At 67.5% G+C, this 56,507-nt stretch carries 53 protein-coding genes and 1 pseudogene (1 of these 54 cut by a window edge); 33 read left to right on the plus strand and 21 right to left on the minus strand.

The window, feature by feature from the left end:
• A protein-coding gene (locus tag ACFOLC_RS03875; RefSeq protein ID WP_386757675.1) for an OPT family oligopeptide transporter crosses the window boundary here: on the minus strand, positions 1-419 show its start. The gene continues 1,531 nt to the left of window position 1, outside the view; only the first 419 of its 1,950 coding nucleotides appear in the window; its start codon is at positions 417-419; the stop codon falls past the left edge of the window.
• A 224-nt stretch (positions 420-643) separates the two neighbouring features.
• Here ACFOLC_RS03875 and ACFOLC_RS03880 point away from each other — a divergent pair, with 224 nt between their 5' ends.
• On the plus strand, positions 644-2,419 hold the full coding sequence (locus tag ACFOLC_RS03880) for a peptide MFS transporter (protein WP_386757677.1): 1,776 nt from the start codon (positions 644-646) through the stop codon (positions 2,417-2,419).
• A gap of 88 nt (positions 2,420-2,507) precedes the next feature.
• Here ACFOLC_RS03880 and ACFOLC_RS03885 read toward each other — a convergent pair whose 3' ends face one another.
• From ACFOLC_RS03885 to ssb, 6 genes are all read right to left on the minus strand, one after another.
• Positions 2,508-4,484: an alpha/beta hydrolase family protein gene (locus ACFOLC_RS03885; RefSeq protein WP_386757679.1), complete on the minus strand. Its 1,977-nt coding sequence runs from the start codon at positions 4,482-4,484 to the stop codon at positions 2,508-2,510.
• Between the two features lie 104 nt (positions 4,485-4,588).
• Positions 4,589-5,488 (minus strand): dTDP-4-dehydrorhamnose reductase, encoded by a 900-nt coding sequence (rfbD, locus tag ACFOLC_RS03890; RefSeq protein WP_386757681.1) that lies wholly within the window; start codon positions 5,486-5,488, stop codon positions 4,589-4,591.
• Positions 5,485-6,042, minus strand: a complete 558-nt coding sequence (gene rfbC, locus ACFOLC_RS03895) for a dTDP-4-dehydrorhamnose 3,5-epimerase (RefSeq protein ID WP_386757683.1) — start codon at positions 6,040-6,042, stop codon at positions 5,485-5,487. The genes rfbD and rfbC overlap by 4 nt, the downstream gene beginning before the upstream one ends.
• Positions 6,039-6,923, minus strand: a complete 885-nt coding sequence (gene rfbA / locus ACFOLC_RS03900; RefSeq protein WP_386757685.1) for a glucose-1-phosphate thymidylyltransferase RfbA — start codon at positions 6,921-6,923, stop codon at positions 6,039-6,041. Before rfbA ends, rfbC begins: the two co-directional genes overlap by 4 nt.
• Positions 6,924-6,966: 43 nt before the next feature.
• Positions 6,967-8,022, minus strand: coding sequence for a dTDP-glucose 4,6-dehydratase (gene rfbB / locus ACFOLC_RS03905; protein WP_386757687.1), 1,056 nt, complete (start codon positions 8,020-8,022; stop codon positions 6,967-6,969).
• A 47-nt stretch (positions 8,023-8,069) separates the two neighbouring features.
• Entirely contained in the window at positions 8,070-8,600 is a 531-nt protein-coding gene (gene ssb / locus ACFOLC_RS03910) for a single-stranded DNA-binding protein (RefSeq protein WP_386757689.1), read from the minus strand.
• Between the two features lie 171 nt (positions 8,601-8,771).
• On the opposite strand from ssb, the gene ACFOLC_RS03915 reads away from it, so the two are divergent.
• Positions 8,772-9,770, plus strand: coding sequence for a polyprenyl synthetase family protein (locus ACFOLC_RS03915; protein WP_386757691.1), 999 nt, complete (start codon positions 8,772-8,774; stop codon positions 9,768-9,770).
• A 52-nt stretch (positions 9,771-9,822) separates the two neighbouring features.
• On the opposite strand, the gene ACFOLC_RS03920 is transcribed toward ACFOLC_RS03915, so the two are convergent.
• The 4 genes from ACFOLC_RS03920 to ACFOLC_RS03935 form a co-directional block, all read right to left on the minus strand.
• Positions 9,823-10,620 (minus strand): dienelactone hydrolase family protein, encoded by a 798-nt coding sequence (locus ACFOLC_RS03920; RefSeq protein ID WP_386757693.1) that lies wholly within the window; start codon positions 10,618-10,620, stop codon positions 9,823-9,825.
• An 86-nt stretch (positions 10,621-10,706) separates the two neighbouring features.
• Entirely contained in the window at positions 10,707-12,122 is a 1,416-nt protein-coding gene (gene murD, locus ACFOLC_RS03925; protein WP_386757695.1) for a UDP-N-acetylmuramoyl-L-alanine--D-glutamate ligase, read from the minus strand.
• Positions 12,103-13,464, minus strand: coding sequence for a UDP-N-acetyl-alpha-D-muramoyl-L-alanyl-L-glutamate epimerase (gene murL / locus ACFOLC_RS03930; protein WP_386757698.1), 1,362 nt, complete (start codon positions 13,462-13,464; stop codon positions 12,103-12,105). The genes murD and murL overlap by 20 nt, the downstream gene beginning before the upstream one ends.
• The gene (locus ACFOLC_RS03935; RefSeq protein ID WP_386757700.1) at positions 13,461-16,058 is read right to left on the minus strand and encodes a bifunctional aspartate kinase/diaminopimelate decarboxylase; all 2,598 of its coding nucleotides are present in this window, start codon (positions 16,056-16,058) and stop codon (positions 13,461-13,463) included. Before ACFOLC_RS03935 ends, murL begins: the two co-directional genes overlap by 4 nt.
• Before the next feature lie 165 nt (positions 16,059-16,223).
• On the opposite strand from ACFOLC_RS03935, the gene ACFOLC_RS03940 reads away from it, so the two are divergent.
• Complete coding sequence (locus tag ACFOLC_RS03940) at positions 16,224-17,132, plus strand: PhzF family phenazine biosynthesis protein (protein WP_386757702.1); 909 nt, start codon at positions 16,224-16,226, stop codon at positions 17,130-17,132.
• A 93-nt stretch (positions 17,133-17,225) separates the two neighbouring features.
• On the opposite strand, the gene ACFOLC_RS03945 is transcribed toward ACFOLC_RS03940, so the two are convergent.
• From ACFOLC_RS03945 to ACFOLC_RS03955, 3 genes are all read right to left on the minus strand, one after another.
• On the minus strand, positions 17,226-17,918 hold the full coding sequence (locus tag ACFOLC_RS03945; protein WP_386757704.1) for a glycine zipper 2TM domain-containing protein: 693 nt from the start codon (positions 17,916-17,918) through the stop codon (positions 17,226-17,228).
• A gap of 101 nt (positions 17,919-18,019) precedes the next feature.
• On the minus strand, positions 18,020-18,700 hold the full coding sequence (locus tag ACFOLC_RS03950; RefSeq protein WP_386757706.1) for an alpha/beta hydrolase: 681 nt from the start codon (positions 18,698-18,700) through the stop codon (positions 18,020-18,022).
• A 14-nt stretch (positions 18,701-18,714) separates the two neighbouring features.
• Entirely contained in the window at positions 18,715-19,149 is a 435-nt protein-coding gene (locus ACFOLC_RS03955) for an OsmC family protein (RefSeq protein WP_386757708.1), read from the minus strand.
• A gap of 211 nt (positions 19,150-19,360) precedes the next feature.
• Between ACFOLC_RS03955 and fusA the strand changes: the two genes are divergently transcribed.
• The 6 genes from fusA to ACFOLC_RS03985 all read left to right on the plus strand — a co-directional run bounded on the left by fusA (position 19,361) and on the right by ACFOLC_RS03985 (position 24,015).
• Complete coding sequence (fusA, locus tag ACFOLC_RS03960; RefSeq protein WP_386757710.1) at positions 19,361-21,439, plus strand: elongation factor G; 2,079 nt, start codon at positions 19,361-19,363, stop codon at positions 21,437-21,439.
• 120 nt (positions 21,440-21,559) lie between these two features.
• A complete protein-coding gene (locus ACFOLC_RS03965) occupies positions 21,560-21,856 on the plus strand; it encodes a hypothetical protein (RefSeq protein ID WP_386757712.1) in 297 nt (98 codons plus the stop codon).
• Between the two features lie 169 nt (positions 21,857-22,025).
• Positions 22,026-22,187 (plus strand): hypothetical protein, encoded by a 162-nt coding sequence (locus tag ACFOLC_RS03970; RefSeq protein WP_386757714.1) that lies wholly within the window; start codon positions 22,026-22,028, stop codon positions 22,185-22,187.
• 67 nt (positions 22,188-22,254) lie between these two features.
• Entirely contained in the window at positions 22,255-22,818 is a 564-nt protein-coding gene (locus ACFOLC_RS03975; RefSeq protein WP_386757716.1) for a DUF1439 domain-containing protein, read from the plus strand.
• A gap of 35 nt (positions 22,819-22,853) precedes the next feature.
• Positions 22,854-23,528: a hypothetical protein gene (locus ACFOLC_RS03980; protein ID WP_386757718.1), complete on the plus strand. Its 675-nt coding sequence runs from the start codon at positions 22,854-22,856 to the stop codon at positions 23,526-23,528.
• A 4-nt stretch (positions 23,529-23,532) separates the two neighbouring features.
• On the plus strand, positions 23,533-24,015 hold the full coding sequence (locus ACFOLC_RS03985) for a putative toxin-antitoxin system toxin component, PIN family (RefSeq protein WP_386757720.1): 483 nt from the start codon (positions 23,533-23,535) through the stop codon (positions 24,013-24,015).
• Positions 24,016-24,044: 29 nt separating this feature from the next.
• On the opposite strand, the gene ACFOLC_RS03990 is transcribed toward ACFOLC_RS03985, so the two are convergent.
• The 3 genes and pseudogenes from ACFOLC_RS03990 to ACFOLC_RS04000 all read right to left on the minus strand — a co-directional run.
• Positions 24,045-26,270, minus strand: coding sequence for a DUF5916 domain-containing protein (locus tag ACFOLC_RS03990; protein ID WP_386757722.1), 2,226 nt, complete (start codon positions 26,268-26,270; stop codon positions 24,045-24,047).
• 212 nt (positions 26,271-26,482) lie between these two features.
• Entirely contained in the window at positions 26,483-27,283 is an 801-nt protein-coding gene (locus ACFOLC_RS03995; RefSeq protein ID WP_386757724.1) for a 3-hydroxybutyrate dehydrogenase, read from the minus strand.
• 237 nt (positions 27,284-27,520) lie between these two features.
• Positions 27,521-27,985: pseudogene (locus ACFOLC_RS04000) on the minus strand (SET domain-containing protein); the annotation flags it as partial.
• Between the two features lie 128 nt (positions 27,986-28,113).
• On the opposite strand from ACFOLC_RS04000, the gene ACFOLC_RS04005 reads away from it, so the two are divergent.
• The 15 genes from ACFOLC_RS04005 (at position 28,114) to ACFOLC_RS04075 (ending at position 43,120) form a co-directional block, all read left to right on the plus strand.
• Positions 28,114-28,713, plus strand: a complete 600-nt coding sequence (locus tag ACFOLC_RS04005) for a c-type cytochrome (protein WP_386757726.1) — start codon at positions 28,114-28,116, stop codon at positions 28,711-28,713.
• A gap of 79 nt (positions 28,714-28,792) precedes the next feature.
• Positions 28,793-29,248 carry an SUF system Fe-S cluster assembly regulator gene (locus ACFOLC_RS04010; RefSeq protein ID WP_386757728.1) on the plus strand — a complete coding sequence of 152 codons (456 nt, stop codon included), beginning with the start codon at positions 28,793-28,795 and terminating at the stop codon, positions 29,246-29,248.
• A gap of 44 nt (positions 29,249-29,292) precedes the next feature.
• Entirely contained in the window at positions 29,293-30,741 is a 1,449-nt protein-coding gene (gene sufB / locus ACFOLC_RS04015; RefSeq protein WP_386757730.1) for a Fe-S cluster assembly protein SufB, read from the plus strand.
• Between the two features lie 154 nt (positions 30,742-30,895).
• Positions 30,896-31,660 carry a Fe-S cluster assembly ATPase SufC gene (gene sufC / locus ACFOLC_RS04020; protein ID WP_386757732.1) on the plus strand — a complete coding sequence of 255 codons (765 nt, stop codon included), beginning with the start codon at positions 30,896-30,898 and terminating at the stop codon, positions 31,658-31,660.
• Positions 31,661-31,841: 181 nt separating this feature from the next.
• Positions 31,842-33,137 (plus strand): Fe-S cluster assembly protein SufD, encoded by a 1,296-nt coding sequence (gene sufD, locus ACFOLC_RS04025; protein ID WP_386757734.1) that lies wholly within the window; start codon positions 31,842-31,844, stop codon positions 33,135-33,137.
• Positions 33,134-34,369: a cysteine desulfurase gene (locus ACFOLC_RS04030; protein ID WP_386757736.1), complete on the plus strand. Its 1,236-nt coding sequence runs from the start codon at positions 33,134-33,136 to the stop codon at positions 34,367-34,369. The genes sufD and ACFOLC_RS04030 overlap by 4 nt, the downstream gene beginning before the upstream one ends.
• Positions 34,366-34,932, plus strand: coding sequence for a GNAT family N-acetyltransferase (locus ACFOLC_RS04035; RefSeq protein ID WP_386757738.1), 567 nt, complete (start codon positions 34,366-34,368; stop codon positions 34,930-34,932). The genes ACFOLC_RS04030 and ACFOLC_RS04035 overlap by 4 nt, the downstream gene beginning before the upstream one ends.
• Entirely contained in the window at positions 34,929-35,255 is a 327-nt protein-coding gene (locus ACFOLC_RS04040; RefSeq protein ID WP_386757740.1) for a Rieske (2Fe-2S) protein, read from the plus strand. The genes ACFOLC_RS04035 and ACFOLC_RS04040 overlap by 4 nt, the downstream gene beginning before the upstream one ends.
• Before the next feature lie 179 nt (positions 35,256-35,434).
• Positions 35,435-37,771 (plus strand): TonB-dependent receptor, encoded by a 2,337-nt coding sequence (locus ACFOLC_RS04045; protein ID WP_386757742.1) that lies wholly within the window; start codon positions 35,435-35,437, stop codon positions 37,769-37,771.
• A gap of 59 nt (positions 37,772-37,830) precedes the next feature.
• Positions 37,831-38,421, plus strand: coding sequence for a Fe2+-dependent dioxygenase (locus ACFOLC_RS04050; protein ID WP_386757744.1), 591 nt, complete (start codon positions 37,831-37,833; stop codon positions 38,419-38,421).
• 14 nt (positions 38,422-38,435) lie between these two features.
• Positions 38,436-39,080 (plus strand): PepSY-associated TM helix domain-containing protein, encoded by a 645-nt coding sequence (locus ACFOLC_RS04055; RefSeq protein WP_386757746.1) that lies wholly within the window; start codon positions 38,436-38,438, stop codon positions 39,078-39,080.
• A 31-nt stretch (positions 39,081-39,111) separates the two neighbouring features.
• Positions 39,112-39,621, plus strand: a complete 510-nt coding sequence (locus tag ACFOLC_RS04060) for a DUF2271 domain-containing protein (protein WP_386757748.1) — start codon at positions 39,112-39,114, stop codon at positions 39,619-39,621.
• Between the two features lie 40 nt (positions 39,622-39,661).
• Complete coding sequence (locus ACFOLC_RS04065; RefSeq protein ID WP_386757750.1) at positions 39,662-40,471, plus strand: DUF4198 domain-containing protein; 810 nt, start codon at positions 39,662-39,664, stop codon at positions 40,469-40,471.
• 73 nt (positions 40,472-40,544) lie between these two features.
• Positions 40,545-41,462 carry an FAD:protein FMN transferase gene (locus ACFOLC_RS04070; protein WP_386757982.1) on the plus strand — a complete coding sequence of 306 codons (918 nt, stop codon included), beginning with the start codon at positions 40,545-40,547 and terminating at the stop codon, positions 41,460-41,462.
• Positions 41,459-43,120: a sulfite reductase subunit alpha gene (locus ACFOLC_RS04075; protein ID WP_386757752.1), complete on the plus strand. Its 1,662-nt coding sequence runs from the start codon at positions 41,459-41,461 to the stop codon at positions 43,118-43,120. The genes ACFOLC_RS04070 and ACFOLC_RS04075 overlap by 4 nt, the downstream gene beginning before the upstream one ends.
• 50 nt (positions 43,121-43,170) lie before the next feature.
• On the opposite strand, the gene ACFOLC_RS04080 is transcribed toward ACFOLC_RS04075, so the two are convergent.
• Positions 43,171-43,815, minus strand: coding sequence for a HutD/Ves family protein (locus tag ACFOLC_RS04080; RefSeq protein ID WP_386757754.1), 645 nt, complete (start codon positions 43,813-43,815; stop codon positions 43,171-43,173).
• A 237-nt stretch (positions 43,816-44,052) separates the two neighbouring features.
• The gene (locus ACFOLC_RS04085; RefSeq protein ID WP_386757756.1) at positions 44,053-44,385 is read right to left on the minus strand and encodes a ComEA family DNA-binding protein; all 333 of its coding nucleotides are present in this window, start codon (positions 44,383-44,385) and stop codon (positions 44,053-44,055) included.
• A gap of 215 nt (positions 44,386-44,600) precedes the next feature.
• Between ACFOLC_RS04085 and ACFOLC_RS04090 the strand changes: the two genes are divergently transcribed.
• Both ACFOLC_RS04090 and ACFOLC_RS04095 read left to right on the plus strand, forming a co-directional pair.
• The gene (locus ACFOLC_RS04090) at positions 44,601-46,094 is read left to right on the plus strand and encodes a M20 family metallopeptidase (protein ID WP_386757758.1); all 1,494 of its coding nucleotides are present in this window, start codon (positions 44,601-44,603) and stop codon (positions 46,092-46,094) included.
• Between the two features lie 201 nt (positions 46,095-46,295).
• Complete coding sequence (locus tag ACFOLC_RS04095) at positions 46,296-46,544, plus strand: GlsB/YeaQ/YmgE family stress response membrane protein (protein WP_386757760.1); 249 nt, start codon at positions 46,296-46,298, stop codon at positions 46,542-46,544.
• An 83-nt stretch (positions 46,545-46,627) separates the two neighbouring features.
• Here ACFOLC_RS04095 and cysN read toward each other — a convergent pair whose 3' ends face one another.
• A complete protein-coding gene (gene cysN / locus ACFOLC_RS04100) occupies positions 46,628-48,526 on the minus strand; it encodes a sulfate adenylyltransferase subunit CysN (protein ID WP_386757762.1) in 1,899 nt (632 codons plus the stop codon).
• Complete coding sequence (gene cysD / locus ACFOLC_RS04105; protein WP_386757764.1) at positions 48,526-49,437, minus strand: sulfate adenylyltransferase subunit CysD; 912 nt, start codon at positions 49,435-49,437, stop codon at positions 48,526-48,528. Before cysD ends, cysN begins: the two co-directional genes overlap by 1 nt.
• A gap of 198 nt (positions 49,438-49,635) precedes the next feature.
• On the opposite strand from cysD, the gene ACFOLC_RS04110 reads away from it, so the two are divergent.
• The 7 genes from ACFOLC_RS04110 to ACFOLC_RS04140 all read left to right on the plus strand — a co-directional run bounded on the left by ACFOLC_RS04110 (position 49,636) and on the right by ACFOLC_RS04140 (position 56,380).
• Positions 49,636-51,450 (plus strand): assimilatory sulfite reductase (NADPH) flavoprotein subunit, encoded by a 1,815-nt coding sequence (locus ACFOLC_RS04110; protein WP_386757766.1) that lies wholly within the window; start codon positions 49,636-49,638, stop codon positions 51,448-51,450.
• A 127-nt stretch (positions 51,451-51,577) separates the two neighbouring features.
• Positions 51,578-53,344, plus strand: coding sequence for an assimilatory sulfite reductase (NADPH) hemoprotein subunit (gene cysI / locus ACFOLC_RS04115; protein ID WP_386757768.1), 1,767 nt, complete (start codon positions 51,578-51,580; stop codon positions 53,342-53,344).
• On the plus strand, positions 53,341-54,081 hold the full coding sequence (locus tag ACFOLC_RS04120) for a phosphoadenylyl-sulfate reductase (RefSeq protein WP_386757770.1): 741 nt from the start codon (positions 53,341-53,343) through the stop codon (positions 54,079-54,081). The genes cysI and ACFOLC_RS04120 overlap by 4 nt, the downstream gene beginning before the upstream one ends.
• A gap of 325 nt (positions 54,082-54,406) precedes the next feature.
• A complete protein-coding gene (locus ACFOLC_RS04125; RefSeq protein WP_386757772.1) occupies positions 54,407-54,835 on the plus strand; it encodes a YciI family protein in 429 nt (142 codons plus the stop codon).
• A 143-nt stretch (positions 54,836-54,978) separates the two neighbouring features.
• Positions 54,979-55,386 (plus strand): VOC family protein, encoded by a 408-nt coding sequence (locus tag ACFOLC_RS04130; protein WP_386757774.1) that lies wholly within the window; start codon positions 54,979-54,981, stop codon positions 55,384-55,386.
• A 26-nt stretch (positions 55,387-55,412) separates the two neighbouring features.
• The gene (locus ACFOLC_RS04135; protein WP_386757776.1) at positions 55,413-55,841 is read left to right on the plus strand and encodes a YciI family protein; all 429 of its coding nucleotides are present in this window, start codon (positions 55,413-55,415) and stop codon (positions 55,839-55,841) included.
• Positions 55,842-55,852: 11 nt separating this feature from the next.
• A complete protein-coding gene (locus tag ACFOLC_RS04140) occupies positions 55,853-56,380 on the plus strand; it encodes an SRPBCC family protein (protein WP_386757778.1) in 528 nt (175 codons plus the stop codon).
• Positions 56,381-56,507: the final 127 nt, after the last annotated feature.

Raw genomic sequence — 56,507 nt, forward strand, 5'->3', positions numbered from 1 at the left:
TCAGCCGCGGCCTTGCCTTCGGGGAACGGCAGCGGCTCCTCGACGATCATCGAGCGGCGCAGCGGCACCGAGAACAGCACGCCGAGCAGGCCACCCAGACCGGCAATGCCGACCACCCACCAGTATTTGAAGTCGGGCCAGTAGCCCATGATGATCAGCGCCGGGATCGTGAAGATCACGCCGGCGGCGATCGACGAACCGGCCGAGGCGCCGGTCTGGACGATGTTGTTCTCCAGGATCGAGCCGCCGCCGAGCAGGCGCAGCACGCCCATCGACACCACCGCCGCCGGGATGGCGGTGGCGATGGTCAGACCCGCGAACAGGCCCAGGTAGGCATTGGCGGCGGACAGGATCACCGCCAGCACGACGGCCAGCAGCACGGCACGGAAGGTCAATTGCGGCGTAGCGGGCGAAGCCATCGGCATCTCCAGGCGGAATCCAGCGGTCGCCGATGATCGCACCCGCCGGCGGCGCCTGTAAAAGCCGGCGGGCGAAATGACATGAAGAGGTAACAACCCGGCCGGGAAAGGTCACGGCGAAGAGAGGACCTTGAACGAGACAGCGCCTCGCCATTGGGCCAAAGCCCCGGCCGAAGCCCCCTGGTCGCTGGCTATACTCGCCCGTTCCCGTCCGGTAGCCGCCCGTGCCCGCCAGCCCCGCCCCGCCCGCCGTCGCGCGGGATCCGCGCGATGAGCTCTTCGGCCACCCCAAAGGCGTCTACGTCTGCTTCTTCACCGAGATGTGGGAGCGCTTCTCCTTCTACGGGATGAAGGCGTTGCTGCTGCTGTACCTGCTGCAGCACCACAAGTTCGGCGACCGCTCCGGCCTGGACGTGCTCGGTGCCTACGGTGGCCTGGTCTACTGCCTGCCGGTGGTCGGCGGGCTGCTGGCCGACCGCTTCCTCGGCATGCGCAAGGCGGTGGTCTTCGGCGGGCTGCTGCTGGTCTGCGGCCACGCCGGCATGGCGGTCGAAGGCCACGCCGCCAGCATCAGCCACGGCGTGGTGGCGCGCGACGAGGGCGCGTTGCGGGTGTTCTACCTCTCGCTGGCACTGATCATCCTCGGCGTGGGCTTCCTCAAGCCCAACATCTCCACCATCGTCGGCCGGCTGTACCCCGACAACGACCCGCGTCGCGACTCGGGGTTCTCGTTGTTCTATGCCGGCATCAACCTCGGCGCGCTGTTCGCGTCGCTGGTGTGCGGTTATCTCGGCCAGACGCTGGGCTGGAAGTGGGGCTTCGGTGCCGCCGGCATCGGCATGCTGCTCGGGCTGGCGCAGTTTCTGTGGGGGCAGAAGTACCTGCACGGCCACGCCGAACCCCCGGCCCCCACCCGCCTGCGCGAGCGCGTGTTCGGCCTGCCGCGCGAATGGGCGATCTACCTGGGTTCGCTGCTGGCGCTGGCTCCGATCGCGGCGTTGATGTGGGCCGTCGCCAATGGCCGCTTCGCCCTCGCCGGCGAGGTCTCGCTGGCCTTGCTGCTGATGCTGCTGGTGATGCTCGCGGTGCTGGCCTGGTTCGCCTGGTTCATCACGGCCCGCTGCACGCCGGTGCAGCGCCAGCAGATGCTGGCAATGATGGCGATGATCTTCATGGCCCTGGTGTTTTTCACCCTCTACGAGCAGACCTACGGTTCCTGGGTGACCTTCACCGACCGCATGCTGACCAAGGACGTGCTGCCGGCGCTGGTGATCCGCGATGGCACACCGTGGCCGTGGTCGACGGTGTCGCTGCTGCTGGCGCCGCTGGCGTTCGTCGCCTCGGCCGCGTTGTCGGACCGGCGCCCGGACTCACCGCTGCCGAAGCTGCTGTTCGCCGGCGCGATCGTGACGATGCTGGTGTTCCTGCTGCGCGACTGCGTGGTGCTACCGCAGACCGCCGGCTCGCTGACCTACCTGGGCGCATTGTTCCTGGTGCTGCTGGCACCGATGTTCAGCGGGCTGTGGGGCTGGCTCGACCGCCGTAACCTCGACCCCTCCAAGCCGGTCAAGTCGGCCTGGGGCCTGCTTTTCGCCGGGCTGAGCTTCATCCCGCTGGGCTGGGCCGCGCAGCAGGCCGGGGCGACCGGCACCTTGGCGAGCGTGTGGTGGCTGGTGCTCGCCTACCTGGTGCTGGAGATTGGCGAAATGTGCCTGTCGCCGGTCGGCCTGGCCGCCGTTACCCAGCTGTCGGTGAAGAGCGTGGTCAGCCTGATGATGGGCACCTGGTTCCTGGCCACGGCGTTCTCGGAAACGCTGGCGGCACTGTTCGGAAAACTGGCCGCGGTCGATATCCCCGAAGGCGCCACGCTCGATTTCGCCGACGCCGGCGGCAAGTACGCCGACCTGTTCTGGCTGATGATGTGGATGGGCATTGGCTGGGCGGTGCTGGCCTTCATCGCGGCGCCGGCGCTGAAGCGGATGATGCATGGAGTGAAGTAACAGGAGCCCAGTACCGCACTGCGGCCCGCACCTGACAGCGACGACGCCCGGTAGCGCCGTCAGTGCCAAGGCCTCGCCACTTGCTTCGTCACTTCGCCGCCGCCACGTCACCACCGCCTGTCGTCGCCACACGCCCGCCCAGGCTGCGCGAAAGGAACGCCAGCAAGCGGCTGTAGTACTCGCGCTGGTGCTCCTCGACATAGAAGCCATGGCCTTCGGTGTCGTAGTAGAGCGTTTCCACCGGCACGCTGGCCTTGCGCAGGGCTTTTTCCATGAGCTTCGAGTGCGCTATCGGCGCACGTTGATCCTCGCCGCCGGCCGCCAGGAACACCGGCACCTTGATCCGATCGGCCATGCGCGTGGGCGACACCTCGGCCAGTTGCTCGCGTGCACCGACCCACCGCTGCAGGTAGGTGCGGTTGGAACCGGAGCGCATCGCGTCTTCCTCATACATCAGCGGCAACTCGTACACGCCCACGTAGCCAGCCGCACACTTGTACAGGTCCGGTTCCTTGGCGACCCCAAGCAGCGCCGAGTAGCCACCGTAGCTGGCGCCGTAGATACAGACCCGCCCGGCATCGGCGATGCCTTGCTGGATCGCCCAACGCGTCGCATCGGTGACATCGTCCTGCATCTTGCCGCCCCACTCCCGGGCGCCGGCCTGCGTGAACGCACGTCCATACCCGGATGAGCCACGGAAGTTGATCTGCAGCACTGCATAACCCGCCGATGCGAGCAATTGCGGTTCATCGGAGAAACCCCAGTCGTCCCGAACGCCATACGGCCCGCCGTGGGGCATTACCACCATGGGCAGGTTCTTGCCATCCGAGCCAGGCGGCAGGGTGAGATACCCTTTCAGCGGCAAGCCATCGCGCGCCGTGAGCGCAATGGGGCGCATCCCGGCCATGGTCGCCGGATTGAACCAGTTGCGGCGACTGATCAGGTAATCGGCCTTCTTGGCAACCCCATCGAATACGAAGAAGTCGCCGGGATTGCGGTCGCCATAAGTTTCCACCAGGGACAGGTTGCCATCGGCGGTACTCGACGTGATGAAGGGAACATCCCCGCCGAACGCCGTTGCCAGGCTGCGGTAAAGCCGGGCCTCCGGCGAGGCATCATCGAAGAACGCCATGCGCGGCTTGCCGTCCATGAAGACCGCGCCGATCGGGACGGAACTGCCCGGCCTGTAGATGACGCGCGCCGGGTCCGAATCATCGTCGCGCAGAAGCTCCTTTCGCAGACCGGTGGCCACGTCCATCGCCACGATCGCATCGGGGCCGCTGGCCTGCTCCACCTGCAGGTACGCCACCTTGTCGTCGGCCGAGAACCCAAGCGCCAGCTCGATCCGGTCGCTGCGCGCTTCGTCGTTGATCAACTGCCACGAAGCTTCGTCGCTCTTGCGGTAGTACAGCTTGTTTATGCCATCGGCACCGAAACCACGGGCAAAACGCACGATCCCCTGGCTGTCAGTCGTGAACCGCGCATTGCGCACCGGCGCAAGTGTGATGGCGCTGCGATGGCCGGTGTACACATTGAGCCTCTCCACGCGCGCCAATGGGTCGGCGTTGAATGCCTCGACCGAAATGATCACGTTCTTGTCGTCGTCGGGCAGATCATCGATCAGGAACGCGGCGACCGCTTCCACCTTCTTCGGCTGGATCCGGGTATCGCCGCTGCGCCCCACCACGCGCTGGCCGATCAGGTTCTCGACCCGGCCACCGTCTGCGTCGATCGCATACAGCTCACCTGTCGGCATCGGCTCCTCGAGGTCGCCGATCTTGTAGGCCATGCTGATCAGCACGCGCTCCGGGTTCACCCACCAGAAGTCGACGATGTGCTGGTGCTTGCCGAACTCGACCGAGGCGGTGGCCGCCATGTCCGTACGGCGGCGGATGACCAGTGCGGTCCGGTCTTCCAGCGGAAGCGTTGCGGCGTGGTAGTCGCCAGCGGGTGAAATCTTGATCGTGCGGAACTGATCCTTCTTGACGAAGGCCTGTACGTCGAGTGCTGCGGCAGGTTGATCGGCAGCGACTGCCGTACCGACGGACAGCATGATGCCCAGCATCGCCAAGTGCCGAATGACCATCGAGATATCCCCTGGTTGGTTACGCCCCGGCCCAAGCCTAGCGCACCCAATCGCGGCAGGCACGGCGTACCCCCCCGTGGTTCTCAGCCGCTGCGGTCGCCCCGCAGGGTGGTCGCCAGGGCCTGCCGCCAGGTCGGCAGCGATATGGCGTACTCGTGCACGAGACGCGTCGTGTCCAGGACCGAGTAGGCCGGACGACGAGCGCGGGTCGGGTAGTCCGCGGTGGTGATCGGCACCACCCGCGGGGAATTCGCGATCAGGCCCTGCTCGGCGGCCTGTTCGAAGATGGCCTCGGCAAACCCATGCCAGTTCGTCTCGCCCTCGGCCACCAGATGACGCACTCCCGGCTCGACAATGCCCTGCTTGAGTATTGCGGCCGTCACGTCCGCAATCAGCCAGGCCGGGGTCGGCGAACCGCGCTGGTCGGCAACCACGCGCAACTCATCGCGCTGCGCGCCCAATCGCAGCATGGTGCGCAGGAAGTTGTGCCCGTGCAGGCCATAGACCCAGGCGGTGCGCAGGATCAGGTGCCGTGCGCCGCTGCAGGCGATGGCCTCCTCGCCGGCGCGCTTGCTTTGGCCGTAGACGCCCAGCGGATCGGTCGGATCGTTCTCGCGGTACGGGCGAGTGCCGCAACCGTCGAACACGTAGTCCGTCGAGTAATGCACCAATGGGATATCCAACGCGGCGCAGGCCTGCGCCAGTCGTTCGGGAGCGCGCGCGTTGACGGCAAATGCCGCTTCGGGTTCGTCCTCGGCGCGGTCGACGGCGGTGTAGGCAGCGGCGTTCACCACCGCGTCCGGACGAAGACGCTCCACCAAAGGCACGATGGCGTCGAGATCCGACAGGTCCAGGCGTTCGCACGCGCGGCCATCGTCCAACTGGCCCGACCGCGTCGTCGCGATCACCTCACCAAGCGACGCCAACGCGTGCAGCAGTGCGTCGCCGACCTGGCCGTTGCCGCCGATCAGCAGGATCTTCATGTGGTGCAGATCGGCAACCGGTCTTCGGCAACCTCGTCCAGCAATGGTGCCCGGGCATCCTTGTCAGACAACACCGGCGTGCTCACCGGCCAGTCTATGGCCAGGCGTGGGTCGTCCCAACGGATGCTGGCATCGGCCTGCGCGTCATACGTGGCCGTGCAAAGGTAAGTGAACACCGCACGCTCGCTCAGAACCACGAAGCCGTGCGCAAACCCTTCCGGTATCCACATCTGGCGCTTGTTCTCCGCGTTCAGCAGGGCCGCGGCCCAACGGCCGAAAGTCGGCGAACCGCGGCGGATATCGACCGCAACATCCCACACGTTGCCTTCAATGACCGAAACGTACTTGCCCTGCGGCTTGGGCCATTGATAGTGCAAGCCACGCAAGACGCCGCGACTCGACGAGGACACATTGCCCTGAACGAAAGTTTGAGCAAGCCCGTGTGCGGCCAACTTGTCGTGGTTGAACGATTCGTAAAAAAAACCACGCGCATCACCGTGCACACGGGGTTCGATCACCACACAACCGGGCAATCCGGTGTCTATCAGTTTCACGGAACGAAGCCCCGCTGGGTCAGGCCAAGCAGGTACTGTCCGTAGCCATTCTTCGCCAACGGCCTGGCCAGGTCCGCAAGCTGCTGGTCATCGATCCAGCCGTTGCTCCAGGCGATTTCCTCTGGACAGCAGACCCTCAACCCCTGACGGGCTTCGATGGTCTCGATGTAGTTGGACGCCTCCAACAACGACTGATGGGTACCGGTATCCAGCCAGGCGTAGCCGCGACCGAGTTGTTCGAGTTGCAACGAGCCTTCTTCCAGATAGCAGCGGCTCAGGTCGGTGATTTCGAGTTCGCCCCGTGGCGACGGCTTGAGCCGCGAGGCGAACTCGCTGGCGCGGCCGTCATAGAAATACAGGCCGGTGACTGCATAGTTCGAGCGCGGCGCGGAGGGCTTCTCCTCCAGACCGATCACTCGCCCCTGCGCATCGAATTCGGCGACGCCGTAACGCTCCGGGTCGCGCACCCAATACCCGAACACGGTCGCCCCCTGCTCCTGGGCACTGGCGCGCTTGAGCATCGCGGTCAGCCCCGGGCCGTGGAAGATGTTGTCGCCAAGCACCAGGCAACTGGGCTGGCCGGCAACGAAATCCTCGCCGATCAGATAGGCCTGCGCCAGCCCGTCGGGGCTCGGCTGTACGGCATACTCGATCTTCATGCCCCACTGCGAGCCATCGCCCAGCAGGTTCTTGAACAGAATCTGCTCGTGTGGCGTATTGATGATCAGCACTTCGCGTATCCGCGCCAGCATCAACACGCTGAGCGGGTAATAGATCATCGGCTTGTCGTACACCGGCAACAGCTGCTTGCTGATTGCCTGCGTGATCGGATACAGCCGGGTACCTGAACCACCGGCGAGCACGATCCCTTTGCGACTCATGCGAATGCCTCTCGAAAAGATGTCGCCGCCGATCGCTGCCGCTTCACGCCGTCGCACCGATGCGTTCGAGGCGATAGCTGCCGTCCAGCACACGCCGCACCCACGGTTGGTGGTCGAGGTACCAGCTCACGGTCAGCGCGATGCCTTGCTCGAAGCTCACCTGCGGCGTCCAGCCAAGCTCGTTTTTCAGCTTGGAGGCATCGATCGCATAGCGACGATCATGGCCGGGGCGGTCCTTCACGAAGGTGATCAGGGATTCACGCGCATGTCCGCCGGACAGCGGCAAGCGCTCATCCAGCAGGCGGCAGATCGCCGTGACCACGGCAAGGTTCTGCCGTTCGGCATCGCCACCCACGTTGTAGGTCTCGCCGGGACGACCGGCGTCAAGCACGCATCGGATAGCGGCGCAGTGATCGCCGACGAACAGCCAGTCACGCACGTTGCGGCCATCGCCGTACACGGGCAGCGACTCCCCGGCAACGGCCTTGGCGATCACCAGCGGGATGAGCTTCTCGGGAAACTGATACGGCCCGTAATTGTTAGAGCAGTTGGTGGTCACCACCGGCAGGCCGTAGGTGTGGTGGAAGGCGCGGACCAGATGGTCGGAGGCCGCCTTCGAGGCCGAATACGGCGAATTCGGTGCGTACGGGGTCAGTTCGGTGAACTTTCCGGTGTCACCGAGCGAACCATAGACCTCATCGGTCGACACGTGCAGGAAGCGGAACTCAGCACGGCCAACCTCGTCCAGCGATCGCCAATAATCACGACTGCGTTCAAGCAGGTTCAGCGTGCCGACCACGTTGGTCTGCACGAAGGCAGCCGGCCCATCGATGGAGCGATCAACATGGCTCTCGGCCGCGAAGTTGATCACCGCATCAGGGCGGTGCTCACGCAGCAGGCGCTCGATCAGCGCCGCATCGCCGATGTCCCCCTGCACGAACACGTGATTTGATTCGCCCTGAATCGAGCTCAGTGTGTCTAGATTTCCCGCATAGGTCAGTGCATCGAGATTGATTACCCGAACACCTTGCCTTACAGCATCCAGCACGAAATTACCGCCGATAAATCCGGCGCCGCCAGTCACAAGCCAAGTTCGCACTCAGGGGGCTCCTGATAAGTCGGTAGACAAGTCTGATGTACCAACGATCAGAACGGAATATCGTCGTCGGCAAAGTCATCGGCGAAGTCGTTCGCCTTGGCCGGCGGGGCTTCGCGGCGCGGGGCGTGCCCCTGACCGGAACCTTCCTGGCGGGACGGCGCGCGCGCCGGGCGCTCGCTGCGGTCGCCGGCGCTGCCGCCGCGGAACTCGCCGCGTCCGGCACCAGCACCGCCGCCGCCCTCACCGCGACCGCCGAGCATCTGCATCTCGTCGGCGATGATGTCGGTGGAGTAGCGTTCGACACCGTCCTGGCCGGTGTACTTGTCGTAGCGGATCGAGCCCTCGACGTAGACCTGGCTGCCCTTGCGCAGGTACTCGCCGGCGATCTCGCCGAGCTTGCCGAAGAAGGTCACCCGGTGCCACTCGGTGCGCTCCTGGGTGTTGCCTTCGCGGTCCTTGCGCACGCTGGTCGTGGCCAGGCTGGCCTTGGTCACCGCCATGCCGCCCTGGGTGTATTTGGTTTCGGGGTCGTTGCCGAGGTTGCCGACCAGGATGACCTTGTTGATGCCGCGTGCCATGGGTATGCGTGTCCTTCTCTGTGTCGCCGGGGCTGGCGACCGACAGTGCAGTATACCCGGCGCCTCGGGACCATCAGAACGGCCCGCGTCGGCCTGTCGGGCTTTCCTGAATCCATCGGAACGGCCGTACAGGCCCCGTATAATTCGCTTCCCCACTGAACCGGCCTGATCATGGATTCGAGCGCCCCGACCCTGCCCGTCCCCGACCTGGGCACGATCCAGTCCCTGGCCCGGGAGGACATGACGGCGGTCGACGCCCTGATCCGGCGACGACTGGCCTCGGACGTGGTGCTGATCAACCAGGTCGCCGAGTACATCGTCGGCGCCGGCGGCAAGCGGCTGCGGCCGATGCTGCTGTTGCTCGCGGCCGGGGCATTGGGCCACCGTGGCCCGGACGCGCACCAGTTGGCGGCCGTGATCGAGTTCATCCACACCGCCACCCTGCTCCACGACGACGTGGTCGACGAATCCGACCTGCGCCGTGGCCGCAAGACCGCCAATGCGGTCTGGGGCAACGCCGCCAGCGTGCTGGTCGGCGACTTCCTGTACTCGCGCAGCTTTCAATTGATGGTCGAACTGGAGCGCATGGCGGTGATGCAGATCCTCGCCGACACCACCAACCAGATCGCCGAAGGCGAGGTGCTGCAGCTGCTGCACGTGCGCAATCCGGACACCGACGAGGCCGCCTACCTGCGTGTGATCGAGCGCAAGACCGCGGTGCTGTTCGCCGCCGCGACGCGACTGGGGGCACTGCTGTCCGGCGCGGATACGGCCACCTGCGACGCGCTGCACGAGTACGGTCTCAACCTCGGCTACGCGTTCCAGATCGCCGACGACGTGCTCGACTACGCCTCCGACGCGCAGACGCTGGGCAAGAACCTCGGCGATGACCTGGCCGAAGGCAAGGCGACGCTGCCGCTGATCCATGCGATCGCGCACAGCGATGAAGTGACGCGGGCGCGGCTGCGTGCGGCCATTGAGCACGGCGATACCGGCGCGATGCCGGACGTGCTGGCTGCGATCCACGCCACCAGCGGCCTCGACTACAGCCGACGACGCGCCGGCGAATACGCCCAGACCGCCGAACGCGCGCTCGACGGCCTCGAAGACAACGACTACACCCTGGCGCTGCGCGGCCTGGCCCGCTACGCGGTCAACCGCGATCATTGAATCGATGCGATGACGTCGATGCGATCGGGCTGATCGCATCGACCATGCCACGTCACTGCCCGGCGAAACGCTCCCGGAAGAAATCGTGCAGCATCTCGAACGCACGCTTTGAGGCGCGCGCATCGTAACGGCAGTTGTTGGCCGCATCGGTATTGGCGTCTTCTTCCTGGGTGAAGCAGTGGCGCGCGCCGCTGAAGTTGACGAACTGCCAGTCGGCCGCGGCGGCGTCCATCTCTTTTTCGAACGCCACAATCTGCGCCTGCGTCACCGAGGTGTCGGCGGCGCCGTTGAGCACCAGCACCGAGGCGCTGACCTGGTTGCCCGCGGTCGGCAGGTACGTCTCCAGTCCGCCGTGCACGCTGACCACGCCGGCCAGGTCGGCGCCGGACCGGGCCAGTTCGAGCACCGCTGAACCGCCGAAACAGAACCCGAATGCACCCAGCCTGTCCGCATCCAGCGGCGCGGTCGCCGCCTGTGCCTTCAAGGCTGTCAGTGCCGCATCGGTGCGCTTGCGCAAGATGACGCCGCCGTCGGCGTAGGTCTTCATGACCTGCGCCTTGGCCTCGGTCTTGTCCCTGGGACGCACGCCGTGACCGTAGACATCGGCCACCAGCACGACGTAATCGTCGCCGGCTACCTGCTTGGCGCGTGCGATGGAGAGGTCGGTCACGCCCATCCAGTTCGGCACCATCACCAGGCCGGGGCGCTTGATCGTGTTGACGTCATCGTAGACGAGCACGCCACTGAACCTGTCTTCCCCGAGCTTCCATTCGACCGGCCTGGCCTGCATCGCAGCCAAAGCGGGACCGGCGCACAACAGCAATGCAATCGCAGCAACGACGCGGGCCATGACGCTTACTCCTCGATGGGCGGTGCGAGCCTACTCCGCGGTGGCGATGCAGGCGTGAATTACCGGAGTGTGTCCGAAGGCATGGCTCAGGCGATGCCCAGACCCGGAATGCCGCTGATCGTATCCGGATCGAAACCGGCCAGCTGCGCGAAATGGCGGCCACGGGCGACATAGTCGCGGTAGACGCCGAAGCTCGGTGCACCCGGCGACAGCAAGACCACGCCGTCACCACCCAATGCGGCCCGGGCTTGCGCCATGGCGTCGGCCAGGTCGGTCGCCTCGCTCAAGCCGAATCCGACCTGCGCAGCCACCGGTGCCAGCAGCGCATGGATGCGCGGGCCATTCTGGGAAGGCACGCCATGGCCCATCGTGACCACCGCCATCGGCGCGTGTTCGCGCATGGCCGCGGCAAAGTCTTCCCACGGCAGGCCGCGGTCGTGGCCGCCGATCAGGATCGCGACGCGGCGCCCGGCGAAGCAGTCGAGCGCGGCCAGGCTGGCGTGCGGGGTGGTGCTGATCGAATCGTTGACGTAGTCGATGCCATCGCGCGTGCCCAGCCTCTGCAACCGGTGCGGCAGCGGCCGGAACGAGGCCGCGTGCGACGCCAGCGATACCGCATCCAGGCCCAGGGCCTCGATCGCGGTCAGCACCGCGCACAGGTTGCCGCGGTTGTGACGGCCGGGCAGCGGCAAGGCCCGCGTGTCCATGACGAATTCGTCGCCGCGGTACAGCGCGTCCTCGCGCAGGTGCCAGCCATCGGCACGGCCGAACCAGTGCACCTGGCTGTCGGGCAGCACCAGCGCGGCCAGGCGCGGATCGTTGGCGTTGAGCACGGCCATGCGCGGCCTGGCTTGCGTCAGCAGGCGCAGCTTGTCCTCGACATAGCGCTCGTGCGAGCCGTGCCAATCGAGGTGCTCGGGAAATACGTTGAGCGCGATCGCGAGCTCCGGCCGCACGCCACTGACCGCGACATCACCGGTCTGGTAACTCGACAGCTCGATCACCCAGAACTCCGGCACCGGCTGCACGGGCAGCTCCAGCAACGGCAGGCCGATGTTGCCGGCCAGTGCGGTGACATGACCACCGGCACGCAGCAGGTGCGCGAGCAGCGCGGTGGTGGTGCTCTTGCCCTTGGTGCCGGTCACGCAGACCGTGTGCGCGGCGATGCCATCGGCATCGGCATGTCCGGCAAACCACAGCGCGGTGCCGCCGATGAAACGCGTGCCCTGCGCGGCTGCGGCGACGGCCTCAGCGCGGTACGGGCTGATGCCGGGCGACTTCACCACCACGTCGAACGCGGCCAGGCGCTCGGCCGTGGCCGCGGTTTCGACCGTCAACCCCGCATCGCCGAGCGCGCGGGCCTCGGTGGCCTCGTCGTCGGAGCAGAACACGGTCAGCGCCAGCGCCGGCAGGCGCGCGCGGATCGCGTGGTAGGCGGCGCGGCCTTCGCGGCCCCAGCCCCACAGCGCGACCCGCTGTCCGTCAAGCTGCGAAATATGCACGCAGACGGCCCCATAGCGCCGGCGGAATCCGCTGTTCGTCGTCGATGACCAGCAACGGTTCGATGCGCAATTCGTCCACGCCCAACTGCGGCCGGATCTCGTGGGCGAAGCGCTCGACCAGCGCGTCCTCGCGCCATTCCGGACGCTCGCTCAGCGCGGCCAGCGCCGCGCGCGACTCGTGGCCTTCGCCGACGCATTCGAACGGCTTGTGGTCCTGGAACTCGAGCAGCGCATCGTAGCCGGCGGTCTGTGCCGGGTCGTCGAGCAGATTGCGGCCGAAGATGCCGACCAGGCGCGGCTTCGGCATGAACGGCGCCAGCGCCAGGAACACGAAATGGCACTTCGGGCAGACGCCGCACCAGCGGTTGGCCGGGCGTTCGCCACGGATGTGGAAGTTGCGATTGCAGCTGCTGAAATGCGCGTCGTAGCGGTCGCACCTGGCGAACAGCCGCGCCACCGCCAACTCGCTGAGCGGGCGCAGCAGCGAGTAGTAATGCAGGTCGGCGGCGATCTCGCGCTGCACGTACTCGCCAAAGGCCTGCTCGCACGCCCAGCCCTTCGACCACTGGTGGTTCACCTCGCCGGTGCCCTCGATCATGCTGCCGTAGCTGGCCGAGCGCTCGTTGGAGAACACCACCTGATCGACGCCGAGCAGCAGCGCGGTGAACACCATGATCGCCGAGTTCAGCACGGTGACCGGGATGTGGCCGTTCCACGCGCCTTCGCGGTTGTAGTCGAACAGCTGCGGCGCCAGCGCGCGGCCAATGTTGAGCGTCGGCAGGCCGGTGCGTTCGGCGCAGGCGCGGATCAGCTGCGAGCCACCGATCCAGGTCACGGTCTGTTCGACCCCGAGCGCACGCAGCGCCTCGATGCTGACCAGCGAATCCTTGCCGCCGCCGATCGCGACCAGTGCGTGCTCACGCAGGCCCAACGCCGGCGCAGGCGCGGCCGCCACCTCGGTATGCGGGAAGCGGATCTTGCCGTGCAGATTCAGACCATTGCGGTAGGCAAACTCACCCAGGCCGTTGACGTAGATCAACTCCAGCAACGCCGCGGTGTCGGCATCGATGGTGTAGCTGTCGATGCGGATCTCTTCTGGCACGGCGGCCTTGTAGTAGCTGACGCCGGTGATCAGATGCAGCAGCCGCAGCGCGCGTTCGGCCGCGGCCGCGCGTGCGTCGTCGAGAACGAATGGCGCGCCCGGCACAGTCACCGTCTCGATCAACTCGGGGCCATCATCGAACGCGTACACCAGCTGCGCGACACCGGTCTGCGCGTCGAAGCCACAACGCACGAAGCGGAACGCGCGGATCGCGTCGCGGTTGAATTTCCACTCACTCATTCAATAACGTCCTCGACCGGCAGGGCCCGCAGGTTGTAGGAATTGGCCATCGCCATGCCGTAGGCGCCGGCATCGGCGACCAGCATCACGTCGCCCTCGTCGGTCGCCAACGGCAGGCTGCGGCCGCGGCCGAGCACGTCGCTGCTCTCGCAGACCGGCCCGACCACGTCGAACGCCGCCGTGGCTTCGTCATCGAGACGGCTGAGGTTGACGATGCCGTGGTAGGCCTCGTACATCGCCGGCCGCATCAGCGCGTTCATGCCGGCGTCGCAGCCGATGCGGCGCACGCCGTCCTTCTCGACCGTCTGCGTGACCGACAGCAGCAGCACGCCGCTTTCGGCGACCAGGAAGCGGCCCGGCTCGATCACCAGACCGTAGCGCGGGTACGCCGCCTTGATTTCATCGAGCCCACCGCGCCACAGCGCCAGATCGAATTCCGGCGCTTCCGGCGTGTACGGGATCGGCAGGCCGCCGCCGATGTCGATGGTCTCGATGGTGCCGACGTTGTCGGCCAGGCCGGCCAGGTGCGCGTACACGCCGCGCCAGTGCTGCGGGTCCTCGATGCCGCTGCCCAGGTGCGCGTGCAGGCCGCTGATGCGCACGCCGAGCTTGCGTGCCTCGTCGATGAAGGCGTCGAAGCGCGTCATCGGCAGGCCGAACTTGGCGGCGACGCCGCCGGTGCGCACCTTCTCGTGGTGGCCTTCGCCGTGGCCCAGGTCGATGCGCAGCCAGATCGTGCGACCGCGGAACACCTCCGGCCAGCGCTGCAGCGCCTCGATGTTGTCGAGGGTGACGATGATGCCGCGCGCGAACGCCGCCTCGTACTCGCGGCGCGGGGCGAAGCTGGGCGTGAACAGCACGCGGTTCGGATCGAGGTCCGGCAACGATGCGAATACGTGGTCGAACTCGCCCTGCGACACGCACTCCAGGCCGAAACCTTCACCAACGAGGGCCTTGAGGATGGCCGGATGCGGGTTGGCCTTGATCGCGTAGAAGCAGCGATCGACCGCTGTCGATGCGCTCAACGAGCGCGCGCGCGCTCGCACCGTCGCCAGGTCGTAGACGTAGCGCGGCGTGCCGTGCTGCGCCGATGCGAGCAAAGGCTCGCGCTTGCCGATCCACCAGGCGGGCGTGCGCTGCGGCTTGCCATGGGCGATCTCGCGCCAGCTCGGCCCGAACACGGTGTCGTCGCGCACCGGCATCGCGCGGCTGCGGATCAGTTCCGCGTGCAGGTGCGGCAGCAGGCCATCGGCGTCGGCCTCGTCGATGACGAAGGTCAGGTTGAGGTCATTGGACGACTGCGAGATCAGGTGCACGCGCTCGCGCCCGAACGTCGCCCAGATGTCGCTGAGGCGATACAGCAGCGAACGCATGCCACGGCCGACCAGGGTGATCGCCGCGCACGGTGCGATCACCTTGACCCGGCAGATTTCAGACAGATCCGCCGACAGCGCCTCCAGCACGTTGGTGGTGACCAGGTTCTCGCTCGGATCGAGCGAGACGGTGACGTTGGTTTCCGACGAGCCGATCAGGTCGATCGACAGGCCGTGGCGCTTGAAGCGCTCGAACACGTCGGCGAGGAAGCCGACCTGCTGCCACATGCCGATGCTTTCCATCGACACCAGCACGATGCCGTTGCGACGGCTGATCGCCTTGACCCCGGGCACCGTCGCCGCGGTCGCGTCGATGCGCGTGCCGGGCAGGTCCGGGCGCTCGGTGTCGAGGATCGCCATGGCCACGCCGGCATCGCGGCACGGCGCGATCGAGCGCGGGTGCAGCACCTTGGCACCGGTGGTGGCGATTTCCTGCGCCTCGGCGTAGTGCAGGCGCGTCAGCAGGCGCGCATCGGGCACCTCGCGCGGGTTGGCGCTGAACATGCCGGGCACGTCGGTCCATATCTCGACGCGCTGCGCCTTGAGCAAGGCACCGAAGTACGCGGCCGAGGTGTCCGAGCCGCCGCGGCCAAGGATCGCGGTGCCGCCGTCGTCGTGACGGGCGATGAAGCCCTGGGTGATCAGCATGCGCGTGGGCTGCTGGGCGAAACGCGCGCCGAAGTCGGCATCGGGCTCGCGCTTGCAGTTCACCGACAGGCGCTGCGCCCAGGCGCTGGCGTTGGGCAGCGAGACCGCGTCGAGCCAGCCACGGGCATCGCACCAGCCGAAATCGTGGCCTTGAGAACGCAGGTAGGCGGCGCCGAGCGTCGACGACAGCAACTCGCCCTGCGCCAGCACCTCAGCCTGCCAGTCGAGCGTGCGCTGGCCAGCACGCGCGTCGAAGGCCAACGCCTGCAGCGCCGCCAGACGCTCACCCAGCACGGCATCGGGATCGAGATCGAGTTCGACGCAGAACGTGCGGTGGCGCTCGACCAGTGCGGTGATGCGCGCAGCGATGCCGTCGTCGGCACCGATCGGCGCGTTTGCGATCGCCTGCAACTCGTTGGTAACGCCCGACAGGGCCGACACCACCACCAGCACGCGCACGCCATCATCGGCCATGCGTTTTCCGGCGAGGCGTCCGATGGTGTCCCAACGGTTCCGGCGTGACACCGAGGTGCCGCCGAACTTGAGTACTACCCAGCGATTCGCTTCCGCCACCGCAACTGACCTCTTGATGATTGGGTTGATGGGTTGATTACGTCTGCAACCGTCCGGGCACCCGGACCGGACAGCACCTAGAATGTCGCGCCTGCCCGCCGGGCAGGAAAGCTCGCGGCAAAGATCGCGATTCTAGTCGAATAACCCCTTCGGACCCCCACCCGGATGACGCTGCGCCGCTACCTGCAACTGGATGTATTCGCCGACCGGCCCGGCGCCGGCAATCCGCTGGCCGTGGTGCTGGACGCAGACGGCCTCGACGACGCACAGATGCAGGCCATCGCCCGCTGGACCCGGCTGCCGGAGACCACCTTCGTGTTCCCGCCGACCGCGCCCGGTGCCAGCTACCGCATCCGCATGTTCAGCCCGCGCCGCGAGGTGCCGTTCGCCGGCCACCCCAGCGTCGGCACCGCACATGTGGTGCTCGAGGCCGGGCTCGCCCGCCCTGACAACGACGGCCTGCTGGTCCAGGAGGGCATCGCCGGCCTGCTGCCGCTGCACGTGGTCGGTGAGGGCCGCACCCGCACGATCGCGGTACGCACGCCGCGGGCGCGGGCGGTCGAGACGACCACCCCCGACGACCCTCGCCTGCGCGCCGCGTTGCGCGGCCTGGCATTGGGCGCGCTGCCGCCGGTGCTGATGGACGGCGGCCGCCGCTGGTGGCTGGCGGAGCTGGCCGACGAGGCCACGCTGCGCACCGCAGCCCCGGACTGGGACGCCGTCGCCGCGCTCGCCGAGGCCACCGAGACCATGGGCCTGTTCGTCTACGCCCGCAGCGCGGACCCGGTGTACTACTACGCCGTGCGCGCCTTCGTCGGTGCGCCGGCCCGCTTCGAGGACGCCGCGTCCGGCGCCGCCAATGCCACGCTGGCGGCGTGGCTGGCCTCCCAGGGCGCGTTGCCGCAGGGCGACGCCTGTCCCGAACCTGGCCGAAAGGGCCACTACCGCGTCAGCCAGGGCCGCGAGGTCGGCCACGACGCCATCATCGATCTGCAGGTCGACGAGCACGGCGACGTCTGGTCGGGCGGCCGGGTCTGCAACGTGGTGCACGGGCAGATCGACTGGCCCGATTGACGGCCGCGCACGCGGCCGTACTCGATCACTACGTCAGCGTTGAAACGCGAAGGCGCCGTTCGGCCCCTTCGCGCTGCTGCAAGGCGTCCGGGCTTATTCCGGCCGCACGTCCACCCGCACGCGGATGCGGTCGCCGGGGTGGTAATTGGTGCGCGTGGTGTAGCTGCGGCCGGCGTATTCGTAGGTGACGTCGTAGGCGTTGACCGCGCCATCGACGAGTGAGCCGTTGCCCGCCGGCACCGGGTCGCAGACCCGCACCGTGCCGACGCGGTCGCGCTGGCGCTGGTTCTGCTCGTAGATCTGGCGGCCAGCCAAGCCGCCGACCATCGAGCCGATCGCCGAGGTCGCGTAACGCGCACTGCCACCGCCGACCTGGCTGCCGACGGCGGCGCCGACGACGCCGCCGATGACGGTGGCGATGGTGCGCCCGCTCTCGCTGCCCGTGCTGCGGCGGTAGCCACCATACGGGTCGTAGCCGCCGTCATTGCGGCGGTAGTACCCGTCGTTGTCGCCGTTGTAATAGCCGTCGTTGCCGTTGACGTAGGTCGGGCGCTCGTAGCAGCGCTGCTGGCTGCCCGCACCGTGATTGCCGGCGCCGTACGAGTCGAACACCGGGTCGACCCGCAAGACGCGGGCATAGTCGTACTGGCCGCCGCTGCTCTGGCCGTAACGGTCCGGATAGGACTGGTCGTAGCGTCCCGACGAGCCGTAGGTGGACTGCGCCGAAGCCGCACCGGCGGTGGCCGACAGCGCGAGCGCAAGGGTGGTGACGAGCAGGCGGTTCATCGATGGCTCCCACGCCACAGTGGCGTGCGCGGATCGTCGGGCCGTCGGGGTCAACCGAGGCTGAATCCGGCTCATGTCCGCCTTGCCCCGCCCGGCTGCATTTACCTGTCCGACAGCCAGGCCAGCACCTGCGCGGCCATCGTGGCCGCGTCGCGGCCGAGCAAGGGTCCGACGTGGCTGGACGACACGCGCAACAGATCGGCGCCCCAATGCGCCGCCAGCGCGACAGTCAATGCCGGCGGCGTGTCTTGGTCCTGCTGTGAGGCGATGCACAGCACCGGGCAGCGCGGCCGCTCGATCGCGATCCCGGCCTGGGCCGCGCGCAGCACCGCCCCGGACTCATCGCGCCAGCGGCGAAAGGCGAACAGCGCGGTGGCATCGTCCGCGTCTGGCAGCGCACGGCGGGTGCCGGTCAGCCGCGTATCGCGTCGCCACGGCACCCGGTCGGGCCAGTCACGCGCCGGCAGTTGCGCGGCCCACGGCGCAGGCGGCAGCGGGTTGACCAGCACCAGCGCGTCGACGGCGTCGGCGCAGGCCATCGCCAGCAACCCGCCGAGGCTGGCGCCGACCAAGGCACGCGGCCGCGGCAACGCCGCGATCGCCACGCGCACCTGGGTGCGATAGTCGTCGAACGTGGTCGCCGACAGGCCGGCGGCGGCCGGCTGCAGTTCCGGTATCGCCGCGTCGACCCCGTGCGCGGCAAACACACTGCGCCAGATATTCCACTCCCAGGCGCCTCCACCGGCACCGTGCAGCAGCACGGCCTGTTTCGGTACGGCCATCGGCAAGACGCTCCTCAACCGGTCAGGGTGGCTTCGAGGCTGATCGGTACCGCGCTCAGTGCTTTCGACACCGGGCAGTTCTTTTCGGCGTCCTGGGCAATGGCCTGGAACCTGGCCGCATCCAGGCCCGGGACGTCCGCCGTCACTTTCAAGCGAATCTGCGACAGTGAAGGCCCGCCTTCCATCGACAGGTCGACCTCGGCACGGGTGTCGAGCCGAGCCGGCGGATGCCCGGCCTCGGTCAACTTGGCCGACAGTGCCATGGTGAAGCAGCCCGCGTGCGCGGCGGCGATGAGCTCTTCCGGATTGGTGCCCTTCTCGCTGCCGAAACGGCTGTTGAAGCCGTAGCGGGTTTTTTCCAGCAGACCGCTCTGCGGCGTGCTCAGCTGGCCCTTGCCGCTCTTGAGGTCGCCTTCCCAGTGCGCGGTAGCGTGACGCGAGATACCCATGTCGAAACTCCAGGTGGTGGGGGCTCAGCCTACCGATGCGCTTGTTAGCGCCGCATGGTGCTTGACCGCCTCGCGCCCCTGCGCGAGGCTTGCCCTCCCGGCGCCACGCCGGCACCCGCCATGACCGCCCGCCGAGCGCCCACCGCTCCGGCGCGCAGCGCGGACAGCCATGACGGCCTTCCCACCCTTGCCTTCAGGGAGAAGTCCGCTCATGTCCTACAGCACAGAATCAATCCGCAACGTGGCCTTGGCAGGCCACCCCGGCGCCGGCAAAACCACGCTCTTCGAAGCCCTGCTGCAGGCCGGCGGCGCACTCCAGACGGCAGGCAGCATCGAACGGGGCAGCACCGTCTCCGACTTCGATCCGATCGAAAAGCAACGTGGCCATTCCATCGACACCGCCATCGCCAGCATCGATCACGCCACGGCACCCAACCAGACCGTCCACGTCAACCTGATCGACACCCCCGGCTACCCCGACTTCCGCGGCCCGGCGCTGTCAGCGTTGGCGGCGGTGGAAACCGTCGCGATCGTGGTCGACGCCGACCGCGGCATCGAATACGGCACGCGCCGGATGATGGAGTACGCCCGCAACCGCGGCCTGTGCCGGGTGCTGGTGGTCAACAAGATCGACCATGACGGCGCCAACAGCGCGCGCGTGCTCGATGAGCTGCGCGAGAGTTTTGGCCCCGAATGCCTGCCGCTCAATCTGCCCGCCGATGGCGGCAAACAGGTCATCGACTGCTTCAGCAGCAACACCGGCAGCACGCCGGATGGGAGCAGCGACCTCGGCCCGGTCGCCGACTGGCACCAGAAGATCATCGACCAGGTCGTCGAGATCAACGAGACGGTGATGGAGCACTACCTCGATCTCGGCGAGGGCGGCCTGTCCGGGCAGGAGCTGCACGACGCCTTCGAGCAATGCCTGCGCGAGGGTCATCTGGTGCCGGTACTGTTCTGCTCGGCGCGCAGCGGCGTCGGCGTCAAGGAACTGCTCGACGTCGCCGAGCAGTTGTTCCCGCACCCGGGCGAGGCCAATCCGCCACCCTTCGTCAAAGGCAACGGCCATGATGCGCAACAGATCGCGGCCCAACCCGACCCGAAGGCCCACGTCATCGCCGACGTGTTCAAGATCGTCAACGACCCCTTCGTCGGCAAGCTCGGCATCTTCCGCGTCTACCAGGGCACGGTGAAACGCGACAGCCAGCTGTTCGTCAACGACGGCAAGAAGCCGTTCAAGGTCGGTCATCTGTTCAAGCTCAAGGGCCGGGACCACATCGAGATCGAGCAGGCGATCCCCGGCGACATCGCCGCGATCGCCAAGGTCGACGAGCTGCATTTCGATGCGGTGCTGCACGACAGCCACGACGAGGACCAGATCCACCTCGCCCCGCTCGACTTTCCCAAGCCGATGTTCGGCCTGGCCGTGGATGCCGCGAGCAAGGGCCACGAGCAGAAGCTGTCGACCGCTCTGCACAAGCTCGCCGAAGAGGACCCCTGCTTTGCCGTCGAGCACGAGGCCGAGACCAACGAGACCGTGATCCGCGGCCTGTCCGACCTGCACCTGCGCATCAACCTGGAGCGGCTCAAGGACAAGTACGGCGTCGAGGTGAAATCGCGCCCGCCGCGCATCGCCTACCGCGAGACCGTCAGCGGCAAGGCCGAGGGCCACCATCGCCACAAGAAGCAGACCGGCGGCGCCGGCCAGTTCGGCGAGGTGTTCCTGCGCATCGAGCCGCTGCCGCGCGGCAGCGGTTTCGAGTTCGTCGACGAGGTCAAGGGCGGCACCATTCCCGGCCAATTCCTGCCCGCGGTCGAGAAAGGCGTGCGCCAGGTGCTGGGCCACGGCGCACTGGCCGGCTACCCGATGCAGGACGTGCGCGTGATCGTGTTCGACGGCAAGCACCATCCAGTCGACAGCAAGGAGGTCGCCTTCGTCACCGCCGGCAAGAAGGCCTTCCTTGATGCGATCAGCAAGGCACGGCCGCAGGTGCTGGAGCCGATCGTCGACCTCGAGGTCAACGCCCCCGAGCAGCACATGGGCGACATCAGCGGCGGCCTGGCCAGCAAGCGCGCCCGCATCAACGGCACCGACACCCTGCGCGGCAGCGAGATCCTGGTGAAGGCGCAGGTGCCGCTGTCGGAACTGGAAGGCTACGCGGCCGAGCTGAAGTCGGTGACCGCGGGCCGCGGCCGCTACTCGCTCGACTTCAGCCATTACGAGCCAGTGCCGGCGCAGATGCAGCAGAAACTGGTGGAGGCCTATAAGCCGAGGACGGAGGAGGACTGAAGCCCCCAGATCGGCCTGGATGGGTCCATGATGGCCCCGCCGCAGGTCCCGTGGGGTCCGTAGTGGGTGAGATCGCGGGGCGGATCGCGGCATCAGGATCACTCAGCAAGGGAGATGTCGATGGATGTCGTCAGTGCGTTGATCAATGCGGTTTCCGGCGCCGTCGGTGGCGGCGCGGCCGGTGCGGCGATGAAGGACAAGGGGCTCGGCGTGGCCGGCAACACCATCGTCGGCCTGCTCGGGGGCATTGGCGGTGGTGCGTTGCTGCAGAACATGGGCATGCTGGCCACCACGGCCGAGTCCGCCGGCTTCGATGTCGGTGCCTTGGCCGGCCAGGTGGTCGGCGGCGGCGTGGCCGGCGCCATCCTCACGGCGGTGATCGGTTTGGCCAAGAACGCGGCGAAACGTCCGCGCTGACGGTCCGTTCCCGCGCAGGTACCAGCCTGCGCGGGAACGCCGTCGGTCGGCCCACCTGTCCACGGCCGCTTCCACGCGCTAGCATCGCCCGGTCGCCGGCCCCCACCTGCCGACTTCGTTGCCGTTCGTAGCCATCCGTTCGAGCCGGTCTGCAACCTGGGGAGTCTGCATGGGCAAGCGTTTCTGGATTTCCGGTGCGGCACTGCCCGGGTTCATGGGGCAGCCACTGCCCGCCGGCCCAGCGCACACGCAATTACTCTTCGATACCGCCGCCATGCCGATCCCCGGCGTGCTGGCGGCGTATCAAAACCCGCGTCCGGCCCACGGCTGAGGTCGCGCGCACTTTTGTCCTGTTCATGCGGCGCGGGTATCGTGCGGGCATCCCCGTGGAGCCCTGTATGAACCCGCGCCGCTCTTTTCTCCGCCTCGCCACGGTCGCCGTCATCGGCCTGACCCTGGTCGGCTGCACCACCGTCGGCGCCCTGCTCGGCAACGACGTCACCTTCACTGCGGCGCAGTTGCAGCACTCGCTCAACCGCAATTTCCCCAAGCACTACGACAAGCTCGGCGGCCTGGTGTCGCTGACGCTGATGAACCCGCGGCTGTCGATTCCGCCGAACTCGAACCGGCTGCGCGTGGACTTCGACGTCGGCCTCGGCGCGCTCGGCAGCGACAGCAGCCAGCCGACCGGCCGTTTCGCGCTGACCAGCGCGCTGCGCTTCGATCCGACCACGCACGGCCTTCACCTGCAGGACCCGGTGATCGAGAATGTCGACGTGCCGGCGCTGGGCGGCGTGATGAACGCCAGCTCGCGCGCGCTGCTCAACTCCTGGCTCGGCGATTACGCGCGGCAGGAGCCGGTATACCGCTTCGACAACAGCCTGCTCGACAAACTGGGGGCGCGCCGCATCGGCACGACGCAGATCGAGAACGGCGTAGTCGTCGTCCATCTGGATCAGTGACCTGGATCAGTGACATGTTCTGTGCACGAGTGCTGTTGAGTTCCCTCGCCATCGCCACGCTGCTGGCGGCCTGCAGCGGCGACAAACCGTCCGGCGCCGCCAACGACGCCGGCACCGGCGCACTGCCCGCCCCGGAAGGCGCCCGCGGTGGCGTGACCGGCATGCCGGACCAACCCGGCCCGGGCCAGATCGGCCCGCCGCCCGCGGCGCTGCCGCCGCAGGTGGCGCTCGACGATCAAGGCAATCCGATCCTGCCGCCGGACGACGGCACCGCAGCCGCCACCGGCGACACCCCGCCGGCCGAAACCCAAGGCGACGCGCCCAGCGTGACCGACGAACCGACACCGCAGGACGCCGTCGCCGTGGTGCGCGAGTACTACGCCGCGATCAACCGCCGCGATTACGCCCGCGCCTACGCACTGTGGTCGGACGGCGGCCGCGCCAGCGGCCAGAGCCCGCAGCAATTCGCCGGTGGCTTCGTCGACACCGCGGGCGTCTCGGTGGAGATCATGGCGCCGGGGGCTGTCGATGCCGGTGCCGGCTCGCGCTTCATCGAGGTGCCGGTGGCCCTGACCGCCACCCAGGGCGATGGCAGCCCGCGCAAGTACGTCGGCGCCTACACCCTGCGCCGCGCCGTGGTCGACGGCGCCAGCGCCGAACAGCGCGCCTGGAGGATCGGTACGGCCGATATCCGCGAAGTGAAGCCCTGACCGCATGACCAGTGCATGCGCGGCCGCGTTCGATGCCGGACAGGCACCGCGTGTCGTACTCGACACCAATGCCTGCCTCGACCTGTTCGTGTTCCGCGATCCGCGCGTGGCCGCCCTGCTGACGGCGCTTCAAACCGGCGACGTCATCGCGGTCACCGACCGCGACTGCCGTGAGGAATGGTTGCGCGTGCTGGCTTACCCGCAGTTGCAGCTCTACCAAGCCGCGCAGACCGCGGCTCGTGAGGCGTTCGATGCGCTGGTGCACTGCCTGCAGGACGTGGCCCCGGAGCCCGCATCCTGCCCGCTGCCGCGTTGCGCCGATCCGGACGACCAGAAATTCCTTGAGCTCGCGCTTGCCTCAGGCGCACGCTGGCTGCTCAGCCGCGACGACGCGCTGCTACGGCTGGGCAGGCGCACGCAGCGCGCCGGCCTGTTCGAGATCCTGCATCCACGCAGTTGGGCGGCCTTGCGCGAACTGCGTGACTGAGGACACGGCTGCCCCGCCGCACCACCGGCTCAGATCTCGAAACGATAACTGAGCTTGACCATCAGTTGCTCGTCGTCGCGCAGCTCCAGGCTGTCGCGCAAGGCTTCGCCCGCCTCCTCGGAGAACGGCTCCTGCTCGTAGCCGCCACGCCCGTACACCACGTACAGGTACGACAGCGGCGCCAGCTCATAGCGGTAGCGGATCTGGAAGCCGAGGTTGCGCACGCTGAAGTCGTCGACGGGATCGCTGCTGGCGATGGCGTTGCCCGTGCCATCGACCCGATAGGCCTGGTGCAGGCGCGCGTCCAGACCGACGGCCTGCAGCTTCACCCGCAGTTCCTGCTTGCTGCTGATGGTCCAATCCATGCCCGCGCTGACCTGGAGCATGTCCTCGTCGAAGCTGCCGATCAGGTTGTCGTGCTGCCAGACCAGCCAGTCCGGCACGCGCTCGTAATAGGCACCAGCGTAGACACTGAAGGCATCGTTGATGAAATACGTCGGCACGAACTCGACGTCGAAGCCGATCTTGTCGTTGCCCGCCAGGCCTCCGCTGAACACGTTGGCGTCCAGCTCCCACGACCAGTCGCCCTTGCGCGGGCGGTCGTACTCGTAGGTGGCGATGAAGTTCGTGGGTTTGTCGACCACGCCGTTGCCGCGCAGCAACAGGTCGTCGACCCCGGAGCTGTTGATGTTGATTTGCGCGTACTCGGAGCTGCCGTCGCGCACCTTGCTCTGCCGGCTGATGCGCAGTTGGCGCTGCAGGCGGTCGCCGTGGTCGTTGTCGGTGCCGCTGATGCGCCAGCGCCAATCCTTGGAGGAATAGCGCGAGTCCGCCGGCAGGTCGGTGAAGCGACGCATCACCTGCCAGTTGAGGTAGTTGGTGCTGTTGCGCGACAGGTAGCCGAAGTCGTTGAGCTGCAGGTCGTTGCCGAAGTGCATCGCCAGCCACTGCTGGCGCCAGCCGTCGTCCATCTCGTAGTTGACCCACACCGTGGCGCCGGAGTCGCGGGTCGTTTCGCTGTCCTGGTCGATCTGGCTGCCGATCAGACGCGTCTCCACACTGACGCGATCGGTCGGCCGCCAGTTGTGGTCGACGCCGGCCACGGTCGCTTCGCGATCCAAGTAGGGGCGATCAACGCGGGTCAGCATTGCACCGAGATTCTGCGTGTCGAAGTCACGCACCAGGCGCAAGGCGCTGAACGTGCGGCCGACCTCGTCCGCCTCCTCGGCGGCGAACACGCCGTACTTGGTCGCGCCGAAGCTGCCGTTGAGCTTGACCGCCCCGATGATGTCACCGGCGCCGTTGCGGTCGTCGGCCGGGCCACCGACACGGCGCGTGTACAGCAGTTGGCTGTAGTCGGACGGTGTGGTGAACTCGAAGATGCCCTGGTTCTCGGTGAAGAACGGGCGCTTGTCGCTGATGAAGGTCTCGGTGGCGCTGAAGTTGATGACCAGATCGTCGCTTTCGACCTGGCCGAAGTCGGGATTGAGCGTAGCCGACAGCTGGAAGCGGCCGTTGGGCTTCCAGAAGATGTCGGCGCCGCCGTCGAAATCACTGTCGCCGCCGATGTTGTCGTACAGCCCTGACACATACGGAGTGACCGCCAGCAGCGACTGGCTGTACTGCGGCATCTGCACCGGTGCGAAATCGGACAGGAAGCGCGGCCGCTCGAAGCTGGCGGCAGGCCAGGCCGAACGCTCGCCGGTCGAGCCGATCACGCGGTCCAGATACAGCTTGACCGTGCGCTGCCCGTTCTCGCCATCGCGCATCGGCGCGATGTACCAGGGGATCAGCATCTCGACCGACCAGCCAGTCTCGTCCTCGCTCACCGCGTGGCGCCAGTTGCCGTCCCAGTCGTCGTTGAACTGGGTTTCGTTGGTGACGACCGCGTCGGCGATGCCGCCGGTCGAGGCCACGGTGAAGTTGTAGCCGGTGCGGCCGTCGCCATCGAAGTCGACGATCAGGTTGACGCGGTCGACCTGCGCCTCGAAGTCGCGCTGCACTTTCTGGCGGGTGCGCGGCACGCTCGCCGGCTGCTCGTTGCGGAAGGCAATCGCCAGACCCTCCGGCGTCGCCAGCACCCAGGCCTGCGTCGACAGCGTGCCGGGGGCCTGCGTCAACGGCTGCACCTGGCGGAAGTCGGCGAGCTGGCGCGCCCCCTGCCACTCGCTCGGGTCGATGCGGCCGTCGATCTCGACCGCCATCGCGGGACAGGACAGGGCGGTCAGGATGGCAAGGGTCAGCGGAGCGCGCATCGCGGGTCTCGTAAAGCCGGGGACACCAGCTCTCGGCCGCCGCGACACGCCTTGCACAGGCGATTCAACCGGCGATCCGTGCTGGAACTAGCTCCGGCACGCACTTCATTGCCCGAGCGACGCGCAGCCTAGCGGTATCGGCGCGAACCACCGACTGGCGGAAGTCATGGCAACCAAACGATCCCTGCCTGCATCGCAAGCAGGTGACCGGTCTATTGCATGTGCCAGCCGTGGCTGACCACGATGCTCTGCCCGGTCAGCGCGGCACTCGGGAATTCGGCCAGGAAGCGCACGGTCCGGGCCACGTCCTCGACGGTGGTGAACACGCCGTCGACGGTGTTGCCAAGCATCACCTTGCCGATGACCTCGTCCTCGCTGATGCCCAGCTCGCGGGCCTGCTCGGGAATCTGCCTGTCGACCAGCGGCGTGCGCACGAACCCCGGGCAGACGACATGACTGCGCACGCCGCGACGGCCGCCCTCTTTCGCCAGCGTGCGCGCCAGGCCGAGCAGGCCGTGCTTGGCGGTGACGTAGGCCGACTTCAACGGCGAGGCCTGGTGCGAATGCACCGAGCCCATGTAGATCACCACGCCGCCGCGGCTGTTGCCGGAGCCGTCGTCGCGGTACATGTGCAGCAAGGCGGCCTTGGTGGTCAGGAAGGCGCCGTCGAGGTGGATCGCCAGCATCTTCTTCCAGTCGGCGTAGGCGAACTGTTCGATCGGGTTGACGATCTGGATGCCGGCGTTGGACACCAGCACGTCGAGGCCACCGAAGCGCTGCACCACCGCTTCGATACCGGCATTGACCGCGGCTTCGTCGGTGACGTCCATGGCCAGGCCCAGCGCGCGGCCACCGGCCTGCTCGATCTGCGCGGCGACGGCCTGCGCGCCGTCGTGGTTGAGATCGGCGATCGCGACCGCGGCGCCGGCGCGGGCCAGCTCGAACGCGATCTCCTTGCCGATGCCGCTGGCCGCGCCTGTGACGACCGCGACCTTGCCTTCCATCGAACTCATGGGGAACTCCTGCCTGGACGGACCGTGCCATGGTAGTCGGCGCGGATGACCGCAGTGTCGCGCCCGGCCCGGGCGGCACCATTGCCCATTGGTGCATTACCCGTTGGCGCATTGCCCGCTGCGCGCTCCGCATCGGGCACGTGCCATTGATACGGGTGATCAGTCCTTCTTGGACTTCTTCTTGTCCTTGGCCTTCTTTTCTTTCTTGTCCTTCTTTTTCTTCTTGGACTTCTTGTCCTTCTTCGGCTGCAGCATGGTGCCGGTGCAGTCCTCGGCGCCGCAGCGGCACTCCCAGATCTTCTTCAGCTCCTTGGTGTGCTTCTCGGCCAGGCTGATGCCGTAGTTGTAGGACAACTCCTCACCCGGTGCGATGACGCGGATCGCCTCGATGAACACCTTGTCCTTGCGGCGGTCGTCGCCGTCGTCCTCTTCCAGTACCGCCTCGCAGTTGGGTGCGCAGCTGTGGTTGATCCAGCGCGCGGTGCTGCCCTCGAAATTGGCATCGATCACGTACTCGTCGTTGAGCGTGAACAGGAAGGTGTGGCCAGAGTCCACGTCGCCGCTGTCACCGGCGTCGACCTCCTCGTGGGTGCGGCGGCGGCCCTTGTATTCGATGACACGTTCGCCCTTGGCGATCGGGGCGACGACGAACACGCCGTTGCCGTGAATGGCGGAACGACGGGCGACAATCTTGCGCGGCATGCAGGCTTCCGAAGTCTGGGAGGAGTTCGCCGCCATTTTGACCCGGATCGATGGGCCACCGCCACGACGGCTGTCCGGTTGACCCCGCGCAACGCGTTGGCGTGTTCTCCCTTGACGACGCGCGCACGATGAAAACACGCCCCTCCAAAAGCACGCTCCTCCCTTCCTTCCTGGTCGGCTGTGCCGCGCTGGCCGTCGGCGCCTGCCAACGCGACGGCGCGGCACCGGCTGCAGTGGCGACCCCTATCACCAGTACGTCCGCCAGCACGTCCAGCAGCCCGGCCGACCTGGTCGCCCGTGGCGAATACCTGATCCGCATCGCCGGCTGCAATGACTGCCATACCGCGGGCTACGCCGAAGCCCAGGGCAAGACCGACAAGTCGCAATGGCTGACCGGATCGCCACTGGGCTACAAGGGCCCCTGGGGCACGACCTACGCCGCCAACCTGCGGCAGACCCTGGCCGCCATGGATGAGGCCCAGTGGCTGGACTACAGCGCCAAGCTGAGGACGCGCCCGATCATGCCGGACTTCGCCGTGCGCGCGATGAGCGTCGAGGACCGCCGCGCGCTCTACCACTTCATCAAGTCGCTGGGCCCGGGTGGCGGCCCCGCGCCCGGGTACCTGCCGCCCGGGCAGCCGCCGCCGGCGCCCTATTTCGAGCTGATGCTGCCTGGGCCGCCTCCCGCCACCGCGGCAGTCCCGGCCGCGGCCATGCCCGGCACCTGAACCTTGATTGGCACGCGCTTGGCCGGAGCGGCCCGAAACCGTACAATTCCGGTACGGATTCACCCCCCGGCCAAACGCCATGCTCCGCGTCACCAAGCTCACCGACTACGCGACGGTCGTCATGACCGTCCTGGCCCACCATTCCGACGCAGTGCTCAGCGCGTCAGAACTGGCCGAGCGCGCCGGTCTGGAGCCCCCGACCGTCAGCAAGCTGCTCAAGCCGCTGGCCCAGGCCGGACTGGTCGAGGGTTTCCGTGGCACCAACGGCGGCTACCGCCTGATGCGCCCGGCCGACGAGATCGGCCTGCTCGAAATCGTGATCGCCATGGAAGGGCCGCTCGGCATGACCGAGTGCAGCGTCCATGCCGGCAACTGCGGCATCGAGCAATCCTGCGGCGTGCGCGCCAACTGGCGCCGCATCAACGACGTGGTGATCGACGCCCTGCGCGGCGTCACGCTGGCGCAGATGCTGGCACCACCCCCACCTCCCGAACCAACGGCCAAGCGCATCGACCTGCGCCTGGCCAACGCGTAGCGGGCCGCGCCCGCCATGCAACAACGAATCCTGTAGGCAGCCCGATGGCCACCGAAGTAATCGAAAACCGAGAGATCCACGAGCAGCTTGGCCGCAAGTACGAGGCCGGCTTCGTCACGGACATCGAATCCGACAGCCTGCCGCCGGGCCTCAACGAGGACATCATCCGCGCGCTCTCGGCCAAGAAAGACGAGCCGGAATGGATGACCGACTGGCGCCTGGCCGCCTACCGGCATTTTCTGACCATGCCGATGCCGCACTGGGCCAAGCTCAACATCGCCCCGATCGACTTGCAGGCGCTGAGCTACTACTCCGCGCCCAAGGCCAAGTACGCCTCACTCGACGAAGTGCCGCAGGAGCTGCTCGACACCTACGAGAAGCTCGGCGTGCCGCTGCACGAACGCGCCAAGCTGGCCGGCGTCGCGGTGGATGCGGTGTTCGACTCGGTCTCCGTCGGCACCACTTTCCGCAAGGAACTGGCCGAGAAGGGCGTCATCTTCTGCTCGCTGTCCGAGGCGATCCACGACCACCCGGAGCTGGTGAAGCAGTACCTGGGCAGCGTCGTGCCGACCGGCGACAACTACTTCGCCGCGCTCAACTCGGCGGTGTTCTCCGACGGCAGCTTCGTGTTCATCCCCAAGGGCGTGCGCTGCCCGATGGAGCTGAGCACCTACTTCCGCATCAACGCGATGAACACCGGCCAGTTCGAGCGCACCCTGATCATCGCCGAGGAAGGCAGCTACGTCTCGTACCTGGAAGGCTGCACCGCGCCGATGCGCGACGAGAACCAGCTGCATGCGGCGGTGGTCGAGCTGATCGCGCTGGACGATGCCGAGATCAAGTACTCGACGGTGCAGAACTGGTACCCGGGTGACGAGAATGGCGTCGGTGGCATCTACAACTTCGTCACCAAGCGTGGTGAATGCCGCGGCGCGCGCTCGAAGATCTCCTGGACCCAGGTCGAGACCGGCTCGGCGATCACCTGGAAGTACCCGTCGTGCGTGCTGCTCGGCGACGACTCGACCGGCGAGTTCTATTCGGTCGCGCTCACGCACCACCGCCAGCAGGCCGACACCGGCACCAAGATGATCCACGTCGGCAAGCGCACAAAGAGCAAGATCATCAGCAAGGGCATCAGCGCCGGCCGCGGCCAGAACACCTACCGCGGTCTGGTCAAGGTGCTCGGCGGCGCCGAGGGTGCGCGCAACCACACCCAGTGCGACAGCCTGCTGATCGGCAAAAAATGCGGCGCCCACACCTTTCCGTACATCGAGGTCAAGCATCCGACCGCGACCGTCGAGCACGAGGCGACCACGTCGAAGATCAGCGACGACCAGCTGTTCTATTGTCGCAGCCGCGGTATCGGTGTGGAGGACGCGGTGTCGATGATCGTCGACGGCTTCTGCAAGTCGGTATTCCGCGAGCTGCCGATGGAATTCGCGGTGGAAGCCAAGAAGCTGCTGGAAGTGAGCCTGGAAGGCTCGGTGGGTTGATCAGATATTCCCTTCTCCCTCCGGGGGAAGGTGCCCGAAGGGCGGATGGGGGTGCGGCGGAGTCATGAGCGCCTGAGCCATGGCGGCTTCGCCGAACCCTCACCCCAACCCCTCTCCCGCCGGGAGAGGGGCTCAAACACCGGAAATACCGAACATGCTGAAGATCGACAACCTCCACGTCTCCGTTGCCGGCAAGGAAATCCTCAAGGGCCTGTCGCTGGAACTGCAGCCCGGCCAGGTGCACGCCATCATGGGCCCCAACGGTGCCGGCAAGTCCACGCTCGGCAATGTCCTGGCCGGCCGCGAAGGTTACGAGGTGACCGCCGGCACGGTGACGTTCAACGGCCAGGACCTGCTCGCGCTGGAACCGGAAGAACGCGCCGCCACCGGCGTGTTCCTGGCGTTCCAGTACCCGGTCGAAATCCCCGGCGTGAACAACACCTACTTCCTGCGCACCGCGCTCAACGCCCAGCGCAAGGCGCGCGGCGAGAGCGAGCTCGACTCGATGCAGTTCCTCAAGCGCGTGCGCGAGAAACTGGCCGTGCTGCACCTGAAGGACGATCTGCTCAACCGCGGCGTCAACGAAGGCTTCAGCGGTGGCGAGAAGAAGCGCAACGAGATATTCCAGATGGCGGTGCTGGAGCCGAAGCTGGCGATCCTTGACGAAACCGACAGCGGCCTCGACATCGACGCCCTCAAGAACGTCGCCGAGGGCGTCAACGCGCTGCGCTCGCCCGATCGCGCGTTCCTGATCATCACCCACTACCAGCGCCTGCTCGACTACATCCGGCCCGACGTGGTGCACGTGCTGGCCGACGGCCGCATCGTCGAGACCGGCGGACCGGAACTGGCGCTGGAATTGGAGCAGCACGGCTACGCGTGGATCAAGGAGCGCATCGCCCCGGAGGCAGCAGCGTGATCGGTGGACCGCTTCTTCCGGCCGCTGCAATTGCCCGTCATTCCCGCGTAGGCGGGTTGCCTTATCGTGCCGTCGAAGACGGCCATCCATGGACGTTGCTGTTCATCGACCTCAGGAACGAACGCCCATGGGTCCCCGCCTTCGCGGGGATGACGTCTGCAATAGTCAGCGAGGCATCGCGATGAGCGCCCTGCTCGACTCCTTCGCGACCGCCTTCGACACGCTCGCCGCGCGCGAGGCTGCCGGCCTGGGCGAAAGCCGCAAGGCCGCGCTCGACGCGGCGCTGCGCGATGGCATCCCGCACGCGCGGGTGGAGGCCTGGAAGTACACGCCGCTGCGCTCGCTCGAACGGCGCCGCTTCGCCGCTGCGGACAACAGTGTGCCCGCCTTCGATACGGCGCTGCTCGCCGACATCCCGGCGCCGCGCATCGTTTTCGTCAACGGTCGCCTTGATGCCGCCCACAGCGACAGCCGCGGGTTGCCGGCGGGCATCACGCTGCAACCGTTGTCGCAGGTGCTCAGCGATGGCGCCGCGCGCGATGCAAATTTTCTCGCCCGCAAATTCGACCGTGCCGATGAAATTTTCGCCCGCGTCAACGCCGCTCTCGCCGACGACGGCGTCGTGCTGCGCGCCGAGGCCGGTGCTCAGGCCTCTCAACCGATCCACCTGGTCTTCATCGGCACCGCCAGCGGTGCCGATCGCGCCTGGCACCTGCGCCACCTGATCGAACTTCGCGAAGGCGCGTCGCTGACCGTGGTCGAGCACCAGCTTGGCGCAGGCGCGCACAACCACCTGGCCAATGCCGTGATGCATGTGCACCTGGATGCTAATGCGTCGCTTCGGCATGCGCGTGTACAAGACGAGGCCAGCACCGCCACGCTCATGTCCCGCACCGACGCAGTGCTGGCGAAACAGGCCGATTACAAGCGCCTGGATCTCGAGCTCGGCGCCGGCCTGTCGCGCCACGAACTCAACGTCGCCCTGCACGGCGACGGCGGGCGCCTGCACGCCAACGGTGTCCTGCTCGCCACCGGCAAGCGCCATCTCGACACTCGCCTGGGCATCGACCATGTCGGTCGCGCCAGCAGTTGCGATCTGACCTGGCGCGGCCTCGGCGCCAGCCGTGGCAAGGCCGCCTTCCACGGCGGCATCACGATCCGCGAAGGCGCCGACGGCACCGCCGCCAACCTGTCGAACAAGAACCTTCTGCTCAGCGAGGGCGCCGAGATCGACACCCAGCCGGTGCTGGAGATCCACGCCGACGAGGTGCAGGCCGCGCACGGCGCCACGGTCGGCCAACTCGATGCGACCGCGCTGTTCTACCTGCGCAGCCGGGGTGTACCGGCCGAACAGGCACGCGCCCTGCTGACCGCCGCCTTCTGCCGCGAAACGCTGTCCGTATTCGAGGACGCCGCGCTGCGCGAGTCGCTGACTGCCCGCCTGAATGCCGCGCTGACGCAGTTGGAGACGACATGAACGCCTCGCTCGACACCGCCATCGACTGGGCCCAGGTCCGCGCCGACTTCCCATTGCTGACCCGCCAGGTCCACGGCAAGCAGCTGATCTACTTCGACTCGGCCAACACCGGGCAGAAGCCGGAGTCGGTGATCGCCGCAGTCGACGATTTCTATCGCCATCACAATGCCAACGTCAGCCGCGCCGTGCACGCGCTGGGTACCGAAGCCACGGACGCCTACGAAGGCGCGCGCAACAAGCTGGCGAAGTTCCTCAACGTGCGCGGCGACGAGCTGGTGCTGTGCAGCGGCACCACCTTCGCGCTCAACCTGGTCGCTTATTCATGGGCGCTGCCGCGGTTGCAGCCGGGCGATGCCATCGTGCTGACGCGCATGGAACATCACGCCAACATCGTGCCGTGGCAGTTGGTGGCGCAGCGCACCGGCGCGACGATCAAAGTCGCCGAACTCAACGAGCGCGGCGAGCTCGATCTGCCGCAGTTGTATTCGTTGCTCACCGCCGAAGTGAAGCTGCTGTCGCTGACCCACGTCTCGAACGTGCTCGGTACCGTCAACCCGGTGCGCGAGATCTGCCGCGAGGCCCGCAAGCGTGGCATTGTCACTGCCGTCGACGGTTCGCAGGCAGCGCCGCATCGCGCGCTTGATATCAGCGCCATCGGCTGCGACTTCTACGCCATCACCGGCCACAAGATGAGCGGCCCGACCGGCACCGGCGCGCTGTGGGCGCGGCGCGAGCACCTGGCCGCAATGCCGCCGTTCATCGGCGGTGGCGAGATGATCAAGGAGGTACGCTTCGAAGGCACCGTCTTCAACGACCCGCCGCACAAGTTCGAGGCTGGCACTCCCAACATCGCCGGCTTCATCGGTCTCGGCGCGGCTGTGGATTACCTGTCCGCCCTGGGCATGCATCACGTCGAGGCGCGCGAGCAGGCCCTGCTGGCGCACGCCACCGAGGAACTGTCGAAAGTCGAAGGCCTGCGCATCTTCGGCCGTCCCGCTGACAAGGCGGCGGTGATCAGCTTCCTGGTCGAGGGCGCGCATGCGCACGACCTGGCGACCTTGCTCGACCTGGAGGGCGTGGCGATCCGTTCCGGCCATCACTGCGCGCACCCGCTAATGCAACACTTCGGTGTGCCGGCCACCTGCCGCGCCTCGCTGGCTTTCTACAACACGCACGACGAGGTCGAGGCCTTCGTTGCGGCCCTGCGCAAGGTTCGTAAACTGCTGGCATGAGCACACCGATCGAATCGGCCAGCGCGCCGCCCATCCAGTTCCGCAACGCCACCCACGCCGATATCGACGCGTTGGTGGCACTGGTCGAATCGGCCTACCGCGGCGATGTCAGCAAGCAGGGATGGACCACCGAGGCCGACCTGCTCGGCGGCCGCCGCACCGGTGCCGACGACATCCAGGCCTGCATCGATCGCCCGCACAGCGTGATCCTGCTGGCCGAGCGCAGTGGCGCCGATGGCCATGGCGAACTGCTCGCCTGTGCCCATATCGCGATCGAAGACGGCGCCGGCTATTTCGGCATGTTCTCGGTGCGCCCGACCCAGCAAGGCGGTGGCATCGGCAAGATCGTCCTCGCGCGGGCCGAGTGCATCGCACACGAGGACTGGGGCCTGGCGGCGATGCGCATGACCGTGATCGACGTGCGCGAGGAACTGATTGCGTTCTACGAGCGCCGCGGCTACCACCGCACCGGCATCAAGAAGCCCTTCCCTTATGGTGACGAGCGCTTCGGCCAACCCAAGCGCGATGACCTGCAGTTCGAGGTGTTGGAGAAGGCGCTGTGAACGAGGCCTGGGTTTTCGTCTGCGCCACCTCGCAGCTGTTGCCCGGCGAATCGACCGTGGCCTGGGACGGCGACACGCCGATCCTGGTGGTCAACTACGACGGCGACTACTACGCCCTCGAGGACAAGTGCTCGCACGAGGACTACGAGCTCTCGGCCGGCACCTACGACGGCGAGGAAGCCACCGTCGAATGCGTGCTGCACGGCGCCAGGTTCGACGTGCGCGACGGCCGCCCGCTGTGTGCGCCGGCCTACGAGCCGGTGCCCCGTTTTCCGGTCAAGGTCGAAGACGGCGGCGTCTGGACCCGCGACGACCGCACTTGATCCGCTTCTAGAAGGCTCTTCAAGGAATTCCTGATCGTTCCTGTGACCGGCCCCGGCTTTGCCGGGATGGTCAGCCAGCCCGATCGCGTCCGGCTCTCGTTGAAAATGCGAATCGATCTCATTAACATTGCTGATTGAAGCGGCCGCCGGCCGCACCAATGCTCTGTTTCGGGGATTCCATGGCCAACAGGAAGTTTGTCGTCTCGCCGCTCGCCGGCGCCCTTGCCCTCATCCTCAGCGCGACCGTGCTGGCCGACCCGGTCGGTGAGCCGATGCAGGCCACCGACCTGGACAAGGTCGAAGTCCACGGCCAGCACGTCGAGAAGCCCAGCTCGGTGAAGTACACCGAGCCGCTGCTGGACACGCCGCAGACGATCACCGTGGTCACCAAGGACGTGATGGACGAGCAGGGCCTGCTGTCGCTGCGCGACGTGCTGAGCACCCTGCCCGGCATCACCTTCGGTGCCGGCGAAGGCGGCGGCGGCTACGGCGACAGCATCACCCTGCGCGGCTTCAACGCCAACAGCGACATCACCTCCGACAGCGTGCGCGACAGCGCCCAGTACAGCCGCACCGACACCTTCAACACCGAGGCACTGGAGCTGATCAACGGCGCCAACTCGGTGTACTCGGGTGCCGGCTCGGTTGGCGGCAACATCAACCTGGTCAGCAAGGCCGCGCGCGAAGGCGACTTCACCGTGCTGCAGGCCGGTGTCGGCACCGACAGCTACGGCCGCATCACCGTCGACAGCAATACCGACTTCGACAACGGCACGGCGTTCCGCATCAGCGCGATGGCGCACCAGAACGACGCCCCGGGTCGCGACTACGAGAATTTCGAACGTTGGGGCATCGCTCCGTCGGTGGCGTTCGGCCTGGGCTCCGACACCCGCTTCACGTTGAGCTATTTCCACCAGAGCGACGACAACATTCCGCAGTACGGCGTGCCGTATTTCAGCACTTTTGGTGGGCCGCTGCCGGGCGTCGACCCGAGCAACTACTACGGTTACCACAACATCGACCAGCAGGAGATCGATGTCGACATGCTGACCGGCGTGTTCGAGCACGACTTCAGCGACCGCACGACGCTGCGCAGCCTGGCGCGCTTCCAGCAGGTCGACCAGCTCAGCATCGTCGACGCCCCGCAGGGTACCTGGTGCCTGGACAGCGGCATCAACCCGGCTACCGGCGCGCCGTGCGCGCGCGGCGCCGTGCCGGGCACCGGCCTGATCACGGCGACCGGTCCACATGGCCATTCCCGCGATACCCGCAACGCCATCGCGATCAGCCAGACCGACCTGACCACGCGCTTCAATACCGGCACGGTCGAGCATGCGCTGGTCGCCGGCGTGTCGTTCTCGCACGAAACCTTCAACCTCGACAGCGGCGCCGTCCTGCGCACCGCCAATGGAACGCCGGCGATATTGCCGCCAGTCAGCATCGCCGACCCGGACTCGTTCTACACCGGCCCGCGCAATTTCTTCCTGACCGGTCGCAGCGAAGGCACCCTGGACAACCAGGCGGTCTACGTCTTCGACACGCTCAAGTTCAACGAGCAGTGGATGCTCAACCTCGGTGCGCGCTACGAGCACAACGAGGGCGACAGCGTCAGTTGGAACGTCAAGACCTTCAGCGCCGCGCCGGGAGCCGATAACAGCAACATCGGCACGGTCCTCGGCCGCGCGCCCGTGGCCACCAACGAGGACGACCTGTTCTCCTACCGCGCCGGCCTGGTGTTCAAGCCGGCCGAGAACGGCTCGATCTACCTGTCGTACGCCAACAGCAAGACGCCGTCGAAGGCCTCGGTCAACGGTTCGTGCACGCTCACCAGCACCACCGGCACCGCCAACTGCAGCGCCGACCCGGAATCGGCGGTCAACATCGAGCTGGGCACCAAGTGGGACGTGCTGGACAACCTGGCCGTGACCGCCGCGGTGTTCCGCAACGACCGCGAGAACTACAAGGTGTCCGACCCGGGCAATCCGGCCAACCCGTCCGGCGAGCAGCAGCTCGACGGCGAGGCGCGCGTGGATGGCGTGTCGCTGGGCGTGGCCGGCCACATCACCCACGCCTGGTCGGTCTTTGCCAACGTGACCTACCTCGACAGCAAGGTCCTGCAGGGCGTGTCCGATAACTGCCTGGCCAATCCGAGCGCCGCCTGCGGCAACACGCCGGCCAACCCGGACCCGCTCGAGGGCCGGCCGATCAGCGGCACGCCGGAACGCGCGGGCAGCCTGTGGACCACCTACGACTGGAACCGTTGGAGCTTCGGCTACGGCATCACCTATCAGAGCGGCTACGCGTACTACACCGGCACCGGCTCCAATGCCGGCGACATCAAGGGCTACACCAGCCACCGCGCGATGGTCGGCTACGAGATCAGCGATCGCCTCAGCCTGCAGCTCAACGCCAACAACCTGTTCGACAAGGAGTACTACATCCGCGTGCGCAACAACGGCTGGGCGACACCGGGCGATGCCCGCTCGGTGGTGCTGAGCGCCGCCTACAGGTTCTAATCCGGACTCCGCCGTCCACGCGCCGCCCGCTCCGCCGGGCGGCGCACCGAGAGAAGACGATGCTGCTGCAGGTACCGCAAGTCCTCACCGCCGACCAGGTCGCGCATTGCCGCGAGCGGCTGGCGCAGGCCGCCTGGACCGATGGCCGGATCACCGCCGGCCACCAGTCGGCCCTGGCCAAGGACAACGCGCAGTTGCCGGAAAACGACCCGGTCGCGCGCGAGCTGGGTGCGCTGATCCTCGATGCGTTGGCGCGCAACACCACGTTCTTCTCGGCAGCGCTGCCGCAACGCATCTACCCGCCGTTGTTCAACCGCTACGGCGGCGGCCAGTCGTTCGGCTTCCACGTCGACAACGCGGTGCGCTACGACCGCAGCCGCGGCGGCGCCGAGGCGATCCGCACCGACCTTTCGGCGACCTTGTTCCTGAGTGCGCCGGAAGACTACGACGGTGGCGAGCTGATCATCGAGGACACCTACGGCGCGCAACGGGTCAAGCTGGCCGCCGGCGACCTGCTCCTCTACCCCGGCACCAGCCTGCACAAGGTCACGCCGGTCACGCGCGGCGAGCGCGTCGCGTCGTTCTTCTGGATCCAGAGTCTGCTGCGCGAGGTGTACCACAACCTGCTGCGGCGCTGGGCCGAGACCTGATCGGACCGCATCGCATGGCCCCCGCCTCTTCCTCCACCGATATCGCCAGCCGCCAGCAACGCCGCGGTTTCTGGCTGCGCACACTACACCACTGGCACTGGATCAGCTCGGCGATCTGCCTGGTCGGCATGCTGGTGTTCGCCGCCACCGGCATCACGCTCAACCATTCGGCGGCGATCGAGGCCAAGCCGGTGGTGATCAACGAAACCGCGCAAGTGCCCGCGTCCGTGCTGCGCGCGCTCGGCAAGCGCGAGGAAGGCAACGCACCGCTGCCCGGCACGGTCAGCGCGTGGCTCAACGACGAGCTCGCGGTGTCGATCGGTTCGCAGGCAGCGGAATGGTCGGCCGACGAGATTTATCTGTCGCTGCCGCGTCCGGGCGGCGACGCCTGGCTCAGCATCGACCGCTCCAGCGGCGCGGTCGAATACGAAAGCACTTCGCGCGGCGCCATCGCCTACCTCAACGACCTGCACAAGGGCCGCAACGCCGGCGCCGCCTGGCGCTGGTTCATCGACGTGTTCGCCGTGGCCTGCCTGGTGTTCTGCATCACCGGGCTGTTCCTGCTGCAGATGCACGCGCGCCAGCGGCGCATGACCTGGCCCTACGTTGGCCTGGGCCTGGTGCTGCCGGTGCTGCTGGTACTGATCTTCATTCATTGACTCCCATCGAAACGACGCTCCGGAGACCCCCATGCGTGTGCAACTGACCATCGCCCTGAGCGGCCTGCTGGCCCTGCCGGCCTATTCGGCCGAGATCAACCTCAACCTGCAGATCCCGCAGCTCAACGTCGCCGAGTACCACCGCCCGTACGTGGCGATCTGGGTCGAGGGTGCCGATCAGAAGGCGCTGGCCAACCTGGCCGTGTGGTACCAGCAGAAGTCGACAGCCGAAGGCCACGGCACCAAGTGGCTGCCCGACCTGCGCCAGTGGTGGCGCCGCAGCGGCCGCACGCTGAAGGTGCCGGTCGACGGCGTCACCGGCCCGACCCGTCCGGTTGGCCAGCACGCGCTGAAGTTCACCGACCGGCATCCGGAACTGGCCAAGCTGCCGGCCGGTGACTACACCCTGGTCGTGGAAGCCGCGCGCGAAGTCGGCGGCCGCGAACTGCTGAAGATCCCGCTCAAGTGGGGCGGCGCCGGCAGCGGACGTGCCCAGGGCACCAGTGAACTCGGCCTGGTCACGCTGGCCAGCAAGCCCTGACCCCTCTCTTACCTAACGCCCCCCTCATCGGAGCTCCACCATGAAACCTTCCCTCAAGCTCGCCGCGCTGACCCTGGCGCTGTCCCTGCCGTTCGCCGCCCAGGCCCACAAGGCCTGGCTGCAGCCGTCACAGACCGTGCTGGCCGGCAACAACCCGTGGGTGACCGTCGATGCGGCGGTGTCCAATGACCTGTTCTACTTCAACCACGTGCCGCTGAAGACCGACAACCTGCGCATCACCGCGCCCGACGGCAGTGCGGTCACTCCCCAGAACAGCGCCACCGGCAAGTACCGCACGGTGTTTGACGTCGAGCTCAAGCAGACCGGCACCTACAAGATTGGCGTGGTCAACAACTACGTCACCGGCAGCTGGGAAGAGAACGGCCAGCCCAAGCGCTGGCGCGGCACCGAGGCAACCTTCGCCACGGAGGTGCCGAAGAACGCCAAGAACCTGCAAGTGGCCCAGTCGGTGAGCCGCGTGGAGACCTATGTCACCAACGGCTCGCCCAGCGAGGCCGCGCTCAAGTCCAGCGGCGTGGGCCTGGAGCTGGTGCCGGTGACGCATCCCAACGACCTGTTCGCCGGTGAGGAAGCGAAGTTCCGCTTCCAGATCGACGGCAAGCCGGCGGCGAACCTGGACATCGAGATCGTCCGCGGCGGTACGCGCTACCGCAACGCGCAGGACGAGATAAAGGTGAAGACGAATGCCAGCGGCGAGTTCAGCGTGACCTGGCCGGAAGCCGGCATGTACTGGCTGGAAGCCAACACCGAGGACCACAAGACCACGGTGAAACAGGCCAAGCAGCGCCGCCTGGGCTACGTCGCCACGCTGGAAGTGTTGCCGCAGTAATCCGGTCGCCGCGTTGTCCGCTCCTGCCTCCATCGCATTGCCCGCCGCCATCGACACGATCGGCGGGCAGACCATGGGCACGACCTGGTCGGTGAAGCTGGCCGTGCCGCGCTCCACCGACCTGCACGCGCTGCACGCCGAGGTGCAGGCGCAGCTCGGCGCCGTGGTGGCGCAGATGAGCAACTGGGAGGCGGACTCGGACCTGAGCCGTTACAACACCGCGTCCGCCGGCAGCTGGCAGGTGCTGCCGGGCGGTTTCTGGACGGTACTGTGTTGCGCGCTTGACATCGCGCGCGACAGCGACGGCGCCTACGACCCCACCGTCGGCCCACTGGTCGACGCCTGGGGCTTTGGTCCGTCCGGGCGCGGCACGCCGCCCCAGGCCGACGCCATCGCGGCCGCGCGTGAATGCGTCGGCTGGCGTCGCATCGAACTCGACACCGCATCACGCCGGGTGCTGCAACCCGGCGGCACGCACCTCGACCTGTGCGCGATCGCCAAGGGCCATGCGGTGGATGCCGTGGCCTCGCATCTGAAATCACGCGGCGTCGCCGCCGCGCTGGTCGAAGTCGGCGGCGAGCTGTACGGCTACGGCCGCAAGCCCGATGGCACGCCGTGGCGCGTGATCGTCGAAGCCTGGTCCGGCGACGAATACGACGACAGCGAGCCGCGCGTGCTGGCGCTGGATGGCCACGCCGTGGCGACGTCCGGCGACCGCTGGCATCGCTACGAGCACGACGGCCGGCAGTACAGCCATACCCTCGACCCGCGCACGGGCACGCCGGTGCGCGATGCGCCGGCGGCGGTCACTGTCATCGCCCGCGACGCCATGCACGCCGACGGCTGGGCCACCGCCTTGACCGTGCTCGGCAGCGACGCCGGCTACGACTTCGCCTGCGCGCGGGGACTGGCCGCGCGCTTCGTCGACACGCGTGGTGACGGCCGTGGCGAACGCATGACACCGGCCTTCATCGCCCTGCTCGCCCCATGAGCCGCACGCTGTCTCCGGCCGCGCCGGCATGGGCCTGGCTCGGCAATGCGCTGGCGCTGCTGGCCTTGCTGGCGGTTGCGATCGCGTTCGGCCGCTGGCAGGCGGACGCCTGGTGGGTCGCGGCGCCGCGCGACGGGCGCTGGATCGCGGCGGGCGCGGTGGTGCTGGCCTATGCCGGGTTCTGCGGTTGGCTGCTGGCACGGGCGCGACGGCAAGCACAGGTATCCGCCGCCTCCCCCTCAGACGCCGATGCCGTCGTGCTGGCCTGGGCCAGCCAGACCGGTTTTGCCCAGCAGCTGGCCGAGCACACGGCGCAGTCCCTGCGCGACGCCGGCACGCCGGTCCAGGTGCTGCCGCTGGATCAGGTGACGGTGGCGATGCTGCGCGAGCGGCACCGGGTCTTGTTCATCGTCAGCACCACCGGCGAAGGCGACCCGCCCGACCATGTCCTCGGCTTCACCCGCGGTGTACTCGGCCAGGCGGCGTCGTTGGATGGCCTGCGCTATGCGGTGCTGGCGCTCGGTGATCGCAGCTACGACCGCTTCTGTGCGTTCGGTCGTCGCCTCGACCAATGGCTGCACCACCACGGCGCGCAACCGTTGTTCGACCGCATCGAAGTCGACGCCGGCGACGCCGGCGCGCTGCGGCATTGGCAGCATCACCTCGGCCAGCTCGCCGGCCACCTCGACCTGCCGGACTGGAGCGTCCCCGCGTACCGGCCGTGGCGGTTGCAGGCACGGCAATGGCTCAACCCGGGCAGCGCCGGCGGCCCCGCCTACCACCTGGCATTGACGCCCGATGAAGCGGCCGACCTGGATTGGCAGGCCGGCGACCTCGTCGAGATCGGGCCGCGGCACGCCCAGACCGACATCGTCCACTGGCTCGGGCAGAGCGGACTGGACGGCACCACCGAAGTGATCGTTGCCGACGAGCGCTTGAGTCTGGCGGCCCTGCTCGCCCGCTCGCGCCTGCCGGACCCTGCCGCAGTGCACGCACGCACGCCGCAGGCCGTCGCCGACAGTCTGCAGGCACTGCCGCACCGCGAGTACTCGATCGCCTCGTTGCCAGCCGACGGCTCGTTGCAGCTGCTGGTGCGGCAGATGCGTCATCCCGACGGCCGCCTCGGCAGCGGCAGCGGCTGGCTGACCGCGCACGCGGCGCCGGGCGAACGAATCGACCTGCGCATCCGCCGCAATCCTTCGTTCCACCCGCCCAGCGACGACCGCCCGTTGATCCTGATCGGCAACGGCACCGGCCTGGCCGGTCTGCGCGCCCTGCTCAAGGCGCGCATCGGTGCGGGCCATTACCGCAACTGGCTGCTGTTCGGCGAGCGCAATGCCGCCCACGATTTCCACTACCACGACGAGATCGAGGCCTGGCTGCACGACGGCCGTTTGCAGCGGCTCGACCTGGCGTTCTCGCGCGATCAGGATTGCGGCCCCGGGAATCACGTCCAACCGAAAACCTATGTGCAGGACCGGTTGCGCGGACAGCTCGACCGGTTGCGCGACTGGCTCGCCGACGGCGCTGCTGTCTACGTCTGCGGCAGCCTGGAAGGCATGGCGCCGGGTGTCGACGCGGTGCTGCGCGAGGCGGTCGGCCTGGATACGCTGGAAGCCATGGCCACCGACGGCCGCTACCGCCGCGACGTCTACTGAGCGGCGATGGCGGCGCGTGCCAAGCACGCGATGCCGCCACTGGAGACCGACTAAGCCGGCGGGCGCGACTCGACCCGGATCAACAGCGCCTCGCCGCCGCCGTCGAGCACGTGCCGCAGGCGCTCGCCACCGGCAGCAAAGATCGCGCTGTCGCCGGCGGACAACGGCGGCAGTCCCGAGGCGTCAGCGAATTGCGCCTGACCGGCGATCAGATGCACCGCCCAGGTCGTGTGCGGCTCGACGAAGATCACCATCGGCCCCACCAGCGGCCGGTGCCAGAGATCGGCGTGGACGCGTTCGCGCCGCCACATCAGGTTGAAGTCGTGGGTCGGGCCGTCGAGCAGCTCACCGACCACCCCACGCTCGCCGGCGAAGCGCAGCCGGTCGTGCGGCGGATGCAGCTCCTGCACCTCGCCGTCGTCGAAGCGCAGGCGCAGGCCGTTGCCGGACAGCAGCACCAGTTCGCGATCGACGCCGGGAAAGACCGAGAACGCGGCATCGCGTTCGATCTCGGCGATCGACAGGCGCCAGTCCCAGGGCCGGGCGTCGTTTGCGGCGAGCGCCGTCGCGTCGATCGGCGCCGTCACGGCGCCGGCGAGGATCTCGCGCGTCCAGCCCAGTTGATTGCGCCAGCGTTCGCGCCGGTATTCATTGGCCGGGATCACCCACGAACGGCCGCTGTCTGCGATTGCCATCGATTCCACCCTGACTGTCCTGGAAACAGTCTAGCGAGCGTTCGGATCGGTGATCCGGTCCACGCTCACACAGCACACCGTCGAGCGAAGCCACAAAAAAGCACCGCCCGACCCGCAGATCCATCTACGGGCCGGGCGGTCGTACGTCCATGTCCAGGGCTCTCCCCCTGAATCCTTGAAGGGCATCCTTGCCCGGTCGACGGCCGGCGCCGCTTCCGTGCGGCCCGGCCGGGACATTCAGCGCCGGGTGACGGGGCGCGGTGCAGCGGCCACGGCCGTCTTTTTCGCCACCGGCGCGGCGCCACCGACCACGATGCGGTCGCGGTTCTTCTCGACCGTCTTCAGGCCGATGCCCTTGACCAGGGCCAGTTGCTCGGCGCTGCGGAAGGCGCCGTTGGCCTTGCGGTAGGCGACGATGGCATCGGCCTTGGCCGGGCCGACGTTGAGCAGCACCCGGTCGATGGTGGCGGCATCGGCGGTGTTGATATTGACCTTGTCGGCGGCGAAGGCCGTGCCGGCCAGCAACAGCGACAACAGCAGGGACTGGGCAATGAGGGCGAACGACTTCATGGCATGACTCCGTGAGATGAGTGGATTCCGTTCCGGCCGGCAGGCTGCGGTACATCCGCGTTTGCCGGTGGAAACAGTCTCCTCACCTGCAGGGCCCCAGCGTATCGCCGGAACCGCCGCGGCGAAGCCGGCGGACACCGCGGCACACGGTAGGAAAAGTCCTATCCGGTGCAGAGGCGTAAACTTGCGCTTTCCCCCGCTCGAGGCTCCTGTCCATGGACACCAGCAAGGTCGATCGCTACGTCGGCGAGAAATGGGACGACGAAATCGTCCCGCAGCTTGTCGAATACATCCGTATTCCCAACAAGTCGCCGATGTTCGACGCCGATTGGGTCAAGCACGGCTACATGGACGACGCCGTCAAGCTGATGGAGACCTGGGCCCGCGCGCAGTCGATCCCGGGCATGCAGGTCGAGGTGGTGCGCCTGGACGGCCGCACGCCGCTGATCTTCATCGACATCCCCGCCGCCAACGGTGGCAGCGACGCCGACTGCGTGCTGCTGTACGGCCACCTCGACAAGCAGCCGGAGATGACCGGCTGGGACGCCGACCTCGGCCCGTGGAAGCCGGTCATCAAGGGCGACAAGCTCTACGGCCGCGGCGGCGCCGACGACGGCTACGCGATCTTCGGCTCGCTGGCCGCGGTCATGGCGCTGCAGGAGCAGCAGCTGCCGCACGCGCGCTGCGTGATCCTGATCGAGGCCTGCGAGGAGTCCGGCAGCTACGACCTGCCCGCCTACGTCGATCACCTCGCCGACCGCATCGGCAAGCCGTCGCTGGTGGTGTGCCTGGACTCGGGCTGCGGCAACTACGACCAGCTGTGGTGCACGACCTCGCTGCGCGGCCTGGCCGGCGGCAATTTCACCGTCAAGGTGCTCAGCGAAGGCGTGCACTCGGGCGACGCCTCGGGCATCGTGCCGTCGAGCTTCCGCCTGCTGCGCCAGCTGTTGTCGCGGTTGGAGGACGAGACCAGCGGCAAGATCCTGATCGAAGGCCTGTACGTCGACGTGCCGGCCGAGCGCCTGGAGCAGGCGCGCAAGGCCGCGCAGGTGCTCGATACCGCCATCTTCGACAAGTTCCCGCTGCTGCCGGGGATGACGCCGATGGCCAATGACCTGACCGAACTGGTGCTCAACCGCACCTGGCGCCCGGCGCTGTCGGTGACCGGCGTCGACGGCATGCCGGCGCTGGCCTCGGCCGGCAACGTGCTGCGTCCCTACACCTCGGTGAAGCTGTCGCTGCGCCTGCCGCCGACCCTGGACGGCAAGCGCGCCGGCGAGCTGCTCAAGGAGGTGCTGCTGAGCAACCCGCCCAACGGCGCCCAGGTCACGCTGGAACTGGAAAAGTCCTCCAGCGGCTGGAACGCCCCGGCGCAGTCGCCGTGGCTGACCCGCGCCATAGACGCGGCCAGCCGCGAATTCTACGGACAGCCGGCGATGTACATGGGCGAAGGCGGCTCGATCCCGTTCATGGGCATGCTCGGCGAGAAGTTCCCGGGCGCGCAGTTCATGATCACCGGCGTGCTCGGCCCGCACTCCAACGCGCACGGCCCCAACGAGTTCCTGCACATCCCGATGGGCAAGCGCGTCACCGCCTGCGTGTCACGGGTGATCGCCGAGCACCACGCCGCCAGCCAGCGCGGCGAGACCACCGGCGCGGCGGTGGCGCCGGACAGCGGCGACCGCCACGGCGGCCACGGCTGCTGCTGAGCCGGCCCTCTCCCAGGCCGCCATTGGCGGCCTGTCCCTCTCCCACGATGGGGAGAGGGAGAAGTCAGCGTGGAGATCACCTCTCCCCTGGCGGGAGAGAGCCTGCCCTGGGCCTGTCGAAGGGTCGACGCGCACAGCGCGTCGGGAGAGGGGACTGCTAGGATGCCGGCGTGTCACCAACCACCCTGAGGAGGGGACGCTATGGGCAGCATCGTCTACACGATCATCATCGGCGCGGTTATCGGTGTACTCGCACGTTTCTTCAAGCCGGGTGCCGACCCGATGGGCTGGATCATCACCATCCTGCTCGGCATCGTCGGCGCCTACATCGGCAGCCTGCTGTACACCGGCGGTGGTTTCATCGGTTTCATCATCTCGATCATCTGCGCGGTCGTGTTGCTGTTCGTCTACGACCTGATCCGCAGGAAGACCGCCAAGCCCACAGCCTGAGCGGCGGCCGTAACGAAAAACCCCGGCACAGGCCGGGGTTTTTTTGTGGGCTGACCAAGCATGCCGGACACAAGCTGTAGGTGTCACTCCAGCAAGTAGTCGATGACCCGCTGCGCCAGCGCCTCGGCCGACGCGTTGACCGTGTCGAGGGTCAGCTCCGCCGATTCCGGCACCTCGTACGGCGAGTCGATGCCGGTGAAGTTGCGCAACTGGCCGGCACGCGCCTTGGCGTACAGGCCCTTGACGTCGCGCTGCTCGGCCACGGCCAGCGGCGTGTCGACATGGACCTCGACAAACTCATCCGCGGCGAACAACTCGCGCGCCATGCGTCGCTCCGCCAGGAACGGCGAGATGAAACTGACCAGCACGATCAGGCCGGCCTCGGTCATCAACCGGGCGACCTCGGCGACGCGGCGGATGTTCTCGACACGGTCCTCGTCGGTGAAGCCCAGGTCCTTGTTGAGGCCATGGCGGACGTTGTCGCCGTCGAGGATGAAGGTGTGGTAGCCCAGTGCATGCAGGTGCTTGTCGACCAGGTTGGCGATCGCCGATTTGCCCGCACCCGACAGGCCGGTGAACCACACGCAGCGTGGCCGCTGGCCCTTGCTGCGCGCACGCGCGGCCTGGTCGACGTCGACGTGCTGCCAGTGGATGTTGCCGGCACGGCGCAGGGCGAAGTCGAGCGTGCCGGCGGCGACGGTGGCGTTGGTCTGGCGGTCGATCAGGATGAAGCCGCCGAGCGTGCGGTTGTCGGCGTAGGCCTCGAACGGCAGCGGCTGGTCGAGATAGAGGTTGCAGTAGCCGACCTCGTTGAGCTCCAGGTGCTTGGCCGCCAGTGGCTCCTGCGTGTTGACGTCGGTCTTGTGCTTGATCTCGGTGACGCTGGCGCCGACCGTGCGCGTGCCAAGCTTGAGCCAGTACGGCCGGCCCGGCAGCAACGCCTGCTCGCCCATCCACAACAGGTGCGCGGCAAACTGGTCGGCCACCTGCGGCGGCTGCTTGGCGTCGGCGATGACGTCGCCGCGGCTGATGTCGAGCTCGTCAGCCAACGTCAGCGTGATCGCCTGGCCTTCACTGGCGACAGCGAGGTCGCCGTCGGCGGTGACGATGCGCGTGACCGTCGAACGCCGCCCCGACGGCAGCACAACAACCTCGTCACCGGGCCGCACCGCGCCCGCCGCGACGGTGCCGGCAAAACCACGGAAATCCCGGCTCTTATCGGTGCGATCCGGGCGATTGACCCACTGCACCGGCAAGCGAAAGCCAATGTCGGCACGCGGACGCGCGGCATCGACGGTATCCAGATACTCGAGCACGCTCGGCCCGTCGTACCACGGCGTTGCGGGCGAGCGCTGCAGCAGGTTGTCGCCCTTCAGTGCCGACAGCGGCACCGCTTGCACGTGCTCGATGCCCAGCTGCGCCGCCAGCGCCCGATAGCCGTCGGCGATCTCGTCGAAAACGGCCTGGTCGTAATCGACCAGATCCATCTTGTTCACCGCCAGCAGCACGTGGCGGATGCCGAGCAGCGAGACGATGTAACTGTGCCGGCGGGTCTGGGTCAGCAGGCCCTTGCGCGCATCGACCAGCACCACGGCGACGTCGGCGGTGGACGCGCCGGTGGCCATGTTGCGGGTGTACTGCTCGTGTCCGGGGCAGTCGGCGACGATGAACTTGCGCTTGTCGGTGCTGAAGAAGCGGTAGGCGACATCGATGGTGATGCCCTGCTCACGCTCCGCTGACAGGCCGTCGAGCAGCAGCGCATAGTCGATCTCGCCGTTCTGGGTGCCGTGGCGGCGGCTGTCGGATTCGAGCGTGGACAGCTGGTCGGCGAACAGCGCACGGCTGTCGTGCAGCAGACGGCCGATCAGCGTGCTCTTGCCGTCGTCGACGCTGCCGCAGGTAATGAAGCGCAGCAGGCCCTTGGTTTCGTGACGGTGCAGGTAGGTCGATACATCGACGTCGATGGCGCGTGCAAGTGTCATCAGAAGTAGCCCTCCTGCTTCTTCTTTTCCATCGACGCCGCGGGGTCGTGGTCGATCACCCGACCCTGGCGCTCGGAAGTGGTCGCCACCAGCATCTCGGCGATGATCTTCTCCAGCGTGTCGGCCTGCGATTCGATCGCGCCGGTCAAGGGGTAGCAGCCCAGCGTGCGGAAGCGGACCTGCTTCAGCATCGGCGTCTCACCCTCGTGCAGCGGCAGGCGTGCGTCATCGACCAGGATCAAGGCACCGTCGCGCTCGACCACCGGCCGCCTGGTCGCCAGGTACAGCGACGGCACCGGGATGCGCTCGCGGTAGATGTAGAGCCACACGTCGAGCTCGGTCCAGTTGGACAGCGGGAACGCGCGTACCGATTCGCCCTTGTGCAGGCGGGTGTTGTACAGGCTCCACAGCTCGGGGCGCTGGCTCTTCGGGTCCCAGCGGTGCTGCGCGCTGCGGAACGAGAAGATGCGCTCCTTGGCGCGCGATTTTTCCTCGTCGCGGCGGGCACCGCCGATGGCGGCGTCGAAACCGTACTGGTCCAGCGCCTGCTTGAGCGCCTGCGTCTTCATCACGTCGGTGTGCACGCTGGCGCCGTGGCTGATCGGGCCGATGCCCTGCGCGACGCCGTCGGGATTGACGTGCACGCGCAGGTCGACGCCGGTCTCGGCGGCACGACGGTCGCGGAAGGCGATCATCTCGCGGAACTTCCAGCCGGTGTCGACGTGCAGCAACGGGATCGGCGGCCGCGCCGGATGGAACGCCTTCAGCAGCAGGTGCAGCAGCACCGAGCTGTCCTTGCCGACCGAATACAGCAGCACCGGGTTATGGAACTCGGCCGCGACCTCCCGGATGATCTGGATGCTCTCGGCTTCGAGGCGGTCGAGGTGGCTTGGATCGACTGGCAGGGTCATCGTCGGGGATCGGGTTCGCTTGCGTCCTGGCCGGGCGTCCGGGCATGGGCGGTCGCGGCTCTCTGGGCACATTGTAGGAGCCGGGCCCGGCCCTCCCGGAAATAAGCGCCGGGCATGAACGCATAACCGACTTTCCTTTCATGCCGGCTGCGCACAGGCCTAGCCTGCGAACGTCGCCCTCATCTCACGGCCCGGCCGATGTCCGCTCCCGCCATCCTCGCTTCGCCCCTCACCGAGGATCGGCTGGTTTCGCTCGCACGTGTGACCGAAGGCCTGGGCGTGGACGGGCTGTGGTGGCTGTCGGGCTATGCGGCCGGCCTGGCCAGTCGCGGGGCAACGCCATCGCTCGCGGTGGCGGCCCAGGTCGAAGCGCAGTCCGGCGCCCGCCTGACCATCGTCTACGGCAGCCAGACCGGCAACGCCAAGCGTGTCGCCGAACAATTGGCACGCCAGGGCGAGAGCGCCGGCCTGCACGTGCGCCTGCTGCGCGCCGACGCCTACCCCACCCGCGAACTCAAGGACGAGCGCCACCTCTACCTGGTGATCAGCACCCAGGGCGACGGCGATCCGCCCGACGACGCGCGCAGCCTGGTCGAATTCATCGCCGGCAAGCGCGCACCAGCACTCAAGCAATTGCGTTACGCCGTGCTCGGCCTGGGTGATTCGAGCTACCCGCAGTTCTGCGCGATCGGGCAGAAGCTCGATGCACGCCTGGCCGAACTCGGCGCGACCCGCCTGCTGCCGCGCGGCGATGCCGACCTCGACATCGACAGCGTCGCCGCCCCCTGGTTGGAGCAGGCCTTGGCCCAGGCCAAGGAAACCTTGAAGCCGTCCGCCCCGCTGGCCACGGTCACGCCGCTGCGGCCCCTGCCCGCGGCACCTGCCTACACCCGCGATGCGCCGTATGCGGCGGAGCTGCTGGCCAGCCAGCGCATCACCGGACGTGGTGGCGACAAAGACGTGCGCCACATCGAACTGTCGCTGGAAGGCTCCGGCCTGAGCTACGCGCCCGGCGATGCGCTGGGTCTGTGGCCGCGCAATCCGCCGGCGCTGGTCGAGGCGGTGCTGCGCACGCTCGAGCTGGACGGCGACGCCGCCGTGACCCACTCCGGCCAAAGCCTGCCGCTGCGCGAATGGCTGGGCGGGAAGCGCGAACTGACCAAGCTGTCGCGTCCGTTTGTCGCCAGCCACGCCGCCCAGTCGCGCAGCGACGAGCTCAACCGCCTGCTCGCCCCCGACCAGGCCGCACAACTGACCCGACTGCTCGCCGAGCATCAGGTCATCGACCTGCTGCAGCGTTACGACAGCGCCTGGGCACCGGAGGAACTGGTCGCTGCCTTGCGCCCGCTGACGCCGCGGCTGTATTCGATCGCGTCCAGCCAGAAGCTGGTCGGCGAGGAGGCGCACCTCACTGTCGCCCATGTCGAGTACACCCACGGTGGCGACACACGCTGGGGCGCGGCCTCGCACCAGTTCGCCACGGCCGAGGAAGGCGCGCGGCTGCCGGTGTTCATCGAGCACAACGAGCGCTTCCGCCTGCCTGCCGAGCCGTCGCGCGACGTGATCATGATCGGGCCGGGCACCGGCGTCGCGCCGTTCCGTGGCTTCGTCCAGGAACGCGCGGCGACACGCCCAATGACGACGGGCACCCGCGGTCGCAACTGGCTGCTGTTCGGCAACCCGCATTTCCGCAGCGACTTCCTCTACCAGGTCGAATGGCAGCAGGCCCTGAAGGACGGCACGCTGCACCGCCTCGACCTCGCCTTCTCGCGCGACCAGGCCGACAAGGTCTATGTCCAGCACAAGCTGCGCGAGCACGGTCGCGACCTGTTCGACTGGCTCGAAGGCGGCGCCCACCTCTATGTCTGCGGCGATGCCACGCGCATGGCCAAGGACGTGCACGCCGCGCTGCTGGCGGTAATCGCCGAGCACGGCGGCAAGTCGGCGGGAGACGCCGGGGATTACCTGAACACCCTGCAGTCGCAGGGCCGATATGCGCGGGATGTGTACTGATGAACCTTCACCCCTCTCCTGCCCTCGCTCGTCGTTCCCGCGAAGGCGGGAACCCATGGACGTTCGTTTACGAAGGAAATGAACTGCAAACCGCCTACGTGGAGATAACGGGCTGGAGGGCCGTCGCATGAGCGCCCACTCCGTCGAGGACATCAAGCATGACAGCGCGCGCCTGCGCGGCACGCTGTTGGAGTCGCTGGCCAATCCGATCACTGGCGCCTTCTTTGATGACGACCAGACGCTGATCAAGTACCACGGCAGCTACCAGCAGGACGACCGCGACATCCGCGACGAGCGCCGCCTGCAGAAGCTGGAGCCGGCTTACAGCTTCATGATCCGCACGCGCACACCGGGCGGCGTGGTGACGCCGGCGCAATGGCTCAAGCTCGACGCCATCGCTACCACTTACGCCGAGCGTGGCCTGCGCATCACCACCCGTCAGGCGTTCCAGTTCCACGGCGTGATCAAGACCGAGTTGAAGGCCACGATGCAGGCGATCAACGCGGCCTTGATCGACACGCTGGCCGCCTGCGGCGACGTCAACCGCAACGTCGCCGTCGCCGCCAACCCGCAGCAGTCGCAGGCGCACGCGACCGTGTACGCACAGGCGGCGGCCCTGTCGGAGCACCTGCTGCCCAACACCCGCGCCTACTACGAGATCTGGCTGGACGAGGAGCGCGTCGCCGGCAGCGGCAGCGAGGACGAGCCGATCTACGGCGCCACCTACCTGCCGCGCAAGTTCAAGATCGGCTTCGCGATCCCGCCGTACAACGATGTCGACGTGTTCGCGCAGGACCTGGGCTATATCGCCATCCTGGATGAAGACGGCGGAATCGCCGGCTACAACGTCAGCATCGGCGGCGGCATGGGCGCGACCCACGGCGACCCGGACACCTACCCGCGCCTGGGCGACGTGATCGGCTTCGTCACCCCCGACCAGGTCATCGCCGTCGGTGAGGCCGTGGTCACCGCGCAGCGCGACCACGGCAACCGCGCCGTGCGCAAGCGCGCGCGACTGAAGTACACCATCGACGATCACGGGCTCGATTGGTTCAAGGCCGAAGTCGAACGGCGTGCCGGGTTCTCTCTCCTCCCGGCGCGGCCGTTCGACTTCGTCCACAACGGTGACCGCTTTGGCTGGGTCCACGGCGACGACCGTGGCGGCGGCGACGGGCGCGCGCACCTGACCCTGCGCATCCCGGCCGGACGCATCTGGGACAAGACCGAGGCAAACGGCAACGGTGTCGCCCACCTGAGCGGCCTGCGCGCCATCGCGCGCCTGCTGGCCGATGCGGACGACGGCGATGCCGGTGCGCATTTCCGCATGACGCCAAACCAGAACCTGGTGATCGCCGGCGTACCGGCGGATTTACGCGATGCCATCGACGCGCTGGTGACCCAGTACGACCTCGACGGCTACCGCAGCGCCTCCGCGCTGCAGCGCAATGCCCTGGCCTGCGTCGCGCTGCCGACCTGCGGCCTGGCCATGGCCGAGGCCGAGCGCTACCTGCCGGCACTGGTCGGCAAGATCGAAACCCTGCTCGCCGCGCACGGCATCGCCGATGCGCCGATCCACCTGCGCATCAGCGGCTGCCCCAACGGCTGCTCGCGGCCGTACCTCGGCGAGATCGCATTGGTCGGCAAGGCGCCCGGGCGCTACAACCTGATGCTCGGCGCCGACCACCGCGGGCAACGGCTCAACACGCTGTACCGCGAGAACATCGCCGAGCCGGAAATCCTCGCCGCGCTCGACCCGTTGCTGGCGCGCTACGCCCACGAGCGCGGGACCGACGAAGGCTTCGGCGATTTCCTCGTGCGCAGCGCCGTCGTCGTCCCACCCAGACACATCCCCCTGGCCCTGCATACCGAATCCGCCCCGAGAGCATCCGCATGAGCGCCCCGCCCGACCCCGTCACCGCCGCCGAATCGCCGCGCGCGCTGGCCGAACTCAACCAGTGGCTGGCGCAGCGCAGCGCGTCCGAGCGCGTCGCCTGGGCGCTGGAGCACACCGCCGGCGCCCACGCGCTGTCGTCGAGTTTCGGTGCACAGGCAGCGGTGTCGCTGCACCTGGTCACCCGGCAGCAGGCGGATATCCCGGTGATCCTGATCGACACCGGCTACCTGTTCCCCGAGACCTACCGCTTCATCGACACGATCACCGACCGGCTCACCCTCAATCTCCAGGTTTATCGCCCGCAGATCGGCATCGCCTGGATGGAGGCCCGGCTGGGCAAGTTGTGGGAAGGAGGACTGGAAGGCATCGAGCGCTACAACCGCCTGCGCAAGGTCGAACCGATGCAGCGCGCACTGAACGATCTGGGCGTGCGCACCTGGATCGCCGGGCTGCGCCGCAGCCAGTCGCGCAGCCGGGCCCACATCGATTTCCTCGAACTGCGCGACGGCCGCTGGAAGCTGCACCCGCTCGCCGACTGGAGCGATCGCGACGTGTGGAGTTACCTGCAGCAGCACGACCTGCCCTACCACCCGCTCTGGCACGAAGGCTACGTTTCGATCGGCGACGTGCACACCACACGGCCACTGCAGCCCGGCATGACGGAGGAGGACACCCGCTTCTTTGGCCTCAAGCGCGAGTGCGGACTGCACTTTGACAGCGAGCCGAACGCGGCGTGACGTGTCCCGTGCAGCAGCGCAGGATTGATCCTGCGCGATGGCCTGCAGCCCGCTGCGGGTACGCACCCACTGACCCAACAAGTCACCGCCACGGCCGTCACCGGGCGCTCGCCACCGCCTGAGACCACGGGCCTCCCGCCCTATCTGTCTCCTACAACGATTCATTTGAGGGTCGGATCAATAGGGGGTGGGCTGCGCCCTTCGTCGTGGCCCAGCCGAAAAATAATCTCCGGGCGTGTCGATTCCGCCCGCCGCCGCTCGTCGTCCTGATAAGAGCCCAACTCCAAGCCCGGAGTCGGGCCTGCCACCGACCCAGGAGACGACGATGCGATTCATGGTGATAGTCCGCGCCACCGCGGATTCCGAAGCCGGCGTGATGCCGAGCGAAGAGCTGCTGACCCAAATGGGCCAGTACAACGAGGAACTGGTCAAGGCCGGTGTGATGGTCGGCGGCGGAGGCCTGCAGCCCAGCGCCAAGGGTGCTCGCGTGCGTTTTTCCGGCAACCGGCGCGACGTGATCGACGGGCCGTTCGCCGAGACCAAGGAGCTGATCGCCGGCTACTGGCTGTTCCAGACCGGCTCGCTGCAGGAAGCGGTCGAATGGGTCAAGCGCTGCCCCAACCCGTTCGAGGAGGGCGAGAGCGAGATCGAGATCCGCCAGGTGTTCGAGTCCGAGGACTTCGGCACCGAGTTCACCCCGGAACTGCGCGAGCAGGAAGAGCGCCTGCGCGAGCAGATCGCCGCACGCCAGTGAGCTGCCCGCAGCCATCCGCCCGTCGCGGAGCGAGGCTTTACTGAATCAGATGAAAACTTCCGTCCGTTACCGCAGCCGGGTCACTTTCTCTTGCTGACCCAGGAGAAGAGAAGGGCTTTTCCACTCATTACAGAGGCAATCAAATGAGCACACAAATCTTCGTCAACCTCCCCGTCAAGCAACTCGACCGTTCGGTCGCGTTCTTCACCCAGCTCGGCTACAGCTTCCACCCACAGTTCACCGACGAGAACGGCACCTGCATGATCGTCAGCGACACCATCTTCGTGATGCTGCTGGCCGAACCGTTTTTCCAGACCTTCACCAAGAAAGCCTTGTGCGACGCGACCCGGGCCACCGAAACCATCCTGTGCCTGTCGCAGGACAGCCGTTCCCAGGTCGACGAGATCGTCGCCAAAGCTGTCGCCGCCGGCGCCAAGACGCCCAGTGCAGCGCAGGACCACGGCTGGATGTACCAGCACGGCTTCGAGGACCTGGACGGTCATCTGTGGGAGTTCGCCTACGTGGACCTGTCGGCGATGCCGCAATCCTGACCACCCGCCACCGGGAGAAACACGACATGCGCTTCATGATGCTGATGATCCCCAAAGGCTACGAGAACGCGGCGCCTGGCACCGTGCCCGATGCCGAAGCCGTCGCGGCGATGATGAAATACAACGAGGCCTTGCAGAAGGCCGGCGTGCTGCTCGCGCTCGATGGCCTGCACCCGCCGTCGATGGGCGCGCGCGTGTCTTTCGCCAGCGGCAAGCCGCAGGTGACCGACGGCCCCTTCGCCGAAGCCAGGGAAGTGCTCGGCGGCTACTGGATGATCCAGGTGAAGTCGAAGGAAGAGGCGATCGCCTGGGCCTCGCGCTGCCCGGCATCCGACAACGAGGTGATCGAGGTCCGTCAGGTACAGGAGTTCAGCGACTTCCCCGCCGACGTGCAAAAAGCCGCTGCCGGCCTGCAGGACATGCAGCTGCAGGCCACCGCATCCCAACCCAACTGACCGGAGTGCCCATGCTCAAGCTGATTGTCATCGCGATCGTGGTCCTGATCGCCGCGGTGCTGCTGTTCGCCGCCACCCGTCCGAACGACTTCCGCGTCCAGCGCAGCGTCCTCGTCCAGGCGCCACCGGAAAGGATCCACGCGCAGATCAACGATTTCCATCATTGGCAGGCGTGGTCGCCGTACGAAAAGCTCGACCCGGCGATGACGCGCAGCATCGGCGGCGCCGCGCAGGGCACCGGCGCGACCTACGGTTGGTCGGGCGAAGGCAAGGCCGGCGCGGGACGCATGGAGATCACCCGCTCCGAGCCGGCATCGCGGATCACCATCCAGCTCGACTTCACCCGCCCGTTCAAGGCCCATAACGTCGCCGAGTTCACCATCGCGCCAAAAGGTGATGCCAGCGAGGTGACCTGGGCCATGTCCGGCCAGCAGCCCTACATGGCCAAGCTGATGGGGCTGTTCTTCGACATGGACCACATGATCGGCCGCGATTTCGAGGAAGGCCTGAACAACCTCAAGCGCATTGCCGAGCAGTGACTCTGCTCGTCATTCCCGCGAGGGCGGGAACCCAGTGTCTTAGATTTCAATAGCCCGATGGCGCTCAGCACCGCCGCCTTCGCGGGGATGACGACAACGTTTCTGAGCTCGCCCACGTGGCTGGCAT

The sequence above is a fragment of the Lysobacter cavernae genome, assembly GCF_042648505.1.
In the GTDB taxonomy this organism is placed as follows: Bacteria; Pseudomonadota; Gammaproteobacteria; order Xanthomonadales; family Xanthomonadaceae; genus Lysobacter_L; species Lysobacter_L cavernae.

Bases quoted from the DNA above. Each gene is read 5' to 3' on its own strand.
- ACFOLC_RS04050 (WP_386757744.1), top strand. From the start codon at position 37,831: ATGCTGCTGCAGGTACCGCAAGTCCTCACCGCCGACCAGGTCGCGCAT.
- ACFOLC_RS04125 (WP_386757772.1), top strand. From the start codon at position 54,407: ATGCGATTCATGGTGATAGTCCGCGCCACCGCGGATTCCGAAGCCGGC.
- cysN (WP_386757762.1), bottom strand. From the start codon at position 48,526: ATGACACTTGCACGCGCCATCGACGTCGATGTATCGACCTACCTGCAC.
- sufB (WP_386757730.1), top strand. From the start codon at position 29,293: ATGGCCACCGAAGTAATCGAAAACCGAGAGATCCACGAGCAGCTTGGC.
- rfbD (WP_386757681.1), bottom strand. From the start codon at position 5,488: ATGAAGATCCTGCTGATCGGCGGCAACGGCCAGGTCGGCGACGCACTG.
- murL (WP_386757698.1), bottom strand. From the start codon at position 13,464: ATGAGTGAGTGGAAATTCAACCGCGACGCGATCCGCGCGTTCCGCTTC.
- ACFOLC_RS04090 (WP_386757758.1), top strand. From the start codon at position 44,601: ATGGACACCAGCAAGGTCGATCGCTACGTCGGCGAGAAATGGGACGAC.
- ACFOLC_RS03945 (WP_386757704.1), bottom strand. From the start codon at position 17,918: ATGAACCGCCTGCTCGTCACCACCCTTGCGCTCGCGCTGTCGGCCACC.
- sufD (WP_386757734.1), top strand. From the start codon at position 31,842: ATGAGCGCCCTGCTCGACTCCTTCGCGACCGCCTTCGACACGCTCGCC.
- ACFOLC_RS04120 (WP_386757770.1), top strand. From the start codon at position 53,341: ATGAGCGCCCCGCCCGACCCCGTCACCGCCGCCGAATCGCCGCGCGCG.
- ACFOLC_RS04075 (WP_386757752.1), top strand. From the start codon at position 41,459: ATGAGCCGCACGCTGTCTCCGGCCGCGCCGGCATGGGCCTGGCTCGGC.
- ACFOLC_RS04095 (WP_386757760.1), top strand. From the start codon at position 46,296: ATGGGCAGCATCGTCTACACGATCATCATCGGCGCGGTTATCGGTGTA.
- ACFOLC_RS04085 (WP_386757756.1), bottom strand. From the start codon at position 44,385: ATGAAGTCGTTCGCCCTCATTGCCCAGTCCCTGCTGTTGTCGCTGTTG.
- cysD (WP_386757764.1), bottom strand. From the start codon at position 49,437: ATGACCCTGCCAGTCGATCCAAGCCACCTCGACCGCCTCGAAGCCGAG.
- ACFOLC_RS03950 (WP_386757706.1), bottom strand. From the start codon at position 18,700: ATGGCCGTACCGAAACAGGCCGTGCTGCTGCACGGTGCCGGTGGAGGC.
- ACFOLC_RS03915 (WP_386757691.1), top strand. From the start codon at position 8,772: ATGGATTCGAGCGCCCCGACCCTGCCCGTCCCCGACCTGGGCACGATC.
- ACFOLC_RS03965 (WP_386757712.1), top strand. From the start codon at position 21,560: ATGGATGTCGTCAGTGCGTTGATCAATGCGGTTTCCGGCGCCGTCGGT.
- ACFOLC_RS03995 (WP_386757724.1), bottom strand. From the start codon at position 27,283: ATGAGTTCGATGGAAGGCAAGGTCGCGGTCGTCACAGGCGCGGCCAGC.
- ACFOLC_RS03970 (WP_386757714.1), top strand. From the start codon at position 22,026: ATGGGCAAGCGTTTCTGGATTTCCGGTGCGGCACTGCCCGGGTTCATG.
- ACFOLC_RS04080 (WP_386757754.1), bottom strand. From the start codon at position 43,815: ATGGCAATCGCAGACAGCGGCCGTTCGTGGGTGATCCCGGCCAATGAA.
- ssb (WP_386757689.1), bottom strand. From the start codon at position 8,600: ATGGCACGCGGCATCAACAAGGTCATCCTGGTCGGCAACCTCGGCAAC.
- ACFOLC_RS03920 (WP_386757693.1), bottom strand. From the start codon at position 10,620: ATGGCCCGCGTCGTTGCTGCGATTGCATTGCTGTTGTGCGCCGGTCCC.
- ACFOLC_RS04065 (WP_386757750.1), top strand. From the start codon at position 39,662: ATGAAACCTTCCCTCAAGCTCGCCGCGCTGACCCTGGCGCTGTCCCTG.
- ACFOLC_RS04130 (WP_386757774.1), top strand. From the start codon at position 54,979: ATGAGCACACAAATCTTCGTCAACCTCCCCGTCAAGCAACTCGACCGT.
- ACFOLC_RS03955 (WP_386757708.1), bottom strand. From the start codon at position 19,149: ATGGGTATCTCGCGTCACGCTACCGCGCACTGGGAAGGCGACCTCAAG.
- cysI (WP_386757768.1), top strand. From the start codon at position 51,578: ATGAGCGCCCACTCCGTCGAGGACATCAAGCATGACAGCGCGCGCCTG.
- ACFOLC_RS03940 (WP_386757702.1), top strand. From the start codon at position 16,224: ATGACGCTGCGCCGCTACCTGCAACTGGATGTATTCGCCGACCGGCCC.
- ACFOLC_RS04060 (WP_386757748.1), top strand. From the start codon at position 39,112: ATGCGTGTGCAACTGACCATCGCCCTGAGCGGCCTGCTGGCCCTGCCG.
- ACFOLC_RS04140 (WP_386757778.1), top strand. From the start codon at position 55,853: ATGCTCAAGCTGATTGTCATCGCGATCGTGGTCCTGATCGCCGCGGTG.
- ACFOLC_RS04045 (WP_386757742.1), top strand. From the start codon at position 35,435: ATGGCCAACAGGAAGTTTGTCGTCTCGCCGCTCGCCGGCGCCCTTGCC.
- ACFOLC_RS04135 (WP_386757776.1), top strand. From the start codon at position 55,413: ATGCGCTTCATGATGCTGATGATCCCCAAAGGCTACGAGAACGCGGCG.
- ACFOLC_RS04070 (WP_386757982.1), top strand. From the start codon at position 40,545: ATGGGCACGACCTGGTCGGTGAAGCTGGCCGTGCCGCGCTCCACCGAC.
- rfbA (WP_386757685.1), bottom strand. From the start codon at position 6,923: ATGAGTCGCAAAGGGATCGTGCTCGCCGGTGGTTCAGGTACCCGGCTG.
- ACFOLC_RS04110 (WP_386757766.1), top strand. From the start codon at position 49,636: ATGTCCGCTCCCGCCATCCTCGCTTCGCCCCTCACCGAGGATCGGCTG.
- ACFOLC_RS03990 (WP_386757722.1), bottom strand. From the start codon at position 26,270: ATGCGCGCTCCGCTGACCCTTGCCATCCTGACCGCCCTGTCCTGTCCC.
- ACFOLC_RS04035 (WP_386757738.1), top strand. From the start codon at position 34,366: ATGAGCACACCGATCGAATCGGCCAGCGCGCCGCCCATCCAGTTCCGC.
- ACFOLC_RS03975 (WP_386757716.1), top strand. From the start codon at position 22,255: ATGAACCCGCGCCGCTCTTTTCTCCGCCTCGCCACGGTCGCCGTCATC.
- sufC (WP_386757732.1), top strand. From the start codon at position 30,896: ATGCTGAAGATCGACAACCTCCACGTCTCCGTTGCCGGCAAGGAAATC.
- ACFOLC_RS04055 (WP_386757746.1), top strand. From the start codon at position 38,436: ATGGCCCCCGCCTCTTCCTCCACCGATATCGCCAGCCGCCAGCAACGC.
- ACFOLC_RS04005 (WP_386757726.1), top strand. From the start codon at position 28,114: ATGAAAACACGCCCCTCCAAAAGCACGCTCCTCCCTTCCTTCCTGGTC.
- ACFOLC_RS04030 (WP_386757736.1), top strand. From the start codon at position 33,134: ATGAACGCCTCGCTCGACACCGCCATCGACTGGGCCCAGGTCCGCGCC.
- ACFOLC_RS04010 (WP_386757728.1), top strand. From the start codon at position 28,793: ATGCTCCGCGTCACCAAGCTCACCGACTACGCGACGGTCGTCATGACC.
- ACFOLC_RS03885 (WP_386757679.1), bottom strand. From the start codon at position 4,484: ATGCTGGGCATCATGCTGTCCGTCGGTACGGCAGTCGCTGCCGATCAA.
- ACFOLC_RS03985 (WP_386757720.1), top strand. From the start codon at position 23,533: ATGACCAGTGCATGCGCGGCCGCGTTCGATGCCGGACAGGCACCGCGT.
- fusA (WP_386757710.1), top strand. From the start codon at position 19,361: ATGTCCTACAGCACAGAATCAATCCGCAACGTGGCCTTGGCAGGCCAC.